The organism is Saccharothrix luteola, assembly GCF_020859565.1.
Classification (GTDB): Bacteria; Actinomycetota; Actinomycetes; order Mycobacteriales; family Pseudonocardiaceae; genus Actinosynnema; species Actinosynnema luteola.
On sequence record NZ_JAJHUO010000045.1, the window covers coordinates 1 to 56,929 of the forward strand.

General features: G+C 71.2%; 58 protein-coding genes and 1 pseudogene (1 of these 59 cut by a window edge). 17 read left to right on the plus strand and 42 right to left on the minus strand.

Features of this window, described 5'->3' with window-relative positions; genetic code table 11:
• On the plus strand, window positions 1-188 hold a 188-nt coding region (locus LNK82_RS42540), incomplete at its 5' end, for a transposase (RefSeq protein ID WP_372470790.1).
• A 214-nt stretch (window positions 189-402) separates the two neighbouring features.
• Here LNK82_RS42540 and LNK82_RS42545 read toward each other — a convergent pair.
• The 7 genes from LNK82_RS42545 to nucS all read right to left on the minus strand — a co-directional run bounded on the left by LNK82_RS42545 (window position 403) and on the right by nucS (window position 8,616).
• Window positions 403-1,908: an aldehyde dehydrogenase family protein gene (locus tag LNK82_RS42545; RefSeq protein WP_230572493.1), complete on the minus strand. Its 1,506-nt coding sequence runs from the start codon at window positions 1,906-1,908 to the stop codon at window positions 403-405.
• A 77-nt stretch (window positions 1,909-1,985) separates the two neighbouring features.
• Complete coding sequence (locus LNK82_RS42550; RefSeq protein ID WP_230572494.1) at window positions 1,986-2,984, minus strand: DUF3558 domain-containing protein; 999 nt, start codon at window positions 2,982-2,984, stop codon at window positions 1,986-1,988.
• A 257-nt stretch (window positions 2,985-3,241) separates the two neighbouring features.
• Window positions 3,242-3,517 carry a hypothetical protein gene (locus LNK82_RS42555; protein ID WP_230572495.1) on the minus strand — a complete coding sequence of 92 codons (276 nt, stop codon included), beginning with the start codon at window positions 3,515-3,517 and terminating at the stop codon, window positions 3,242-3,244.
• Window positions 3,518-3,528: 11 nt separating this feature from the next.
• Entirely contained in the window at window positions 3,529-5,214 is a 1,686-nt protein-coding gene (locus LNK82_RS42560) for a sodium:solute symporter family protein (RefSeq protein ID WP_230572496.1), read from the minus strand.
• A gap of 165 nt (window positions 5,215-5,379) precedes the next feature.
• Window positions 5,380-5,802: a hypothetical protein gene (locus LNK82_RS42565; protein ID WP_230572497.1), complete on the minus strand. Its 423-nt coding sequence runs from the start codon at window positions 5,800-5,802 to the stop codon at window positions 5,380-5,382.
• A 223-nt stretch (window positions 5,803-6,025) separates the two neighbouring features.
• Window positions 6,026-7,612 carry a TROVE domain-containing protein gene (locus LNK82_RS42570; RefSeq protein ID WP_230572498.1) on the minus strand — a complete coding sequence of 529 codons (1,587 nt, stop codon included), beginning with the start codon at window positions 7,610-7,612 and terminating at the stop codon, window positions 6,026-6,028.
• Window positions 7,613-7,956: 344 nt separating this feature from the next.
• Entirely contained in the window at window positions 7,957-8,616 is a 660-nt protein-coding gene (gene nucS / locus LNK82_RS42575; protein WP_230572499.1) for an endonuclease NucS, read from the minus strand.
• 246 nt (window positions 8,617-8,862) lie between these two features.
• Between nucS and LNK82_RS42580 the strand changes: the two genes are divergently transcribed.
• Both LNK82_RS42580 and LNK82_RS42585 read left to right on the plus strand, forming a co-directional pair.
• Window positions 8,863-9,399 (plus strand): NUDIX domain-containing protein, encoded by a 537-nt coding sequence (locus LNK82_RS42580; protein ID WP_230572500.1) that lies wholly within the window; start codon window positions 8,863-8,865, stop codon window positions 9,397-9,399.
• 99 nt (window positions 9,400-9,498) lie between these two features.
• Window positions 9,499-9,849 carry a DoxX family protein gene (locus LNK82_RS42585; protein ID WP_230572501.1) on the plus strand — a complete coding sequence of 117 codons (351 nt, stop codon included), beginning with the start codon at window positions 9,499-9,501 and terminating at the stop codon, window positions 9,847-9,849.
• Here LNK82_RS42585 and LNK82_RS42590 read toward each other — a convergent pair.
• A complete protein-coding gene (locus LNK82_RS42590) occupies window positions 9,846-10,619 on the minus strand; it encodes an enoyl-CoA hydratase-related protein (protein WP_230572502.1) in 774 nt (257 codons plus the stop codon). The genes LNK82_RS42585 and LNK82_RS42590 overlap by 4 nt on opposite strands.
• A gap of 56 nt (window positions 10,620-10,675) precedes the next feature.
• Here LNK82_RS42590 and LNK82_RS42595 point away from each other — a divergent pair, with 56 nt between their 5' ends.
• On the plus strand, window positions 10,676-11,497 hold the full coding sequence (locus LNK82_RS42595; protein WP_230572503.1) for a hypothetical protein: 822 nt from the start codon (window positions 10,676-10,678) through the stop codon (window positions 11,495-11,497).
• A gap of 36 nt (window positions 11,498-11,533) precedes the next feature.
• Here the strand turns inward: LNK82_RS42595 and LNK82_RS42600 are convergent, their stop codons facing one another.
• Window positions 11,534-13,531 carry an ethylmalonyl-CoA mutase gene (locus LNK82_RS42600; RefSeq protein WP_230572504.1) on the minus strand — a complete coding sequence of 666 codons (1,998 nt, stop codon included), beginning with the start codon at window positions 13,529-13,531 and terminating at the stop codon, window positions 11,534-11,536.
• A 120-nt stretch (window positions 13,532-13,651) separates the two neighbouring features.
• On the opposite strand from LNK82_RS42600, the gene LNK82_RS42605 reads away from it, so the two are divergent.
• Complete coding sequence (locus LNK82_RS42605; protein WP_230572505.1) at window positions 13,652-13,957, plus strand: hypothetical protein; 306 nt, start codon at window positions 13,652-13,654, stop codon at window positions 13,955-13,957.
• Between the two features lie 74 nt (window positions 13,958-14,031).
• Here LNK82_RS42605 and LNK82_RS42610 read toward each other — a convergent pair whose 3' ends face one another.
• From LNK82_RS42610 to murA, 5 genes are all read right to left on the minus strand, one after another.
• Window positions 14,032-14,274 (minus strand): peptidoglycan-binding domain-containing protein, encoded by a 243-nt coding sequence (locus LNK82_RS42610; RefSeq protein WP_230572506.1) that lies wholly within the window; start codon window positions 14,272-14,274, stop codon window positions 14,032-14,034.
• 9 nt (window positions 14,275-14,283) lie between these two features.
• On the minus strand, window positions 14,284-14,502 hold the full coding sequence (locus LNK82_RS42615; RefSeq protein ID WP_230572507.1) for a hypothetical protein: 219 nt from the start codon (window positions 14,500-14,502) through the stop codon (window positions 14,284-14,286).
• 19 nt (window positions 14,503-14,521) lie between these two features.
• A complete protein-coding gene (locus tag LNK82_RS48535; protein WP_372470793.1) occupies window positions 14,522-14,626 on the minus strand; it encodes a hypothetical protein in 105 nt (34 codons plus the stop codon).
• 5 nt (window positions 14,627-14,631) lie between these two features.
• A complete protein-coding gene (locus tag LNK82_RS42620) occupies window positions 14,632-14,886 on the minus strand; it encodes a hypothetical protein (RefSeq protein WP_230572508.1) in 255 nt (84 codons plus the stop codon).
• Window positions 14,887-15,034: 148 nt separating this feature from the next.
• Window positions 15,035-16,291, minus strand: a complete 1,257-nt coding sequence (gene murA / locus LNK82_RS42625) for a UDP-N-acetylglucosamine 1-carboxyvinyltransferase (protein WP_230572509.1) — start codon at window positions 16,289-16,291, stop codon at window positions 15,035-15,037.
• Between the two features lie 94 nt (window positions 16,292-16,385).
• On the opposite strand from murA, the gene LNK82_RS42630 reads away from it, so the two are divergent.
• The 3 genes from LNK82_RS42630 to LNK82_RS48075 all read left to right on the plus strand — a co-directional run bounded on the left by LNK82_RS42630 (window position 16,386) and on the right by LNK82_RS48075 (window position 18,403).
• Window positions 16,386-16,958 (plus strand): cob(I)yrinic acid a,c-diamide adenosyltransferase, encoded by a 573-nt coding sequence (locus tag LNK82_RS42630; RefSeq protein ID WP_230572510.1) that lies wholly within the window; start codon window positions 16,386-16,388, stop codon window positions 16,956-16,958.
• A gap of 73 nt (window positions 16,959-17,031) precedes the next feature.
• Window positions 17,032-17,715 (plus strand): alpha/beta hydrolase, encoded by a 684-nt coding sequence (locus LNK82_RS42635; protein ID WP_230572511.1) that lies wholly within the window; start codon window positions 17,032-17,034, stop codon window positions 17,713-17,715.
• Between the two features lie 4 nt (window positions 17,716-17,719).
• Entirely contained in the window at window positions 17,720-18,403 is a 684-nt protein-coding gene (locus LNK82_RS48075) for a winged helix-turn-helix transcriptional regulator (RefSeq protein ID WP_230572512.1), read from the plus strand.
• Here the strand turns inward: LNK82_RS48075 and LNK82_RS42645 are convergent.
• Window positions 18,391-18,744: a winged helix-turn-helix transcriptional regulator gene (locus LNK82_RS42645; protein ID WP_230572513.1), complete on the minus strand. Its 354-nt coding sequence runs from the start codon at window positions 18,742-18,744 to the stop codon at window positions 18,391-18,393. The two genes, LNK82_RS48075 and LNK82_RS42645, sit on opposite strands and share 13 nt — an antisense overlap.
• A gap of 91 nt (window positions 18,745-18,835) precedes the next feature.
• On the opposite strand from LNK82_RS42645, the gene LNK82_RS42650 reads away from it, so the two are divergent.
• Both LNK82_RS42650 and LNK82_RS42655 read left to right on the plus strand, forming a co-directional pair.
• Window positions 18,836-19,702: an NAD(P)-dependent oxidoreductase gene (locus LNK82_RS42650; RefSeq protein WP_230572514.1), complete on the plus strand. Its 867-nt coding sequence runs from the start codon at window positions 18,836-18,838 to the stop codon at window positions 19,700-19,702.
• A gap of 136 nt (window positions 19,703-19,838) precedes the next feature.
• Window positions 19,839-21,296, plus strand: coding sequence for a PKD domain-containing protein (locus LNK82_RS42655; protein WP_230572515.1), 1,458 nt, complete (start codon window positions 19,839-19,841; stop codon window positions 21,294-21,296).
• Window positions 21,297-21,306: 10 nt separating this feature from the next.
• On the opposite strand, the gene LNK82_RS42660 is transcribed toward LNK82_RS42655, so the two are convergent.
• From LNK82_RS42660 to LNK82_RS42670, 3 genes and pseudogenes are all read right to left on the minus strand, one after another.
• Window positions 21,307-21,738: a DUF2550 domain-containing protein gene (locus LNK82_RS42660; RefSeq protein WP_230572516.1), complete on the minus strand. Its 432-nt coding sequence runs from the start codon at window positions 21,736-21,738 to the stop codon at window positions 21,307-21,309.
• A 22-nt stretch (window positions 21,739-21,760) separates the two neighbouring features.
• Window positions 21,761-22,126 (minus strand): F0F1 ATP synthase subunit epsilon, encoded by a 366-nt coding sequence (locus LNK82_RS42665; RefSeq protein WP_230572517.1) that lies wholly within the window; start codon window positions 22,124-22,126, stop codon window positions 21,761-21,763.
• 75 nt (window positions 22,127-22,201) lie between these two features.
• A pseudogene (locus LNK82_RS42670) lies at window positions 22,202-23,396 on the minus strand (MFS transporter).
• Window positions 23,397-23,475: 79 nt separating this feature from the next.
• Between LNK82_RS42670 and LNK82_RS42675 the strand changes: the two are divergent.
• Window positions 23,476-24,222 carry an IclR family transcriptional regulator gene (locus LNK82_RS42675; protein ID WP_230572518.1) on the plus strand — a complete coding sequence of 249 codons (747 nt, stop codon included), beginning with the start codon at window positions 23,476-23,478 and terminating at the stop codon, window positions 24,220-24,222.
• A gap of 61 nt (window positions 24,223-24,283) precedes the next feature.
• Here LNK82_RS42675 and atpD read toward each other — a convergent pair whose 3' ends face one another.
• The 11 genes from atpD to LNK82_RS42730 form a co-directional block, all read right to left on the minus strand.
• Window positions 24,284-25,720: a F0F1 ATP synthase subunit beta gene (gene atpD / locus LNK82_RS42680; RefSeq protein WP_230572519.1), complete on the minus strand. Its 1,437-nt coding sequence runs from the start codon at window positions 25,718-25,720 to the stop codon at window positions 24,284-24,286.
• A complete protein-coding gene (locus tag LNK82_RS42685; RefSeq protein ID WP_230572520.1) occupies window positions 25,713-26,648 on the minus strand; it encodes a F0F1 ATP synthase subunit gamma in 936 nt (311 codons plus the stop codon). Before LNK82_RS42685 ends, atpD begins: the two co-directional genes overlap by 8 nt.
• 7 nt (window positions 26,649-26,655) lie before the next feature.
• Window positions 26,656-28,305 (minus strand): F0F1 ATP synthase subunit alpha, encoded by a 1,650-nt coding sequence (gene atpA / locus LNK82_RS42690; RefSeq protein ID WP_230572521.1) that lies wholly within the window; start codon window positions 28,303-28,305, stop codon window positions 26,656-26,658.
• Window positions 28,306-28,364: 59 nt separating this feature from the next.
• Window positions 28,365-29,192, minus strand: a complete 828-nt coding sequence (locus tag LNK82_RS42695; RefSeq protein WP_230572522.1) for a F0F1 ATP synthase subunit delta — start codon at window positions 29,190-29,192, stop codon at window positions 28,365-28,367.
• A 10-nt stretch (window positions 29,193-29,202) separates the two neighbouring features.
• Complete coding sequence (locus tag LNK82_RS42700) at window positions 29,203-29,748, minus strand: F0F1 ATP synthase subunit B (protein WP_230572523.1); 546 nt, start codon at window positions 29,746-29,748, stop codon at window positions 29,203-29,205.
• A 31-nt stretch (window positions 29,749-29,779) separates the two neighbouring features.
• On the minus strand, window positions 29,780-30,034 hold the full coding sequence (locus LNK82_RS42705; RefSeq protein ID WP_106613741.1) for an ATP synthase subunit C-like protein: 255 nt from the start codon (window positions 30,032-30,034) through the stop codon (window positions 29,780-29,782).
• A gap of 61 nt (window positions 30,035-30,095) precedes the next feature.
• Window positions 30,096-30,875, minus strand: a complete 780-nt coding sequence (gene atpB, locus LNK82_RS42710; RefSeq protein WP_230572524.1) for a F0F1 ATP synthase subunit A — start codon at window positions 30,873-30,875, stop codon at window positions 30,096-30,098.
• A 152-nt stretch (window positions 30,876-31,027) separates the two neighbouring features.
• On the minus strand, window positions 31,028-31,474 hold the full coding sequence (locus LNK82_RS42715) for a Cg1360 family ATP-synthase-associated protein (RefSeq protein WP_230572525.1): 447 nt from the start codon (window positions 31,472-31,474) through the stop codon (window positions 31,028-31,030).
• Window positions 31,475-31,555: 81 nt separating this feature from the next.
• The gene (locus tag LNK82_RS42720) at window positions 31,556-32,716 is read right to left on the minus strand and encodes a glycosyltransferase family 4 protein (RefSeq protein WP_082404575.1); all 1,161 of its coding nucleotides are present in this window, start codon (window positions 32,714-32,716) and stop codon (window positions 31,556-31,558) included.
• 110 nt (window positions 32,717-32,826) lie between these two features.
• Window positions 32,827-33,477 carry an L-threonylcarbamoyladenylate synthase gene (locus tag LNK82_RS42725; RefSeq protein ID WP_230572526.1) on the minus strand — a complete coding sequence of 217 codons (651 nt, stop codon included), beginning with the start codon at window positions 33,475-33,477 and terminating at the stop codon, window positions 32,827-32,829.
• Between the two features lie 99 nt (window positions 33,478-33,576).
• Entirely contained in the window at window positions 33,577-34,224 is a 648-nt protein-coding gene (locus tag LNK82_RS42730; RefSeq protein ID WP_230572527.1) for a hypothetical protein, read from the minus strand.
• A 65-nt stretch (window positions 34,225-34,289) separates the two neighbouring features.
• Between LNK82_RS42730 and LNK82_RS42735 the strand changes: the two genes are divergently transcribed.
• Window positions 34,290-34,946 carry a serine/threonine kinase C-terminal domain-containing protein gene (locus tag LNK82_RS42735; RefSeq protein WP_230572528.1) on the plus strand — a complete coding sequence of 219 codons (657 nt, stop codon included), beginning with the start codon at window positions 34,290-34,292 and terminating at the stop codon, window positions 34,944-34,946.
• 43 nt (window positions 34,947-34,989) lie between these two features.
• Here the strand turns inward: LNK82_RS42735 and prmC are convergent, their stop codons facing one another.
• The 5 genes from prmC to rpmE all read right to left on the minus strand — a co-directional run bounded on the left by prmC (window position 34,990) and on the right by rpmE (window position 39,845).
• Window positions 34,990-35,850: a peptide chain release factor N(5)-glutamine methyltransferase gene (gene prmC / locus LNK82_RS42740; RefSeq protein WP_230572529.1), complete on the minus strand. Its 861-nt coding sequence runs from the start codon at window positions 35,848-35,850 to the stop codon at window positions 34,990-34,992.
• Between the two features lie 18 nt (window positions 35,851-35,868).
• Window positions 35,869-37,254, minus strand: coding sequence for a dihydrolipoyl dehydrogenase (gene lpdA, locus LNK82_RS42745; RefSeq protein WP_230572530.1), 1,386 nt, complete (start codon window positions 37,252-37,254; stop codon window positions 35,869-35,871).
• Window positions 37,255-37,264: 10 nt separating this feature from the next.
• Complete coding sequence (locus tag LNK82_RS42750) at window positions 37,265-38,467, minus strand: acyl-CoA thioester hydrolase/BAAT C-terminal domain-containing protein (RefSeq protein ID WP_230572531.1); 1,203 nt, start codon at window positions 38,465-38,467, stop codon at window positions 37,265-37,267.
• A gap of 22 nt (window positions 38,468-38,489) precedes the next feature.
• The gene (gene prfA / locus LNK82_RS42755) at window positions 38,490-39,545 is read right to left on the minus strand and encodes a peptide chain release factor 1 (RefSeq protein WP_230572532.1); all 1,056 of its coding nucleotides are present in this window, start codon (window positions 39,543-39,545) and stop codon (window positions 38,490-38,492) included.
• An 87-nt stretch (window positions 39,546-39,632) separates the two neighbouring features.
• On the minus strand, window positions 39,633-39,845 hold the full coding sequence (gene rpmE, locus LNK82_RS42760) for a 50S ribosomal protein L31 (RefSeq protein WP_230572533.1): 213 nt from the start codon (window positions 39,843-39,845) through the stop codon (window positions 39,633-39,635).
• Between the two features lie 244 nt (window positions 39,846-40,089).
• Between rpmE and LNK82_RS42765 the strand changes: the two genes are divergently transcribed.
• Window positions 40,090-40,500 (plus strand): hypothetical protein, encoded by a 411-nt coding sequence (locus LNK82_RS42765; RefSeq protein ID WP_230572534.1) that lies wholly within the window; start codon window positions 40,090-40,092, stop codon window positions 40,498-40,500.
• 92 nt (window positions 40,501-40,592) lie between these two features.
• Here the strand turns inward: LNK82_RS42765 and rho are convergent, their stop codons facing one another.
• The 6 genes from rho to argS all read right to left on the minus strand — a co-directional run bounded on the left by rho (window position 40,593) and on the right by argS (window position 49,420).
• Window positions 40,593-42,653: a transcription termination factor Rho gene (rho, locus tag LNK82_RS42770; protein ID WP_230572535.1), complete on the minus strand. Its 2,061-nt coding sequence runs from the start codon at window positions 42,651-42,653 to the stop codon at window positions 40,593-40,595.
• Window positions 42,654-42,997: 344 nt separating this feature from the next.
• The gene (gene thrB, locus LNK82_RS42775) at window positions 42,998-43,888 is read right to left on the minus strand and encodes a homoserine kinase (protein ID WP_230572536.1); all 891 of its coding nucleotides are present in this window, start codon (window positions 43,886-43,888) and stop codon (window positions 42,998-43,000) included.
• Window positions 43,885-44,961, minus strand: a complete 1,077-nt coding sequence (gene thrC, locus LNK82_RS42780) for a threonine synthase (RefSeq protein ID WP_230572537.1) — start codon at window positions 44,959-44,961, stop codon at window positions 43,885-43,887. Before thrC ends, thrB begins: the two co-directional genes overlap by 4 nt.
• Window positions 44,958-46,349: a homoserine dehydrogenase gene (locus LNK82_RS42785; RefSeq protein WP_230572538.1), complete on the minus strand. Its 1,392-nt coding sequence runs from the start codon at window positions 46,347-46,349 to the stop codon at window positions 44,958-44,960. Before LNK82_RS42785 ends, thrC begins: the two co-directional genes overlap by 4 nt.
• Before the next feature lie 3 nt (window positions 46,350-46,352).
• On the minus strand, window positions 46,353-47,777 hold the full coding sequence (gene lysA, locus LNK82_RS42790; RefSeq protein ID WP_230572539.1) for a diaminopimelate decarboxylase: 1,425 nt from the start codon (window positions 47,775-47,777) through the stop codon (window positions 46,353-46,355).
• Window positions 47,777-49,420, minus strand: coding sequence for an arginine--tRNA ligase (argS, locus tag LNK82_RS42795; protein ID WP_230572540.1), 1,644 nt, complete (start codon window positions 49,418-49,420; stop codon window positions 47,777-47,779). Before argS ends, lysA begins: the two co-directional genes overlap by 1 nt.
• Window positions 49,421-49,590: 170 nt before the next feature.
• Here argS and LNK82_RS42800 point away from each other — a divergent pair, with 170 nt between their 5' ends.
• From LNK82_RS42800 to LNK82_RS42810, 3 genes are all read left to right on the plus strand, one after another.
• On the plus strand, window positions 49,591-50,415 hold the full coding sequence (locus LNK82_RS42800) for a thioredoxin-like domain-containing protein (protein ID WP_230572541.1): 825 nt from the start codon (window positions 49,591-49,593) through the stop codon (window positions 50,413-50,415).
• Window positions 50,416-50,487: 72 nt separating this feature from the next.
• Window positions 50,488-51,123: a DUF305 domain-containing protein gene (locus tag LNK82_RS42805; protein WP_230572542.1), complete on the plus strand. Its 636-nt coding sequence runs from the start codon at window positions 50,488-50,490 to the stop codon at window positions 51,121-51,123.
• Window positions 51,124-51,475: 352 nt separating this feature from the next.
• Window positions 51,476-53,431 carry a hypothetical protein gene (locus tag LNK82_RS42810; protein ID WP_230572543.1) on the plus strand — a complete coding sequence of 652 codons (1,956 nt, stop codon included), beginning with the start codon at window positions 51,476-51,478 and terminating at the stop codon, window positions 53,429-53,431.
• Between the two features lie 85 nt (window positions 53,432-53,516).
• On the opposite strand, the gene LNK82_RS42815 is transcribed toward LNK82_RS42810, so the two are convergent.
• Window positions 53,517-54,077, minus strand: coding sequence for a choice-of-anchor K domain-containing protein (locus LNK82_RS42815; RefSeq protein ID WP_230572544.1), 561 nt, complete (start codon window positions 54,075-54,077; stop codon window positions 53,517-53,519).
• Between the two features lie 179 nt (window positions 54,078-54,256).
• On the opposite strand from LNK82_RS42815, the gene LNK82_RS42820 reads away from it, so the two are divergent.
• Complete coding sequence (locus LNK82_RS42820; RefSeq protein WP_230572545.1) at window positions 54,257-56,143, plus strand: acyl-CoA dehydrogenase family protein; 1,887 nt, start codon at window positions 54,257-54,259, stop codon at window positions 56,141-56,143.
• 213 nt (window positions 56,144-56,356) lie between these two features.
• Here the strand turns inward: LNK82_RS42820 and LNK82_RS42825 are convergent, their stop codons facing one another.
• On the minus strand, window positions 56,357-56,929 hold the final stretch of the coding sequence (locus tag LNK82_RS42825) for an ROK family transcriptional regulator (protein ID WP_230572568.1). The gene runs 573 nt beyond the window's last position; 573 of the gene's 1,146 nt are visible here — the last part of the coding sequence; its start codon lies beyond the right edge, outside the window — the gene reads right to left on this strand; it ends in the stop codon at window positions 56,357-56,359.

A 56,929-nucleotide genomic window follows, 5' to 3' on the forward strand; every position in this document is an offset into this window, starting at 1 on the left:
AACGCGGCAGCAACGAGAACACCAACGGCCTACTCCGCCAGTACTTCCCCAAAGGCAGCGACCTGTCCGTCCACACACCCGAACACCTCGCCGCCGTCGCCGCCCAACTCAACCGCCGCCCACGCAAGACACTCGACTGGGACACCCCAGCCGAGCGCCTCACTAAACTCCTCACCGACAGCAGTTGACCACCGTGATGCGACGACCGCTGGAATCCACCTGTCAAATCGAGCCGAACAGGACCCCGACCCGAACGTTCAACTCGGGGTACCTGAACGTAGGACTCTCAAGCTCCGAACGTAGGACTCACCCGTCCTGAACGTTCGACACGCGGGCGCTGAGCGTTCGACACGCCCGACCTGAAGGTTCGACACGCGAGACCTGAGCGTTCGACACGCGCGGTCAGCGGCCGTAGAGGACCCGGACCAGCCGCACCACGTGCCGGATCGTGCGAGACCCGCGGTCGTACGTCATCGGGTTCAGCAGAGCCCCGAACCGCTTCCGCGTCACGGAGTGGGCATAAGCGAACTCCCGCAGCCCGTCCTCCCCGTGGATCCGCCCGAACCCCGAATCCCCCACCCCGCCGAACGGCAACCCGGGCACCGACGCGTACGCCAGCACGGAGTTGATCGACACCATCCCGCACCGCAGCCTGTCCGCCAACTCCTCGCCCCGGTTGCGCGAGTACACCGACGCGCCGAGCCCGAAGGCCAGCGAGTTGGCCCGCCGGACCGCCTCGTCCGCATCGGCCACCCGCGTCACCACCAACGTCGGCCCGAACGTCTCCTCGGTCACCGCGATCGAGTCATCGGGCACGTCCACCAGGACCACCGGCTCGACGTACGGCGGCCGGATCGACTCCAACCCACCGACCACCGCCCGCCCGCCCCGCTCCAACGCGTCGGCCACGTGCGACTGGATCACGTCGACCTGCTTGGGCATGGTGATCGGCCCGAAGTGCGCGTCGGCCTCACCACCGGGCCGCAACTTCTTCGCCTTCTCCACCACCAACCCGATGAACTCGTCGTACACCGCGTCGGCCACGTAGACCCGCTCGACCCCGGCGCACGTCTGCCCGGAGTTGAAGATCCCGCCCCACACCGCGCCGTCCGCCGCCGCCCGGACGTCGGCGTCCTCGGCCACGATCAGCGGGTCCTTGCCGCCGCACTCCACCAACACCGGCGTCAACGACGACGCGCACGCCGCCATCACCTTCTTGCCCGTCGCCGTCGACCCGGTGAACGCCAACTTGTCCACCCCGGAGGTGCACAACGCCGCGCCGGTCTCGCCGAACCCCGTCACCACCTGCAGCACCGGGAACTCCGGCACCACCTCGCCGAACGTCGACGCCAGGAACACCCCGACCCCCGGCGTGAACTCCGACGGCTTGAACACCACCGCGTTCCCCGCCGCCAACGCGTACGCGATGGACCCCATCGGGGTGAACGCCGGGTAGTTCCACGGCCCGATCACGCCGACCACGCCCAACGGCCGGTACTCCAACGTCGCCGCGTGGTTGTACATCAACATCCCGGGCGCGACCTTGCGCTTGCCCAGCACCTTGGGCGCGTGCTTCGCCGCCCAGTGCAGGTGGTCGATCACCAGCGCCAGCTCGGCCCGCGCGTCGTCGGCGGACTTGCCGGTCTCGGCGCTGATCAGCACCTGGAACTCGTCCAACCGCTTGAGCAGCAGCTTGCGCCACGCGTCCAACCGCGCCCGCCTGCCGTCGAACCCCAGCTCCGCCCAGAACGCCGCCGCGCCCCGGGCCACCCGCACGGCCTCCCGGACGTCGTCCTCCGAGCTCACCACGTGGTGGGCGACGACCTCACCCGTGCGGGGGTCGAGCGAGGCGAACCTCCGCTGCCCGTCGTCGGCCCGCGCCGGAGTGGTGGGAACGGTCTGCGTCATCGGACCCTCCTAGCACGAGCACGAACACGGGGGTTACTCGACAGTAACGGGTAACGGGGGGTGATGTCAGCCCCCGTTCAGCCCTTCGGGATCTTGCCGAGGATCGACTTGGCGAACGTCACGGCCGCCGCGCAGCGGTCGAACTCGGTCGCCTTCGGCGCGGCCGACTTGACCTGGACGATCTCGCCCTCGTTGTCCGAGCCGGCCAGCTGCACCCACTTGACCTCGCACGACGGGAACGCCGTGCTGTTGGACACCTGGTAGCCGACCACGCCGCCACCCAGGTCGACCTCGGTCTGCTTGTCGTCGAACGAGCGGTCGTCGGGGATGTAGGTCTCGCGGAACGCCAGCGTCAGCTCGCGGTCCTCGCCGACCCACGCGCAGTTGTGCAGCCCGTACGGGTACACACGGTAATCGGCGCCCGCCGCCGCGTCGACCGCCGCCTTGTCCGGCACGGCGCACGGGTCGAGCGTGATCAGCGAGCCCTTGGCGGGCGTCCGGGTCGCCGAACGCTCCTTGATCTGCTTGACCACCGCCTCGGCCATCTCACGCCCCGGCGCGCACGCGTCGCCGTCCTCGTACCCGATCTGCACGGTCAGGCCCAGCCCCGGCTCCTCCTGCGTGATCACCGAGACGAAGCACGCGCTGTTCTCCAGCACCTGCTCGTAGCTGCGCAGGCCGGCGAGCTGCTTGTCCGCCTTCTTCAGCTCGCTGGTCATGGTCTGGCCGACCTCGACGGTGACGGCCAGGTCCTTGCCGCCCTTGTCCTTCATGAAGTTCGAGCACCGGCTGAACCCGCTGCGCGAACGGTCGCCGGGCGTGCCGAACCGCTTGAGCACGTCCTCGTCGAGCAGCTCGCACGGGTCGGTCAGCCGCAGCTTGTCCGCGGCGAACGCCGGGTCGACCGGCTGGCCGTTCGCGGGCGGCGGCGACTTCTGGCTCGACCCGCCCGGGTCCGAGACGTTCTCGGCGTCGGCCGGGATCGTGGTGCGCGGGAACCTCTGCTTGGCCAGATCCGCCCCGGCGCAGCCGGCCAGCAGCAGGATCAAGCTCAACACGGCGACGAGACGGGGCACGTGGTGCACGGTAGCGACCGAGTGCTCCATTCGTGGCACGAACCCTGTGTCCGTCCTCACTACGGCCTTCGGGAACGATTCAGAAGATCGACGCGCTGAACCAGGTGACCCCGATGAACCGGACCGAGAGGACCACCGCATGCGCAACCGAATCCGACCCGGCATCCGCCGCGCCGTCCGCTGGCTCGACACCTGGACGGTCGAGGCGTTCAACCCGGTCTACCCGAGGCGCTGACCCCGACGCGCCGACCGGGGCGTCACCGCTCCGTCCCCGGCGCAGGCCCGGACGCCAGGTCCGACACGTCGGGCTCGTCGGGCACGACGACCGGCCGCCAGGTCGCCCAGGCCGCGAACACCGCCGCCAGCGCGATCATGCCCACGCCGGTCCACAGGTTGATGTTGAGCCCGTCGGCCTTCGCCAGGTCGGCCTCGTCGGTGAAGCCGAGTCCGACCACCAGCAGCACCACGCCGTAGACGGCGAACAGCACCGCGATCACCAGTCGCAGGTCGAACAGACCGGCCTTGTGCGCCACGACGACCTCCCTCAGCCGAAGATGATGTTGAGCACGGCGGTCAGCACCAGCACGCCGATGCCGAGCAGCAGCGGCGACCGGTACCACCCGGCGTCGTCGCCCGTGGTGGAGTGCCTGCGGTCCTCCCTCGGCGTGAGGCTGTAGACCAGCCCGACCAGCCGCTCCTCCGGCACCGGCCGGGTGAACGTGGTCACCACCACGCTGACCACGATGTCCACCGCGAACGCCACGCCCGCGCCGACGAAGCTCGCGCCCTGCCCCGGCAGGTCCAGCACGCCGGTCTCGGCGAGCACGAACACCGCCACCGCGCCGAGCGTGCCCGCGACGAGGCCCGCCCAACCCGCCGCCGCCGACATCCGCTTCCAGAACATGGCCAGGATGAACGTGGCGAACAGCGGCGCGTTGAAGAACGAGAACAGCGCCTGGATGTAGTCCATGATGTTGCCGTAGCCGGCGGCGAGGAACGCGGTCCCGATGGCGACCACCGTGCCGCCGATCGTGGCCAGCCGCCCGATCCGCAGGTAGTACTCGTCCGGGCGGTCCTTCTTCACGTAGTCCTGCCACAGGTCGTACGTGAACACCGTGTTGAACGACGACACGTTCGCCGCCACACCCGCCATGAACGACGCCAGCAGACCCGTGATCGCGATGCCCAGCATGCCGTTGGGCAGCAGCTCGCCGATCAACGCGGGCAGCGCGTTGTTGTAGACGACGCCGCCGCTCTCCTCACCGGCCTTGAGCGCGACCATCTCCGGCACCACCAGCGCGGCGATGATGCCCGGGATGATGATCACGAACGGGATCAGCATCTTCGGGTACGCGCCGATGATCGGCGTGCGCCGCGCGGCCGACATGCTCTTCGCCGACAACGCGCGCTGCACCTCGGCGAAGTTCGTCGTCCAGTACCCGAACGACAGCACGAAGCCGAGGCCGAACACGATGCCGATCACGCTGAGCACCGGGTTCTGGATGCCGGTCAGCTCGGTCGCGGGCCACGCCGACAGCTGCTCGGCGCCGCCCGGACCGCCGGTGACCTTCTCGACCAGCCCGTCCCACCCGCCGACCTTGTGCAGGCCGACGATCGTCAGCGGCAGCAGCGCGGCCACGATCACGAAGAACTGCAGCACCTCGTTGTAGATGGCCGCGGACAGGCCGCCCAGCGCGGTGTAGGTCAGCACGATCGCCGCGGCGATGACCACCGACAGCGGGATCGGCCAGCCGAGCATCAGGTTCAGCAGGAACGCCAGGGCGTACAGGTTCACGCCCGCGATCAGCACCTGGGCGACGGCGAAGCTGATCGCGTTGACCAGGTGGGCGCCCTTGCCGAAGCGGCGGCGCAGGAACTCCGGGACGCTGCGCACCTTCGAGCCGTAGTAGAACGGCATCATCACCAGGCCGAGGAACACCATGGCCGGGATCGCGCCGATCCAGTAGTAGTGCACCGTCGCCATGCCGTACTGCGCGCCGTTGGCCGCCATGCCGAGCAGCTCGATCGCGCCGAGGTTGGCGGAGATGAACGCCAGGCCCGTCACCCACGCGGGCAACGAGCGGCCGGAGAGCAGGAAGTCGAGGCTGGACGAGACCGATCTGCGGGCCATGAAGCCGATGCCGAGGACGAACACGAAGTACACCGCCAGCAAGGTGTAGTCCAACGGACCGGCGTCCAGCCTGAGGTCCACCTGGGCCAGTACGGGCACCTCCGCCCACCTCCCTGCTTTCGAACAACCCCGAACACGATCCCGCGCCACCACGCGTGACCAGGCAGTACCGCACAGCCGATCAAGCCGACGGTAGTGCACCTCGACGCGCTCCGCCGGTTTGAACTACCCCGGACTAAACCTCTGGTGGGGCGCGCCGTCGCGTCAGCGGGTCAGGACGAACGGCGTCTCGGCGTAGACGGGTCCGGAGGTGGCGCCGATGGTGAACGGCGTGCCGGGCGCGGAATCCCCGAACGAGTCGGGCACGCGCACCGGCACTTCGGCGAACCGGCCGACCGCGTCCGCGGTGGCGTCGCCGATCCGGTGGCCGTGGAAGGTGAACACCACTCGACCGTGTGCCGGGTAACCCTGGCCGCTGAGCAGGACTTCGCCACCGGCGTGCCCGGAGAGGGGGTGTGCCGCGAGGTGCGCGGCCGGAGAAGGTGCGGCGGGTGAACTCACCACCGCGACGAGGGGCGGCGACAACGCGGGCGTCTGCGCCATGCAGCCCGCCGCCGCCGGTAGGGCCGACAGGAGAACCGACAGGACCAGGGGTGTGCCGGATCTTCGTCTTCGCGATCTTCGCACCACGCGCCTCCAAGCCCGTTGAGGGGGAAGTCAGCGTATATCGCGAAATCCGGCCTGCCACGCGCCCGAACGGCTTACCGCCGGCCCCGCGAATTGCGGCGAGAACGGCCACGCCGCAAGCCCGAGGACCACGGCGGGAACGGCCACGCCACCGACCCGCGAACCACACCGAGGACGGGCGCGCCGCCGGCCCGCGTGGTGCGGACCGGCGGGCGCGACTCGCCTAGAACGGCCAGGTGGCGTCCCGACCGCTCTCCAGCAGCGGGATCATCCGGAAGGCCTGGTCGGTCAGCCCGCCGAACGCGTACCGGTCGCGAGCGCCGCCGATGCCGCCGCTCGGTGCGTGGCCGAACCGGTAACCGGCGAGGTTCCACGTGTAGAGCGGCACGTCGTCGGGCATCGCCCGGTGCACGTCGCCGTCACCCACCTGCTCGTCCGTGATGATCACGACGCGGTCGTGGCGCTTGAAGCTCGACCGCACCGCGTGGGCGGTGGCCGTGCCGTTGCCGATGAAGTAGCCGTCGGACTTCCAGCGCTCGACCGCCTTCAGCAGCGACTCGCCCCGGCTCAGCCGGAACTGGCGCGTGCTGTTCGAGAACGACACCACGTCCGCCTGCTCGCACCGCGACCCGAGCGCGATCCCGAACACCGCCGCCGCGTCCCACCGCATGAGCGTGCCGTCCTTGGCGAAGGGCGCGTTCATCGAGTACGACGTGTCGATCAGCACCAGCGTGCGGCCGGGCAGCTCGGGCACGTTGCCGAGCGAGTGCGTGATCGCCCGCTCCAACGCCCACGCCCACCGCAACGACGGCGCCGCGCGGTACGCCGACAGGAACCGCATGGGCAGCTGCCGGGACCGGGCCACCTGACCGGCGTCCGCCAACCGCGCCGCGACCTCCTCCGCCACCGCGTCCGACACCCCCGCCTCGTCGAAGTTGCGGAGGTTGCGGAGCAACGCCATGTACCCCATCGACGGGATCAGCGACTCCCACACCTCGGCCGTCAGCGGACCCTGCGACCAGCCCGCGACCGACTCCCACGTCATGCCCGCCGCACGCAGCGTCGCAGCCGCGGTGTCGCGGTCCTCGTGGAACAGCGCGCGCCGCCGTTCCACCGGCCACGCCATCAGTTCCGCGCGCGAGCGCAGCACACCGAGCGACTCGGGCACGCCGTCGGCGCGGTTGTTGCGGCGGTCGAGGATGTGGGTGAACAGGTCGCCCTGCCAGTCGGCGCGCGGCGTCGGGTGCGTCAGGTTCAGCACGTCGGCGAACCGGAAGCCGCGTGCCTCCGAGTCCCACTTGGCCGACGCGCGCTCGTCGTACAGCCGCCGCACCGCGTCACCGACACCGCGCTTGACCGGCTTCGGCAGCGCGCGGCCGTGCCGCGAGGTCCAGTAGGCCAGCAGCTCGCCCGGCTCGTCGGCCCGGTGCAGCACCGAGTCCACGACCTGCCGGGACATGCCCGGCGCGCCGGACTCGAGCCGTGCCTTGACGAAGTGCGCGGCGCCGACGATGGCCGCCGTGCGCATGTTCGCCTCGCCGCGCAGCCACGCCAGGAACCGGGCCGTCCAGTCGGGGTCGGCGGCGGTCGTGGCGCGCACCAGCGCGGCGTAGCGGTCGTCCCGCTCGCCGGCGGACTCGTAGAACGTCTGCTCGCCCACCATGTTGGTGACCGCGAGCAGGAAAAGTTCAGACTTGGGCTCCCGCGCATAACCCGGAGCGCCCTCGTGCGTGCGCCCGCTCGCCACGGCCTCGGACACCACCGGGCCGGCCACGGCCGCGCGCACGCGACCGAAGTTGAACTTGCTCATTTTCCCGCCCCTCAACCGCCGAATTGCCGAGAGGAGCGACCACGAACTCCACACGTGCCCGAGATCAAATCGGTGAAGGTACATCAGGCGCTCTGGCCACTGAGCTACACCGGCTGCGCCGATGACGGGATTCGAACCCGCGACCACCCCATTTACAGTGGAAGTAACCCTCGCCTGCGCACCGGGCACGTGTGAAGTTGTGCGCTCCCGAGATCAGTTCGTCCGGCGGCGTGATTTCACCTGAAGAAGTAGCCGCTGGACTTCGCACCGGGTGCGCACATCAGAGTAATCGGCCCGACGCGGCGATCAACCGGTTTTCCGGGTCGACGCGATCGGGCCGGCGATCAGAACAGCCGGAACTCGTCCGACTCGATCCCGCGCAGCGCGTCGTAGTCCAGCACGACGCAGCGGATGCCGCGGTCCTCGGCGAGGGTCCGCGCCTGCGGCTTGATCTGCTGCGCGGCGAACACGCCCCGCACCGGCGCCAGCAGCGGGTCGCGGTTGAGCAGTTCCAGGTAGCGGGTCAGCTGTTCGACGCCGTCGATCTCGCCGCGGCGCTTGATCTCCACGGCCACGGAGGCGCCGGACGCGTCGCGGCACATCAGGTCGACCGGCCCGATCGGGGTCGGGAACTCGCGCCGCACCAGGGTCCAGCCGTCGCCGAGGGTGGTGACGTGCTCGGCCAGCAGCTTCTGCAGGTCCGCTTCGACGCCGTCCTTGACCAGGCCGGGTTCCGGGCCGAGCTCGTGCTTGGAGTCGTGCAGCACCTCGGCCAGCGTGATGATCAGCTTCTCGCCCGCCTTGTTCTGCACGACCCACATGTCCGGGTCCTCGATCAGCCAGCACGGCGGGCTCATCCAGTTCAGCGGCTTGTACGCGCGGTCGTCGGAGTGGATCGACACCGAGCCGTCCGCCTTGATCAGCAGCAGCCTCTGCGCCATCGGCAGATGGGCGGTGAGACGTCCGACGTAGTCGACCTGGCAGCGAGCGATGACGAGGCGCACGGCCGACAGGCTACGGGGTGCGGACCCCGGCGCACCGGCAGGTGCCGTCGGCCGACGTGTCACCCGGTGGACGCTCCCGCGCGCCGAGCCCGTCGTCCCTGATCACCGACGAGGGAGCGCCCCCGCACGCGGAGGTGGTCGGAGTCCGGCCGGCCGCACGGTGGTGTACTTCGCGTACGGGCGGCGTCGATCGGCAGTGGCCCGATCGCGCGGCGGTCCGGAGCCTTCGGCACAGGGAGAGTGATCGTGGAAACCCTCGGATCGCGTGAGGTGTACGCGAACCAGTGGATGGTGGTCCGGGAGGACGCCGTCGGGCGGGCGGACGGGACCACCGGCATCTTCGGCGTGGTGGACAAGCCCGACTTCGCGCTGGTGATCCCCATGGACGGCGAGCGGCTGCGGCTGGTCGAGCAGTTCCGCTACCCCATCGGCATGCGGCGCTGGGAGTTCCCGCAGGGCACCGCGCCCGAACGCGCCGCCGAGGACCCGCTGGTGCTGGCCGAGCGCGAGCTGCGGGAGGAGACGGGGCTGCGGGCGGGCAGGCTGGTGCAGCTCGGCGTGCTGGACGTCGCGCCGGGCATGTCCAGCCAGCGCGGCCGGGTGTTCCTGGCCACCGACCTGCGCGAGGGCTTCCACGAGCGGGAGCACGAGGAGCAGGACATGCGCTCGGCGTGGTTCGCGCGCGCGGAGTTCGAGGCGATGATCGCGCGGGGCGACATCACCGACGCCCAGTCGATCGCCGCCTACACGCTGCTCCTGCTGCACGAGCACGCGCAGCCGTGACGGCCGCGGTCGAGGGCGGGGCGGCCGGTCACCTCCCAAGCCGCCCGCACGTCGGGTGAGTAGGCGCTCCGCCTGCTCACCTCACGTCCGGAGGGGTTCATGTCCACCGCACACGTCGTCGTCACCGTCCTCGCGATCCTGGCCAACGCCGCAGTCGCCGTCGCCGACTTCGCGAAGGCCGGGTTCGTGCTGGCGAACTCGGCCGAGGTCCACGTGCCGGGCTCGTGGGTGCCCGCCCTGGGCGCGCTGAAGGCCGCGGGCGCGATCGGCCTGCTCCTCGGCCTGCTCGGGGTGCCCGTCGTCGGGACGGCGGCGGCGATCGGGCTCGTGGCGTTCTTCGCGGGCGCGGTCGGGCTCCACGCGCGGCACCGGGTGTGGCACAACATCGCCGCTCCCGGCGCGTTCCTCGCCCTCGCCGCCGGTTCCCTCGTGCTCGGGGTGGCCGGCTAGTCGGTCCAGACGGCCGGGCGCTTCTCCAGGAACGACGCCATGCCCTCCTTGGCCGCCGGGGTCTGCGACGCCGCCGCCATCACCTCCACCGCGATGCCGTAGGCGTCGGCCTCGGGCCGGTCGAGCTGGGCGTAGATGGTCTGCTTGCCCAACGCCTTGGCGGCCCGGCTGCCGCGGGTGGCCCGGCGCATCAGCTCGTCCACGGCGTCGTCCAGCTCGGCGAGCGGCACGACGCGGTTCACCAAGCCCCACTGCTCGGCGGTCCGCGCGTCCACCACGTCACCGGTCAACGCCATCTCCATCAGGCGCTTGCGCCCGATCGCGCGGGCCACCGGCACCGCCGGGGTGTGGCAGAACCAGCCGCCCTTGCCACCGGGCAGGGCGAACCCGGCCTCCTCGGCGGCCACCGCCAGGTCGCACGACGCCATCAGCTGGCAGCCCGCCGCCGTGGCCAGGCCGTGCACGCGCGCGATCACGACCTGCGGCACGGACTCGATCGTGCGCATCAGGTCCGTGCACAGCGTCAGCAGCTCGCGCACGCCCTCCAGGTCGCGGGCCGACACGTCGGCGAAGTCGTGCCCGGCGGAGAACACCGGGCCCTCGCCCGCGAGCACCACACCCACCGCGTCCGACGCGGCGACTTCGCGGAACGCGGTCAGCAGCTCCGCCAGGTGCTCGGCGGACAGCGAGTTGCGCCGGGCGGCGCGGTCCATGGTGATCCGCACGACGTCATCCGTGCGGTCGACGCGGATGTGCTGGTATTCGGCCATGTCCCGACGGTAACCGGCCGTGCAACCGCCCGCCGGTGGACTTCCGTCCCGTTGGCATGAGACTTCGCCTGTTAGTCGTGATCCTCGGTGTGCTGGCGGCCGGCTGCGCCCGCGTCGACCACGCGGCGGCACCGCTGCTGCTCGAGTCCGACCCGCCCACCTCGACGGCGCCCGTTCCCGCCGGGGTGGACTTCCCGGTCGACGCCGTCCCCCGGCCGATCGTGCTGTTCGCGCCGAAGCTGGTGACCGTGGAGTGGATGGGCCTCGGGGAGGAGAAGCTGGCCCACGGCCACGGCTACCGGTTCACCGGCGTCGAACCGCCGACGCCGGGGCCGGCGGAGGTCGTGCTGATCGACGGTCCGGCGTCGTTCCCGCTGGTCGGCATGCGCGACGCGCTGGCCGGGATGTCCGCGGGCGCCCGCGAGGGCGAGCCGCTGGAGCTGGTGAGCGCCGAACTGGGCAGGGCGACGTTCAGGACCGACCGCGGTGACCTGGAACTGCCGGCGTGGTTGTTCCGGTCGGCGTTCGGCAGCGTGTACGCGTGGCCCGCGCTCACGCCCGACGCGTTCTGGAAGCAGGGCGAGGTGATCCCCGGCGCTCAGGACGCCAAGACGTCGGACGGCGTGCACCTGGAGGTGGAGCTGGGCGCACCCTACCCGCCGTGCCCGGGTGACGAGCCCGTGGTCAGGGAGCCCGTGGTGACCGAGACCGAGACGTCCGTGGTGATCGGCGTGCGCGAGACCGGGCCGGTCGGCAACTGCGCGCATGCCACGATCTACCGGTTCCAGTACTACCCGGTGACGCTGAGCAAGCCGTTGGGCGCACGCCTGTTGGTGTTCGAGAAGGACAACGGCATCATCCCCGTGACGCCGCGCTGACCGGGGACGAGCGACCCGGGCGGTCCACTGTGGATGCTACGTCTCCAGGCCGTTCGCCTGGCGCACGACGGTCACGATCTCGTCCATGATCTGGGTCAGCTCGTAGTCCTTGGGCGTGAACACCCTGGCCACACCGCGTTCGCGCAGCGCGTCGGCGTCGTCGGGCGGGACGATCCCCCCGACGACGACCGGCACGTCACCAGCGCCCGCCGCACGCAGGCCGTCGACCACCGCGGGCACGACCTCGAGGTGCGAGCCGGACAGGATCGACAGGCCGACCACGTGCACGTCCTCCTGGACGGCGGCGGCCACGATCTGCGCGGGCGTGAGCCGGATGCCCTGGTAGACGACCTCGAAGCCGACGTCGCGGGCCCGCACGGCGACCTGCTCGGCGCCGTTGGAGTGACCGTCCAGGCCGGGCTTGCCGACCAGGATCCGCAGCCGCTCGCCCAACTCCTCGCCGGTCGCCCGCACGCGTTCGCGCACCCGCGCGATCGCCACGCCCGCCTCGCCGGACGCCGACGCCGCCGAGACACCGGTCGGCGCGCGGTACTCGCCGAACGTCTCGCGCAACGCCTGCGACCACTCGCCCGTCGTCACGCCGGCCTTCGCGCACGCGATCGTGACCTCGACCAGGTTGCGGTCCGTCTTCGCCGCCGCGCGCAGGTCGTCCAAAGTGGACTTCACCAACGCGTCGTCCCGAGAGGACCGCCACGCCCGGATCGCCTCGACCGCGTGCTCCTCGACGATCGGGTCGATCTGCTCGATCGCGTTCGCGCCCTCGGCCTGCAACGGCGACGGCTCGGTGGTGGCGAACTTGTTCACGCCGACGACGACGTCCTCACCGGACTCCACCCGCCGACGACGGTCCGCCAACGACGACACCAGCGCCGACTTCATGTACCCGGACTCGACCGCCGCGACCGCGCCGCCCATCGCCTGCACGCGGTCGATCTCGGCCCGCGCGCCCTCGACGAGCTCGTCCACCTTGGCCCCGACGACGTGCGAGCCCTCGAAGATGTCCTGGTACTCCAGCAAGTCCGTCTCGAAGGCCAGCACCTGCTGCATCCGCAGCGCCCACTGCTGGTCCCACGGCCGGGGCAGGCCGAGCGCCTCGTTCCACGCGGGCAGCTGGATCGCGCGCGCCCGCGCGTCCCGCGACAGCGTCACGGCGAGCATCTCCAGCACGATCCGCTGCACGTTGTTCTCCGGCTGCGCCTCGGTCAGCCCGAGCGAGTTCACCTGCACCCCGTACCTGAACCGGCGGTGCTTGGGGTCCGCGATGCCGTACCGGTCGCGGGTGATCTCGTCCCAGAGGCGGACGAACGCCCGCATCTTGCACATCTCCTCGACGAACCGCACGCCCGCGTTGACGAAGAAGGAGATGCGGGCGACGACCTCGCCGCGCCGCTCCTCGGGCACCTGGCCCGAGTCGAACACCGAGTCCAGCACCGCGATCGCGGTGGACAGCGAGTACGCGATCTCCTGCACGGGCGTCGCGCCCGCCTCCTGCAGGTGGTAGGAGCAGATGTTGATCGGGTTCCACTTCGGCACGTTCGACACGGTCCACGCGACCATGTCGGTGATCAGCCGCAGGCTCGGCCCGGGCGGGAACACGTACGTGCCGCGGGACAGGTACTCCTTGATGATGTCGTTCTGCGTGGTGCCCGCGAGGGTGGCGCGGTCCGCGCCGTGCTCCTCGGCCACGCTCACGTACAGCGCGAGCAGCCACATGGCCGTCGCGTTGATGGTCATGGACGTGTTCGCCTCGCCCATCGGGATGCCGTCGAACAGCTGCCGCATGTCGCCGATGTGGCTGACGGGCACGCCGACCTTGCCGACCTCGCCCTTGGCCAGCTCGTCGTCCGGGTCGTAGCCGGTCTGCGTGGGCAGGTCGAACGCCACGGACAGGCCGGTCTGGCCCTTCGCGAGGTTGCGGCGGTACAGCGCGTTGGAGGCGGTGGCGCTGGAGTGACCGGCGTACGTCCGCATCACCCACGGGCGGTCGCGCTCTCGGTCGGCCGGGTACGGCACGGCAACCTCCTGTGTCGAACTGCGCCGCCTCCGGCGTCGCAGGCGGTGGTTCCCCGTAGCGTACTGACGGGTAACAAGGTCCGCAGGTGCCGTTGCTCACTGAATCGTGACTGCGGGAGGATGGACGGCGTGACCGCGCTCACCACGTTCCTGCTCATGGTGATCGTCTTCGGCCTGCTCGGCCTGGTGCTGTTCTGGGCGTTCGGAATCGACCGGCGAGCCGTGCCCGACTACACCGGCGACGACTTCGGCCTGCTGACCGAAGTGTCCGCCGTGCCGACCCCCGAGGCCGCCGACGTGCTCGTCCGACGCCTGCGCGCGGCGCGCATCAAGGTGACCGTCGTCCGCCGGGACGGGCTGCACCGGTTGATGGTGTTCCCCGCCGACGCGCCCGACGCCAAGCTGCTGCTGCGGAGCGCCACCTGACCACCGGTCCGGCCCGGCTCCCCGCCGACGACGAGGTGCCGGGCCGCACCACCCGCTGATCCGCTGGGCGTGGCTCAGCTCCGGTAGGCGTAGCAGTAGCGGCTGCGGTCGTCCACGAACTTCATCCGGTCGCGGGTGTTGGGACCGTAGGACCCGTCGACCGTGGCGCCGATGGACTTCTGCACCGCCTTCAACGCGGCCTCGGTGCGCGGCCCGAAGCTGCCGTCCGCGTCGAGGTCGCGGATCAGCTCGTCTTCGTACGGCGAAGCCAGTCGAAGACCGCCGTAGCACTTGACCATCGTGGCCTGGAACAGCACCACGATCTTCTAGTTCGCCACCAGACCGCTGCCGATCAGGCACGTCTGGCTGTTGGCGGAGCCGGCCGGCACCAGGATGGCGTTGGCGCCGACGTAGCGGGGCACCATCTTCACGCACAGGTCGGTCGCCGCCGACGCCGATCCCGCCGACAGCACCGCCCCGGTCACGGCCAGGAGCACGGCCGCCACACCCACGCCGAACCGGCGCAACCCTGAACCCTTCGTCATGCCGATCTCCCCCTTGGAATCAGTGGCGGTAGCAGTGGACGCGATCCGGCGTTGTGAACTTCATCCGGTCACGGGTGTTCGGGCCGTAGATGCCGTCCGGGTCGGTGCCGATGTAGCGCTGCACGGCCTTCAGCGCGGCCTCGGTGCGCGGCCCGAAGCTGCCGTCGGCGTGGAGGACTGCAACCGGGACACGACCGTCGCGTTCGCCGCGTAGTCGCGGCCGATCTGGCACGAAGGGCTGCCCATGGCCGTCGGCACCACGATCGTGCGACCCGATCGCACCATCTCCGTCATCGCGGTGCACCGGGGCGGCTCCGCGGCCGACGCGGGCGCGGAGAACGCGATGGCCGCCGCCCCCACCACCAAGGCGACCAGGGTCGGCACCGTCCCGCGCCGACCCCGTCCGCCGGACGATCCCCCGCATGGTCTTCTCCCCCTGGAGTCGGGACAACGTGCTCCGACTCCAGGAAAACCGCTGATCAAGCGGTGTCCGGTGAACACCGGACACCGGACGAGGGGGATGAGGGGACGGTCAGGCGGTGACGCGCTCCACGGTCGCGCCGAGCTTGCGCAGGTTCTCCACGAAGCCCGGGTAGCCGCGCTCGATGTGGAAGATCTCGTAGACCTCGGTCGCGCCCTCCGCGCACAGCCCGGCCAGCACCAGCCCCGCGCCCGCGCGGATGTCCGACGCCCACACCGGCGCGCTGGACAGCCGCTCGACGCCCCGCACCACCGCGTGGTGGCCGTCGGTGCGCGCGTCCGCACCCAGCCGCACCATCTCCTCGATGAACCGGAACCGCGCCTCGAACAGGTTCTCGGTGATCATCGACGTGCCGTCGGACACGCTCGACAACGCGATCGCGAACGGCTGCAGGTCGGTGGCGAAACCGGGGTACGGCAGCGTCACGAAGTCCACCGACCGGGGTCGGTCGGTCTGCACCACGCGGAAGCCGTCGTCGAGCGTGGTCACGTCCGCGCCCGCCATCCGCAGCTTCTCCAGCACCAGGTCGAGGTGGTGCGGGTCCACTCCGCGCACGGTGATGTCACCGCGGGTCATGGCCGCGGCGAACGCCCAGGTGGCGCCGACGATCCGGTCGCCGATCACCCGGTGCTCGGTCGGCTGGAGCGACTCCACCCCGTGCACGGTGAGCGTGGACGTGCCCGCGCCCTCGATCTTCGCGCCCATCTGCTGGAGCATCACGCAGATGTCCACGATCTCCGGCTCGCGGGCGGCGTTGTCGATGACCGTGGTGCCGTTGGCCAGCACCGCCGCCATCAGGATGTTCTCCGTCGCGCCCACGCTGGGGAAGTCGAGCCAGATCTGCGCGCCGTGCAGGCCCTCGGCCTCGGCGATCACGCAGCCGTGCTCGATCTCGCTGTGCGCGCCGAGCTTGCGCAGGCCGCTCTGGTGCATGTCCAGCGGCCGGTTGCCGATCGCGTCGCCACCCGGCAGCGCGACGACGGCCCGCTTGCACCGGCCCACCAGGGGACCGAGCACGCACACGGACGCGCGCAGCTTGCCCATCGCCTCGGAGTCGGCGCGGTGGTTGAGCTCCTTCGGCGTGGTGATCGTGACGACCCGGCCCTCGATCGCCACCTCGCAGCCGAGGCTGCGCAGGACGTCCGCCATCAGCGGCACGTCCAGGATCTCCGGGCAGTTGGTGATGGTGGTGGTGCCCTCGGCCAGCAGTGCCGCCGCCATCAGCTTGAGCACGCTGTTCTTCGCGCCTACGACGGCGACCTCGCCGACGAGTCGCCCACCGCCCTGAACCCGGAAGTGCTCACTCACGTAAGGAACTCCTTGCTCGTTGTGCCGCAATCCTACGTACGGTCTGAATCGTGCCCGTCCGTGGTCGGCCACCGCGGTGTCTACAGTGCTTCGCATGGCCGTGCACCTGACGAAGATCTACACCCGCGTCGGCGACGACGGGACCACCGGCCTCGGCGACTTCTCCCGGGTGCCCAAGACGTCACCCCGCATCACGGCGTACGCCGACGTCGACGAGACCAACGCCGCGCTCGGCGTCGCCCTGGCGCTCGGCGCGCTGGAACCCGACGTCGCCGAGGTGGTGCGGCAGGTCCAGAACGACCTGTTCGACGTCGGCGCGGACCTCTGCACGCCGATCGCGCCGGATCCCAAGTACCCGCCGCTGCGGATCACCCAGGCCTACGTCGACCGGCTCGAGTCGTGGTGCGATGCGTTCAACTCCCGGTTGGGCAAGCTGGAGTCGTTCATCCTCAACGGTGGCACACCCGGCGCGGCGCTGCTGCACCAGGCCCGCACCATCGCCCGGCGGGCCGAGCGGGGCGCGTGGGCGTTGATCGAGGTCGAGGCCGAGCAGACGAACGCGCTGACCGCGAAGTACCTGAACCGGCTCTCCGACCTGTTGTTCATCCTGGCCAGGGTCGCCAACCCGGACGGCGACGTGCTCTGGCAGCCGGGCGCCAACGCCTGACCTCGACGGTAGCGCTTCCTGTTTTTGAAGTCTAAGCTTCAAAAACAGGAAGCACACCTACCGGAGGTCGACCATGACCACTTACGTCCTCGTCCACGGCGCGTGGCACGGCGGCTGGGCCTGGGAGCGGGTCGCGCCCCTGCTCACGGCGGCCGGCGCGCACGTCGTCACCCCCGACCTGGCGCACGACCGCGACGTCGGCCTGTCCGACCACGTCGACGAGGTGGTGGCGGCGGTCGACGCGGTCACGGACCCTGACCTGGTGCTGGTCGGCCACAGCTACGCGGGCCTGGTGGTCCGCCAGGCCGCCGACCTCCGCCCGCACCGGGTGGCCCACCTCGTGCTGGTCGACGGCTGGGCCGGGCCCGACGGCGCGAGCCTGACCGACCTGGCGCCGGACTGGTTCACCGCCACGGTCACCGCCGCCGCGAACGCCGACGGCCTGATCGCGCCGCCCGCGCCCGAGTCGTTCGGCGTCACCGACCCCGACGACGCGCGGTGGCTCGGCGAGCGGCTGCGCACCCACGCGCTGCGGACGTTCACCGAGCCGACCCGCCTCACCGGCGCAGTCGACCGCATCCCCGGCACCGGCGTCCACTGCGTGCCGGAGACGTTCCCGTTCGCCCGGTTCGCCGCCGACCTCGGCTACCGGACCGTGCCCGTGGACGGGCCGCACGACGCGCCGCTGACCGATCCGCGCCGCATCGCGGACGTGCTGCTCGCCGTCGTGGGCCGGGAGGCGCCGACCCTAGGATGAGCCGGTGGACCAGCGGACGTACAACCAGTACTGCGCCACCGCGCGGACGCTCGACCTCGTCGGCGAGCGCTGGACGCTCCTGCTGGTCCGCGAGCTGCTGACCGGGCCGAAGCGGTTCGGCGACCTCCAGCAGAGCCTGCGCGGCCTCGGCACCGGGCTGCTCGCGGCGCGGCTCAAGCACCTCGAACGCGAAGGCCTCGCGCACAAGGTCACGCTGCCCGCGCCGGCCCGGACCCCCGCCTACGCCCTCACCGAGGCAGGCCTGGAGCTCGGGCCGGCGGTGCTCGCCCTGGCCCGCTGGGGCACGAGGTGGGCCATGGGCGAACGGCGGGCGGGCGAGGCGTTCCACCCCGGTTGGGCCGTGCTGGCGATGGAGGCGTTCTTCGACGCCGACGCCGCCGCGGGCGTGCGGGCCGTCTACGAGTTCAGGGTCGGCGACGAGGTGTTCCACGTCCGCGTGGACGACGGCGAGGTGGACGCGGGCCACGGCCCCGCCGGGCGGCCCGACGCGGTGGTCGAGACCGACGAGGACGTCTTCGCCTCCCTGGCCGACGGCCGGTCGAGCCTGGCGGACAAGATCGCCTCCGGCGCCGCCTCGGCCTCCGGCGACCAGGATGCCCTGCGCAGGCTGGGCACCCTGTTCCGCCGGCCGAGCCCCGCCGAGCGGGTGCCCGCTCAGGACGCGTAGACCACCTTCTCGGCGCCGATGCGCTCGATCCGCTCGGCGCCCCACACGCCCAGCGCGGCGAGCGCCTCGTTGAGCGACACCCCGTGCCCGGTCAGCGCGTACTCCACCCTCGGCGGCACCTCGGGGAACACCTCGCGGTGCACGAGGCCGTCCTCCTCCAGCTCACGCAGCTGCTGGACCAGCATCTTCTCGCTCACGCCCGGCAGGCCGCGGCGCAGCTGGGCGAACCGGCGCACGCCGTGCTCGGCCAGCTCCCACAGGATCAGCGACTTCCACTTGCCGGACACCACGTCCATCGCGGCGTCGATGCCGCAGAAGTAGGGACCACGTCGAGCCGCCATCGGCCCCTCCCGGGGGTGCTTACCAAAAGGTGTGTACTGCACAAAATAGTCCGTACTGGTCAACCCTATCGGTACGGGTGACGATCTTGGCATGACGAACACGAAGGCAACCGTTCTCGGGCTCGGCGCGATGGGCGCCGCCCTCGCCACCGCCCTGGTGCGCGCCGGGCACACCACGACGGTCTGGAACCGCTCGCCCGGCAAGGCCGACGCCCTCGTCGACCTCGGCGCCACGGCCGCCGACGACCTCCGCGACGCCGTGGCCGCGTCCGACGTGGTGATCACCTGCCTCTTCGACGCCGCCTCGGTCCACGAGGTGCTCGACCCGGTGGCCGGCCTGCTCACCGGCCGCACGCTGGTCAACGTCACCACGACCACGCCCGACCAGTCGAGGGAGATCGCCGGCTGGGCGGCGGCGCACGGCGTGGTGTACCTCGACGGCGGCATCATGGCCGTGCCGGACATGATCGGGCGGCCCGGCTCGTCCGTCCTCTACAGCGGCTCGGCCACCGCGTTCGAGCAATACCGCCCGTTGCTGGACCTGTGGGGCGAGAGCGCGTACTTCGGCGAGGACGCGGGCCTGGCGTCGCTGTACGACCTGGCCCTGCTCGCCGGCATGTACGTGATGTTCGCCGGTTTCCTGCACGGCGCGGCGATGGTCGCGGACGCGGGCGTGACGGCGACCGAGTTCGCCGGGCGTGCCGCGCCGTGGCTGGCCGCGATGACCGGCGGGTTCGCCGGGTTCGCGGCCGTGGTCGACGGCGGCGACTACACCGTGCCGGGTCAGCAGAGCCTGGAGTTCTCCGACCTCGGCGACATGCTCGACGCGAGCGCCGCCCGGGGCATCTCCACGGAGGTGGTCGGCGTGGTGCAGGACCTGATCCGGCGGCAGGTCGACGCCGGTCACGGCAAGGAGGGCTTCGCGCGGATCTACGAGAGCATCAAGAATCCGGCCTGACCCTCCGTTCGAGTGACATCACTCGACCGATCGAGTGCCCGCGTGATCGGCGGGCCACCACGACTGATCGTCTTTGTGTTCACTCGGTCGGGTCCGGACGCCGGGGGGCGTCCACACGACGAGGGGGGATTTCGCCGTGCCCAGAACACGAAGATCCGGAGTGGTCGTGGTGGCCGCGCTGCTCGGTCTGCTCGTCCCGGGGGTGGCGCAGGCCGCGCCACCCCCGAACGACGACTTCGGCCAGGCGACGCCGATCGGCGCCCTGCCGTTCACCACCACCCAGGCGGTCGTCGAGGCGACGCACGCCGCCGACGACCCCGACAACTGCTACGCGTACCAGCTCTCGGTCTGGTTCACCTACACCGCACCTGCGACCGGCGTGATCACGGCGACCACCGCGGGCAGCACCTACGACACCGCCCTGTCGGCGCACACCGGCTCCCGAGGCGCGCTGACGAGGCTCGCCTGCAACGACGACGTGGACGGCACGCTCCAGTCGCGCATCGAACTGCCCGTCGTCGCCGGCGCCCGCTACCACTTCATGATCAGCTCGTCCACCTCGCGACCGGCCTGGCCGCCGTCGCTGACCTTCTCGGTGACCGGGCCGGCCACGCTCCCGAACGACGCTTTCGCCGACGCGGAACCGGTCACCCTGCCCCACACCGCGCAGCCCACCCTGTCGACGGCGACCTTGGAACCGGACGAGCCGGCGGGCACGTGCGAAGCGCCCACGCGGTCCTTGTGGTACGCCGTGACGCTGCCCGAGACCACGCCGGTCACCTTCTCGCAGGAGCCGAGCACCGCGGTGCTGTCGGTCTTCACCGGATCATCGCCCGGGGGCCTCACCGAGGTCGACTGCGCGTCCTCGTCGCGGAGCCTGACCTTCCGCGCGGTCGCGGGCACGACGTACTACCTGCGCGTCGCCCAAGGCGAGTACAACGCGGGGAACCTGCGGTTCACCATCGACGTCGCCCAACCGATCGTGCCCTACTTCGCGCACGACCCCGCTTCGCCGTCCGCGTTCGACGACGTCCGGTTCTACGACTACACCGAGGTCCCGGACGTGTCCACCTACCTGGACATCCGGTGGGACTTCGGCGACGGGACGACCGCCGAGGGCAGGGAACCCCAGCACCGCTACGCAGCCGACGGCGACTACACCGTGACCCTGACCCACACCACCGGGGACGGCCGGTCGGCCACCACGTCGCGGGTGGTCCAGGTCCGCACGCACGACGTCGCCATCGCCCGGTTCACCACACCGGCCGCGGCGACGGTCGGCGTCACCAAACCCGTCACCATCCGGATCGCGAACACGCGGTACGCCGAGGACGTGACCGTCACGCTGTACCGCAGCACGCCGTCGGGCTGGAGCGAGGTCGGCCACTACACCCAGTACGTGCCGGCGAGCGCTACGGGCACGGTGGGCTTCCCGTTCAGCTACACGTTCCGCCCGGACGACGCCGCGCTCGGGAAGGTGAACTTCCGGGCGGTGGCGTCCTTGCCCGACGGGGACGACCACCCGCTGGACAACGAGGCGATCAGCGCGACGACCGCGGTGCGGCCGGCGCTCACCGGCCTCGACCTGACCTGACCGGGGTTCGCTAGGAGGCCCAGGGAATGGATCGGCCCGGAGGCGCTGACTCCAACCAGGACAGGAATCCTGTCAGCGCGTCCGGGCCCATCGCGATCTCGACCTCGCCCTTGTTGCCGCGGCAGCGGAGTACCACCGCGCCCGCGGGCATCGCGTACGCCTCCGGTGGGGTGGGCTCGCGGCGGTCGTCGATCTCGAAGCCCTCGCGGGAGATGACCATGTCCGGGCCGGAGCTGAGGCTCAGCACGCGGAACCAGGTGAACTCGTCACCCCGGTAGTGCCCGACGCCCAGGTGCCAGCCCCGGCCGGAGCCCTTGAGCCTGGACCTCAGCGCGACGTGCACGCCGCCCGCGCGCAGCAGTCGGACGCGCCGCCACGCCAGGTACGCGAGGACGACCACCGCGCCGAACAGGACCAGCCCCACCAGTTCGGCGATCCCCACGGCGTTCGTCCGCTCGTCCGCGTCAGGCCGAGTGCCCGGCGGCGCGAAGCCGCGCGATCGCCCGGGCCCGTTGCACGTCGTCCGCGTTCTGCGCGTCCGAGCGGGCCTGTTCGACGTCGATCTCGTGGGCGAGCTCCGCGTCCTCGGCGAGGATGCTCACCCCGTCGCCGGTCACGGAGAGGAACCCGCCGTGCACGGCCGCCGTCACCAGCTCGTTGTCCGCGGTGCGGATCCGGACCACGCCGCCCTCGACCAGCTGGCCGAGCACCGGCTCGTGACCGGGCAGGATGCCGATCTCGCCTTCGAGGGTCTGCGCGACCACCGAGGTGGCCGTGCCGGACCACAGGCGGCGTTCCACCGCGACCAACTGGACGGTCATCTCGGCCACGCGCATCTCCCTGAGTCGACTGGAGTCATCCGCAGTCTAAACGGTGACCGGTTCACCCCGCCGCACCAGCCACCCTCAGCCGCCGTCACGCCCCGCCGCGACCCGCCCGGAGACCGCTCCGACGGCGGTCACCGCGACGGCGCCCAGGCCCGCCACCAAGGCGAACGCGTAGAAACCCCACGGGTGCGCGAGGCCCGCGGTGAGCAGCGCCCCACCCAGCACGGGCCCGCAGACGGCCCCGATCCGGCCGACGCCCGCCGTCCACCCCAGACCCGTGGCACGGTTGCCGTCGTCGTACACGCGGCCCACGTACGCGTACACCAGGACCTGCGAGCTGAACACGAAGCACCCGGCCACGAACACCGCCGCGTACACGCCCGCGGTCGGCAGCTGCACGCTCAGCAGGCCCAGGAACGCGGCCGACGCGGCGAACCAGCCGATGGTCGACGGCCGCACGCCGACCCGGTCCGCCACCGCGCCCGCGACCAGCAGCCCGACCACCGCGCCGACGTTCAGCGTGAGCAGCAGGCCCAGCGCCGCGCCCAGCGGGTACCCGGCCGCCCGCATGATCTGCGGCAGCCACGTGTTCAGCCCGTAGACCAACAGCAACCCCATGAACGACGCCACCCAGAACGCCACCGTGGCCCGCCGCACGCCGGGCCGGAACAGCGAGCCGACCAGCCGCCCCGCCGACACCCGCTCCCCCCCGGAACGCCCGCGACTCCGGCAGCAGCACCACCATCAACGGCACCAGCACGAGCGCGGGCGCCGCGCCGACGACGAACAACGCCCGCCACCCCGGCGACGGGATCACCAGCATCGCGAGCAGCGCGGTCAGCACCGCCCCCACGTGGTAGCCGGTCATGACCAGCGTGGTGGCCCTCCCCCGCCGCCGCGCCGGCGCGAACTCGTCGACCAGCGCGATGGCCGTCGGCAGGCAGCCGCCGAGACCGAGCCCGGCCAGGAACCTCAGCCCGCCGAACACCTCGATCGACGGCGCCGCCGCGCACAGCAGCGTGAACAGGGAGAAACCGCCGACGGAGGCGATCAGCGCCTTGCGCCGACCGACCAGGTCGGTGACCGTGCCGATCGCCATCGCGCCCAGCATCATGCCGACCAGGCCCGCCGTGGAGACGACCGACGCGGACGCCGGCGTGATGCCCCACTGGCCCGTGTCGAGCAGGACCGGGAGCACGGTGCCGAGCACCACGAGGTCGAAGCCGTCGAGCAGTACCGCCGTCCAGCCCAGCGGGAGCACCCGTTTGTCCATACCGGGAGGGTGGCGCGGGTCACCTCGACGGGGGCAGGGCGGTTTCCGATGAGCGGAAGGCCGTTGGGAGACTGGGCCCGTGCCCACACCGAAGTCGCTGCTGGAGCGGGCGTTCTCGCTGTTGTCGGTGTTCACCGTGGACCGACCGGCGGTCACGCTGTCCGAGCTGAGCCGCCACTCCGGCCTGCCGCTGAGCACCACGCACCGGCTGGTGGCGTCCCTGGTGGAGCTGCGGGCCCTGGACCGCGCGCCGGACGGCCGCTACCGCGTGGGCCTGCGGCTGCTGGAGCTGGGCGCGCTGTCGCCCGGCAGCCTGGACCTGCGGGACCGGGCCCTGCCGTTCCTGGAGGACCTCTACGAGGTCACGCGGCACAACGTGCAGCTGGCCGTGCGCGACGGCACGGAGGTCGTGTACGTGGAGCGGATCTCGGCGCGGGACGCGGTGAACGTGGTGACGCGGGTCGGCAGCCGGATGCCGACGCACTGCACGGGCGTGGGCCTGGTGCTGCTGGCCGCCGCGCCGGTCGCCGTGCAGGAGGCCGTGCTGGCCGCGCCGCTCAAGCGGTTCACGCCCCGGACGATCGGGTCGGCGCCCGAGCTGCGGGAGGCCCTGGCCCGCGTGCGCCGCGAGGGTTATGCCATCAGCGACCGCCAGATCGAGATGATCACCTACTCGGTCGCCGCCCCCGTGCGCGGCCCGGACGGCGACGTGGTGGCCGCGGTGTCCGTCGTCGTGCCGACGGGCACCCGCACGGACACCGTCGTGCCCGCCGTGCGCACGTGCGGCCTGGCCATCTCCCGCGCCCTGGGCTGGGCCTCCCACTGACCCCGACAACGGCCGAAGGGCCGTCCCCCCGAGCGGGGAACGGCCCTTCGACGAGCCCGACTTACTTGCCGGCGAGCTTCTTGGCGTTGGCCTCGACGTCGTCCAACCCGCCGCAGGAGAAGAACGCCTGCTCCGGGTAGTGGTCGAACTCGCCCTTGCAGACGCGGTCGAACGCCTCGATGGTGTCCTTGATGGACACGAACGACCCCGGCTGACCGGTGAACTTCTCGGCCACGATGAAGTTCTGGCCGAGGAAGCGCTCCAGGCGACGGGCGCGGCCGACGAGGACCTTGTCCTCCTCGGACAGCTCGTCCATGCCGAGGATGGCGATGATGTCCTGCAGCTCCTTGTACTTCTGCAGGATCCGCTTGACCTCCTGCGCCACCCGGTAGTGCTCCTCGCCGACGATCGACGGCTCGAGGATCCGGGAGGACGAGGACAGCGGGTCCACCGCCGGGTAGATGCCCTTCTGGGAGATCGGACGGGAGAGCTCCGTCGTCGCGTCCAGGTGGGCGAACGTGGTGGCCGGCGCGGGGTCGGTGTAGTCGTCCGCGGGCACGTAGATGGCCTGCAGCGAGGTGATCGACTTGCCGCGCGTCGAGGTGATGCGCTCCTGGAGCTCACCCATCTCGTCCGCCAGCGTCGGCTGGTAACCCACGGCGGACGGCATGCGGCCCAGCAGGGTCGACACCTCGGAACCCGCCTGGGTGAACCGGAAGATGTTGTCGATGAACAGCAGCACGTCCTGGCCCTGCACGTCGCGGAAGTACTCCGCCATCGTCAGCGCGGACAGCGCGACGCGCATGCGCGTGCCGGGCGGCTCGTCCATCTGGCCGAACACCAGGGCGGTGTCGCCGAGCACGCCCATCTCCTCCATCTCGAGGAGGAGGTCGGTGCCCTCACGGGTGCGCTCGCCGACGCCGGCGAACACCGACGTGCCGGAGAACTCGCGGGCGATACGGGTGATCATCTCCTGGATGAGCACCGTCTTGCCCACGCCCGCGCCGCCGAACAGGCCGATCTTGCCGCCCTTGACGTACGGGGTCAGCAGGTCGATGACCTTGATGCCCGTTTCCAGGATCTCGGTCTTGCCCTCGAGCTGGTCGAACGACGGCGCCTTGCGGTGGATGCCCCACTGCTCGCCGTCGCGGCCGAGGCCGGGCTCGTCGAGGCAGTCGCCCAGCGCGTTGAAGACGTGGCCCTTGACGACGTCGCCGACGGGCACGCTGATCGCCTTGCCGGTGTCGGTCACCGCCGCGCCGCGGACCAGGCCGTCGGTCGGCTGCATCGAGATCGTGCGGACCAGGTTGTCACCCAGGTGCTGGGCGACCTCCAGGGTCAGCGTCTTGGCGACCGCCTCGTAGGTGATCTCCACGTGCAGCGCGTTGAACAGCTCCGGCACCGCGTCGCGCGGGAACTCCACGTCGACGACGGCACCGATCACCCGGACCACACGGCCGGTGCGGGTGGTGGTGGCAGTAGCACTCATGTCACTCATCACTTCCTGCGCCCCCGGTAAGCGCGGAGGCGCCACCGACGATCTCGCTGATCTCCTGGGTGATCTGGGCCTGGCGGGCCGCGTTCGCCTGGCGGCTCAGGTTGCGGACCAGCTCGGTGGCGTTGTCCGTCGCCGCCTTCATCGCGGTCCGCCGTGCCGCCGACTCCGAGGCCGCCGCGTCCAGCAGCGCCGAGAAGAGCCGGGTCTTGACGTACTTGGGCAGCAACGCGCCCAGCAGCGTCTCCGCGCTCGGTTCGAACGAGTACACCGACTGGAGCTTCTGCGGCTCCGGGTCGAAGTCGACCACCATCGGCGCGATCCGCTTGGCGACCGGCGTCTGGCTCAGCATCGACTTGAACTCGGTGTAGACCACGTGCAGCTCGTCCACGCCGAGCACGCCGTCCGGACCGGGCTGGTCGCCCTCGTCGTCGCTGCCCGCGACGAACGCCTTGACCAGCGCGTCACCGGCCTCGACCGCGTTCACGTAGTGCGGGAGCTGCGAGAAGCCGGTCCACTCGCCCGCGATCGCGCGCCTGCGGAACTTGTAGTAGCCGACGCCCTTGCGGCCGACGACGTAGAGCACGGGCTCCTTGCCCTCGGACCGCAGCAGGGAGAGCAGCTCCTCCGCGGCACGCAGCACGTTGGCGTTGTAACCGCCGCACATGCCCTTGTCGCTGGTCACGACCAGGACGCCGGCGCGGCGGGGGTTCTTGCGCTCGGTCAGCAGCGGGTGGTCGAGGTTCGCGGACGCGGTCGCCAGCGCGGAGAGGACCGAGGTGATCTCCTCCGCGTAGGGACGCGACGCCGCGACCCTCGTCTGCGCCTTGGCGAGACGGGACGTGGCGATGAGCTCGTACGCCTTGGTGATCTTCTTGGTCGAGTTGACCGAGCGGATCCGCTGGCGCAGCTCCCGGATCTGTGCCGCCATGCCTACGTCACTTCTCGGTCGGAGCGGGCCGGTTGACCTTCACCGACTCCTGCCCGACCTTGTCGGCGTCCATCGCGTCGGCGGGCGCCTCGTTGACCGAGGTGCTCGCGCCACCGGACGCGGTGAACTGCTGCTTGAACGCGGTGACGGCGTCCACGATGCCCCGCTCCGTGTCCTCCGACAACTTCTTGGACTCGCGGATGTCGGAGAGGATCACCTCGTGGCTGCGCCGCACGTGGTCCAGGAACTCCGACTCGAAGCGGCGGACGTCGCCGACCGCGATGTCGTCGTAGTGGCCCTTGGTGCCGAGGTAGATCGAGACGACCTGCTCCTCGACGGGGACCGGCGAGTACTGGCCCTGCTTGAGCAGCTCGACCAGGCGGGCGCCGCGGTCCAGCTGGGCTCGGGAGGCCGCGTCGAGGTCCGAGGCGAAGGCGGAGAACGCCTCCAGCTCGCGGAACTGCGACAGGTCCAGGCGCAGCGAGCCGGAGACCGTCTTCATCGCCTTGGTCTGCGCGGCGCCACCGACGCGGGACACCGAGATGCCCACGTTGACGGCCGGGCGCACACCGGCGTTGAACAGGTCCGACTCCAGGAAGCACTGGCCGTCGGTGATCGAGATGACGTTGGTCGGGATGTACGCCGACACGTCGTTGGCCTTGGTCTCGATGATCGGCAGGCCGGTCATCGAGCCGCCGCCCATCTCGTCGGACAGCTTCGCGCAGCGCTCGAGCAGGCGCGAGTGCAAGTAGAAGACGTCGCCGGGGTAGGCCTCGCGGCCCGGCGGGCGGCGCAGCAGCAGCGAGATGGCGCGGTACGCCTCCGCCTGCTTGGTCAGGTCGTCGAAGATGATCAGGACGTGCTTGCCCTGGTACATCCAGTGCTGGCCGATGGCCGAGCCGGTGTAGGGCGCGAGCCACTTGAAGCCGGCCGAGTCGGACGCGGGGGCGGCGACGATGGTGGTGTACTCCAGCGCGCCCGCCTCCTCCAGCGCGGTCTTGACGCCCGCGATGGTGGAGCCCTTCTGGCCGATGGCGACGTACACGCAGCGGACCTGCTGCTGCGGGTCGCCCGAGTCCCAGGCCTTCTTCTGGTTGATGATCGTGTCGATACAGACCGCCGTCTTGCCGGTCTTGCGGTCGCCGATGATCAGCTGGCGCTGGCCGCGACCGATCGGGGTCATCGCGTCGATGGCCTTGATGCCGGTCTGCATCGGCTCGCTCACCGGCTGCCGCTGCAGCACGGACGCCGCCTGCAGCTCCAGCGCGCGGTTGTCGTCGGCCACGATGTCGCCGAGGCCGTCGATCGGCTGGCCGAGCGGGTTCACCACGCGGCCGAGGAAGCCGTCGCCGACCGGCACGGAGAGCACCTGGCCGGTCCGCTTGACCTCCTGGCCCTCTTCGATCTTGTCGAAGTCACCCAGGATGACCGCGCCGATGGTGCGGACTTCGAGGCTCAGGGCCACGCCGAGCACGCCGCCGGGGAACTCCAGCAGCTCGTTGGTCATGGTGCCGGGCAGACCCTCGACGATGGCGATGCCGTCGTAGGTCTCCGCGACGACGCCGACCTCTTCCCGGCTGACTTCCGGGGAGTAGGCCGAGACGTACTTCTCGATCGCACTGCGGATCTCGTCCGACGAGATCGTCAGCTCCGCCATGTCGTTCCTGCTCTCACTTCGTTCTGGGAAAGGGGCTTGTGGGCCGCGGTTCCGGTCGGTCAGCCGGCGAGGTCGCGGCGCAGTGACGCCAGGCGACCGGCCACGCTGCCGTCGATGACCTCGTCACCGATCTTGATCAGCAGACCGCCGCGCAGCGTGGGGTCGACCTCGACGTGCAGCGCGATCGGCCTGGAGTAGATCCGGGTCAGCGTGGCCTCGAGGCGGTCCTGCTGCGCCGCGTCGAGCTCGACGGCGGAACGGACGTAGGCGACGGAACGTTCCCGGCGCTTGGCCGCGAGCGACGCGAGGTCGCCGAGGCCGTTGACGACTCCCTGGCCGCGCGGCTCGCGGACGAGCTGGTCCACCAGGGTCTTGGTGGTCTCGTCGACCTTGCCCGCGACGAGGCTGTCGACCAGCGCGACCTTGCCCGCGGGCTCGGCCACCGGGTCGGACAGCGCCAGCTCGAGCGCGTGGTTGCCCGCGATGATGCGACCGAGTCGGAACAGCTCGTCCTCGACGGCGTCGAGCTTGCCGTCCCGCTCCGCCCGCACCAGCAGCGTGGTGCGGGCCAGCGACTCGATGCCGTCGACCAGCTCGCGCGGGCTGGACCAGCGCGCGGTGACGACCGTGGCCAGCACCTGCACCGTCACGTCGTCGACCTTGCCGTCGAGCAGGCCGTGCAGCAGCTGCTCCCGGGCCTCGGGGCCCGAGGAGTTGTCGGCCAGCGCGCGGCGCAGCGCGGGCTGCGCCGACAGCAGGCTCACGACCGCGAACAGCTCGCTGCCCAGCTTGCCCAGGGCGGCACTGTCCAACGTGGCGTCGACGACCTCCAGCAGCCGCAGTTCGGCGGCGGCCAGGGCGTCACGGCTGGCGGCGTGCAGCGTCATCGGCGTTCCCTCACTTGGCGGCCGGAGCCGACGTGCCGTCGAGTTCGGAGAGGAACCGGTCGACGGTGCCCCGACGGCGCACCTCGTCCTCCAGCGACTCGCCGACGACCCGGTCCGCCAGGTCGATGGCCAGCCGGCCCAACTCGCCGCGCAGCTCGGCGACGATCTGCGCCCGCTGCGTCTCGAGCTGGGTCTGCCCCTGCGCGACGATCCGCGCGGACTCCTCCTGCGCCTTGGCGCGCAGCTCGCTGATGATCTGCTCGCCCTCGATGCGGGCGTCGTCGCGGATGCGGGCCGCCTCGGCGCGCGCCTCGGCCAGCTGCGCCTTGTACTGGTCCAGCGCCTGCTGGGCCTGCGCCTGCGCCTGCTCGGCCTTCTCGATCCCGCCCTCGATCTTGGCGGCACGTTCCGCGTACAACGTCTCGAAGCGCGGCGACACGAACTTCTTGATGACGAAGAGCAGCAGCAGGAACGCGATCAGGCCGAGGATGATTTCGGACGTGTGCGGCAGAACCGGGTTGATCGGCTCCTCCGCCGCCAAGATGAGGGTATTCATCACAAACCTCTCTGACGCGATGAACCGGTACTCAGCCCGCGGTCGCGAGGAAGTACACGACGAAGCCGAGCAGTGCGAGCACCTCGACGATGGCGAACGTGGTCCAGGCCAGGCTCAGCAGCACGCCGCGAGCCTCGGGCTGACGGGCGGTGCCGTTGATGACCGAGGAGAAGATCAGACCCACGCCGATGCCCGGGCCGATGGCCGCGAGGCCGTAACCGATGGCGGCGAGACCCTGGTTCAGGTTGACGTTCGCGGCTTCCTGAGCAAGAACGATAGCGCTCACTTGTGCTGTTCCCTTTCCAACTCGGTCCGCGAACGCTCGCGGATCGGAGGCTTATGATTTATCAGTGCTCTTCGGCCAGCGCCGCGCCGATGTAGTTGGCGGACAGCAGCGCGAAGATATAGGCCTGAAGGACCATGATCAGCGCTTCCAGGAACGTCAACGCGATGGCGAAGGCGAACGCGATGGGCGCGACCACGACGGTGATGCCGCCGGCGAAGAGCAGGTACTCACCGGCCAGGGTGAACACCAGCAAGAGCAGGTGACCCGCGAACATCGCCGCGAAAACTCGGATCGCGAGCGTGAGCGGGTTCAGGAAGAACTTCTGGAAGAACTCGATCGGAATCAGCAGGATGAGCACGAACCACGGCGCGCCGGGCGGCATGGTCTGGTGCTTCAGGTAACCGACGAAACCGTGGCGCTTGAACCCGACGAAGTGGTACACCGGGTAGATCACCAACAGCGAGACGGCCAGCGGGAATCCGATGTGCGACATCGTCGGGAACTGCACGACCGGGATGAGCCCGAACAGGTTGTTCACCAGGATGAAGGTGAAGACCGTGAGGATCAGCGGGACGAACGGCTTGAAGTCCTTCGCGCCGATCTGCTCGCGTGCGATCGAGTTGCGACCGATGTCGTAGAGCGACTCGGCGGCGAACTGGAACTTGCCGGGAACGAGCTTGAGGTTGCGGGTCGCCGCGATGAAGAACGCACCGATGATCAAGATCGAGAGCACCAGAAGCACCATGGGCTTGGTGACCTCACCGAAGATCGGTGGGAGGAAGAAGTCCTTCACGCCGGGTGCGACGAACTCATCACCCGCAGCCAGCACCATCGTGGTCACTGTGTTCCTTCCGGTTCTCCCGGCCGGCGTTCACTCCGCCGGGGGAATCGTCACGATCGGGACTTAACGTACCTTACGGACCGCAAGCGCCCGCGAGAGGCACCCCACCTACCTGGGTGTCCCGTCCTGCGCGCACCGTACCAGCCGGTAGATCAGGTGTTTCCAGGGGTCGGGATGACGATCTGACTGCGACTGCGCTTGGAGGCGCGCACCTCCATGGCGGTGGCGACCAGGATGGTCGCGGCCATGGTCAGGGCCAGCGCGTTGGTGTGCAGCACGGGGAACTGGCGCAGCAGCAGCATCACCGCGAACAGCAGGATCAGCTTGCCCATGAACCCGGCGAACGCCGCCACCATGATCACCTGGAGGGGCATCGCGGCCGTGCGGTGCATGAGCAGCAGCGTCCCGGCCGACGACAGGCACGCGATGGCGCCGCCGATCAGCGCGGCGACCAGGCCGGGGACCCCCGCCAGCACAGTCCAGAGGATCGCGGCCGCGACCACCGTCGCGAGCGCCGCCCACAGCGCCGCGCGGTACATCTCGCCCGCGAGTCGCTGCACGACGGCTTCGTGGGTCCACTCCGTCTTGTCCTGGCTCATGTCACCCCCAAAGGGTCCAACACCGTCCACTGGTCGAGACCGAGTGTAAAGAAGCCTTGGTCCTCACCCCACCATCGGGGGTCATGTGCGGCGCACTTCGCGAAGTCTGGGTATCGCGGAGACCAACAGCGCGAGAACAAGTCCGATGGCCAGGCACCACACCACGACGACGACGTCGAACAACGTCAACGCGACCGCGCCGAACGCCAGCACGCCCGCCCACAAGTAGATCAGCAGCACCGCGCGGCGCTGGGAGTGGCCGATCTCCAGCAGCCGGTGGTGCAGGTGCATCTTGTCCGCGGAGAACGGGCTCTCGCCCCGCCGGGTCCGCCGGACCACGGCCATGAGCAGGTCCAGCAGCGGCACGAACAGCACCGCGGCCACCACGACCAGCGGCGAGAGCAGGCCGAGGACGTCGGTGGCCCGCACCGACTCGTAGTTGATCTTCCCCGAGGCCGAGATCGTCGCCGCGGCGAGCATCAGCCCGATCAGCATCGACCCCGAGTCGCCCATGAAGATCCGCGCCGGGTTGAAGTTGTGCGGCAGGAAGCCCAGGCACGCGCCCGCCAGCGTGGCCGCGATCAGCGCGGGCGGGTACGCGCCCACGTCGCCGCCGTTGTTGGCCAGCAGCCCGATGGAGAACACGCAGGTGGCCGCCGCCGCGATCAGCCCGATGCCGGCCGCCAGGCCGTCCAGCCCGTCCACGAAGTTCATCGCGTTGACCATGGTCACGGCCAGCAGCACGCTCAGGATCGCGCCCTGGTTCTGGTCCAGCGAGAGCAGCGAGCCGGTGCCCTCGCCGTCGTCGCCCCACGGCACCCAGAACAGCAGCCACTGCAGGCCGAACAGCACGAGGATGCCCGCCGCGGTGACCTGCCCGGCGAGTTTCGTCAGGGAGTCGAGCTCGAACCGGTCGTCCAGCACACCGACGAGGACGATCACGCCACCGCCCACGATCACCGCGTACGGGTCGTAGGAGAAGTCGAACGCCGAGCGCAGCACCGGCAGCTGGTGCGCCAGGAGCATCCCGCCGAGCACCCCGCCGTACATCGCGAGGCCGCCCATCCGCGGCATGGGCTGGACGTGCACGTCGCGCTGGCGGGGGTAGGCGACCGCGCCGATCCGGAACGCCAGCGCGCGGACCAGGCCGACGAGCAGGAACGTCACGACGGCGGCGGTCAGCGCGACGAGCAGGTACTCCCGGACGGGGAGGACGTTGGACACGGCAGGCAACTGGCCCACGGCAGGCTAGCCCCTCGGCGATGGGGTGTCGGGTGGATCTTGCTGCATTGGATCCCGTCGGGGCGGTTCGTGCGACGGGAGCACCACGCTACTCCGATCGGGAAGATCCACTAGCGGGCGACCTCGACTTCGACGCCGAGGGCCTTCGACACCTCGCCGACCGGCACCGCGCCCTCCCGCAGGACCACGGGGTCGGGTCCGGTCAGGTCGACGATGGTGGAGGCGATGTTCTCGGCGGCCGGTCCGCCGTCCAGGTAGACGCCGACCTCCTCGCCGAGCTGGTCCCAGGCCTCCTGGGCGGTGCCCGCGGGCGGGAAGCCCGACTTGTTGGCGCTGGAGACGGCCATCGGCCCGACGTCGCGGAGCAGCTCCAGCGCGACCGGGTGCAACGGCATCCGCAGCATCACCGTGCCGCGGGTGTGACCGAGATCCCACGCCAACGAGGGGGCGTGCGGCAGCACGAGCGACAGCCCGCCCGGCCAGAACGCCTCGATCAGCGCCCGAGCCTGCCGGGGCACCCCGAGGACCAACCCGTCGATCGTGGTCCACGAGCCGACCAGCACGGGCACCGGCATGTCCGGCCCGCGCCCCTTGGCCTCCAGCAGGGCGCGAACGGCCGCCGCGTCGAACGCGTCACACCCGATGCCGTACACGGTGTCGGTGGGCAGGACGACCAGCCGCCCGGCCCGCACGGCTCCCGCGGCGGCCTCGAGGCCCGCCGCGCGATCGGCCTGGACACCACAATCGTAGATCGTGCTCACCCCGCTGATCCAAGCACAGCGCGACCGGACCCAGCGGTCGAGGTCACACCCGGACGGCGAGCGGCGGGCGCGGTGCGGCGGGCGCGTTCGGCGGCCCGCTCACGGACGGCCGCGGCCGAACGCCGCGTCCGCGTCGACCGCCCACTTCCGCTTCCGGTGCGCCATCACGAACCCGAACACGAGCACCGCGCCCACCAGCACACCGGCCACCGTCACGGCCGGGTCGCCGATCGCGCCACCCACGAACGGCAGCACGAGCACGGCCAGCCCCACCACCGCCGCGGTCCACACGTCCGGCTCGACCCACCGCCACCTCCGCGCCTCGTCCACCCTCCGGGACAGGTCGGTCGCGAACGCGATCAGCTCCGGGTGCGGGCTCAGCGCCAGGATCTCCTCGGCCAGCGCCCGGCACTCCGCCGCTTGGCGCGCACCTGTCACGACCAGCGCGCCCTCCGGCGTGACGCTGCGCACCTCCGCGGTGCGGGCCGCGAGCGCGAGTGCCAGGTGCGAGCGCAGCACGTCGTCCGCGCGGGGCGCGCCGCCACGTCCCAGCTCCGCGCGCACGACGGCGGCGGCCAGGTGGCTCTCGCCGTCGTGGCCCTCGCCCAGCGCCGACGTCAGCGCGGTCAGCGCGCGGGACAGGCGCACCCGGTCGGGATCGGCGAAATCGGTCAGGTCGACGCGGGTGATGCGCGCCGCCAGCCATTCCCGCAATCCGCTCCACTCGTTCGGCTCATTGACAGCCATCGCGGGTTCTCCGATTTACTCGGCGGAGCGTTGACGTCCAGATTATCCCGATGGCGAGGCGTCCGGTGAATGCCAGAAACCCGATCGGCGCCCTCCCCCTGGCGCTGTCGGCCGCCGCCGTCTACGCCGTCCTGGCCGGTGCCGCCGGCTACCTGACCCTGGACCGGCACCCGCCGACGCCCGCACCCGGCACCACCGCCGCCGCGGCGCCGCCCACCCTGCCCGTCATCACCACGACCACCACCACGCCACCGCCCCCGACCACCACGACCGCCGCCGCCCTCCCGCCGGACCTGCGGCGGGTCGAAGCGCCGGGCGGCCTCACCACCGTGATCCCGGCCGGGTGGGCGGTCGCGACCGGCACGGTCGCCACCACCCTCGTCGCCACCGACCCGACGTCACCGCGCCGTGAACTCCGACTCGGCGGCGCCCCGGTCACCGACCCGTCGACACCGCTCCTGGACCGCATCGCGCGAGCCGCCGCGGACCGAGAACGCGAACCTGGCCACCGCCGCGTCACGCTGACCCCGACGACGATCCGCACCCACCCGGCCGTCACCTGGGAATTCGACGAGAGCACCGCGTCGGGCGCGAAACGGGTCGCCACCGCGTTCTGGGAATCCGGCGGCGTCGAATACGTCCTCTACTCCGCCGGCCCACCGGAGGAGTGGGACCTGACCCGGTCGCGCCTGGCCGCGATGGTCGAGCACGCCACCCCCTAGCCCGGCGCGCGGTCGTCACCGGCACCCGCGCCGGCCGCGTCGCTCACACCCGGCGCGCGGTCGCGAAGCGGGGGCGCCACGCCAGGTCGCGGTGGTCCGCGACGTCGGTCAGCACCCGGCGCGAGGAGAGCAGCGACGGCACGACCGCGCCGTGGCTGTCGTCGTGCTCGATCGCCACGTGCCCACCGGGCTTGAGCAGCCGCGCGGCCACCGCCACGACGTGCCGGATCACCTCCAGCCCGTCCGGCCCGCCGAACACCGCGTGCCTCGGGTCGTGGTCGGCGACCTCCGGCTGCACCTCGGTGCCGTCCGGCACGTACGGCGGGTTGCACAGCACCAGGTCCACCTGTCCGTCCAGGTCGGACAGCACGCCCGGCTCGGTCACGTCGCCCGCGTGCAGCGTGATCGGCGTGTCGCCCGCGGCGGCACGGGCGTCCGCGTTGCGCCGCGCCCAGGCCAACGCCGAGGGATCGCGCTCGACCGCGTGCACGGACGCGTCCGGCAACCGGTGCGCCGCCGCCAGCGCCAACGCGCCGGAACCCGTGCACAGGTCGACCACCACCGGGTCCTTCGACTCCACAGTGGACAGCGCCCACTCCAGCACCAGCTCGGTCTCCGGGCGCGGGATGAACACGCCCGGACCGACCTCCAGGTCCACGCCGCCCAGGTGCGCCCGGCCGGTGATGTGCTGCAACGGCACGCGCGTCGCGCGCTCCCGCACGACCTTGTGCAGCGCCTCGACCACCGGCGGGTCGACCAGCGGGATCAGCGGCAGGCGCGAGCGCTCGACGCCGAGCACGTGGGCGGCCAGCAGCTCGGCGTCCACCCGGGGACTGTCGACACCCGCCGCGGCCAGCAGGCGTTCCGCTTCGTTGATGGCCAGCCGCAACGGGTGTCGGGTCATGCGTCCAGGGTAGGGGGATCAGAAGTTGATCATGTGCCCGGCCAGCCCGTGCACGGCTTCCTTGACCGCCTCGCCCAACGTCGGGTGCGCGTGCACGTTGCGCGCCACCTCGTGGACGGTCAGGTCCCACTGCTGGGCCAGCGTCAGCTCCGGCAGCAGCTCGGTCACGTCCGGTCCGATCAGGTGGCCGCCGAGCAGCTCGCCGTACTTGGCGTCGCTGATCAGCTTCACGAACCCGGCCGAGTCGCCGATGCCGTGCGCCTTGCCGTTCGCGGTGAACGGGAACTTCGCCACCTGGACGTCGAACCCGCGCTCGCGCGCCTGCGCCTCGGTCCACCCGAACGACGCGATCTGCGGCTGGCAGTACGTCGCCCGCGGGATCATCACGAAGTCCAGCTCCATGGTCTCCGCGCCCGCGATGGTCTCCGCCGCGATGACGCCCATCGACTCGGCGGCGTGCGCGAGCATCAGCTTCGCCGTCACGTCGCCGATCGCGAAGATGTTCTCCACGTTCGTGCGCCCACGCCCGTCGACCGCGATCGCGCCGCGCTCGGTGAGCCGGACACCGGTGTTCTCCAGCCCGTAGCCCTCGACCCGCGGCTGGAAGCCGATGGCCTGCATGACCTTGTCGGCCTCCAGGACCTCCTGCGCGCCGTCCTTGGACACGGTCACCCGCACGCGCGGCCCGGAGTCGTCGATGGACTCGACCCTCGTGGACGTCCGCACGTCGATCCCGAGCCGCTTGTACCGCTTGGCCAGCTCCGCCGACACCTCGGCGTCCTCCAGCGGCACCACCCGGTCGAGGAACTCGACGATGGTGACCTTCACGCCGTAGTTGTGCAGCACGTACGCGAACTCGACGCCGATGGCGCCCGCGCCGGCGATGACGATGCTCTCCGGCAGGTCCTGCGACAGGATCTGCTCCTCGTACGTCACCACCCGTTCGGACAGCTTCGTCCCCGGGAGGAGTCGGGTCGTCGCACCCGCCGCGATGATCGCGTGCGTGAACGTGACCCTCTCGTCACCCACCTGGATGGTGTTGGCGTCGAGGAACGTGCCCCGGCCGTTGTACTCCGTGATGCCGTTCTTCTTCATCAGGAAGTGCACGCCCTTGACACGCCCGTCCGCGACCTTGCGGCTGCGGTCGTAGGCGGCGCCGTAGTCGAACTTCACCGTGCCGTCGACCTGGATGCCGTAGGTCTTCTGCTCGTGGGTGAACAGGTGCGCGAGCTCCGCGTTGCGCAGGAGCGCCTTCGACGGGATGCAGCCCACGTTCAGGCACACCCCGCCCCAGTAACGCTCCTCGATGACCGCCGTCTTCAGCCCCAGCTGGGCCGCCCGGATCGCGGCGACGTACCCGCCTGGCCCCGCACCGAGGACCACGACGTCAAAGTGTGCGCTCATGAGCGACACATTAGGTGCCCAGTTGGTCCGACAAGAACTCAACCGTCCGACGCCACGCGTCGGCGCGGGCGGCGGCCGTGGCGGCGGGCGTGCCGCCCATCGAGAAGTTCACGCCGGGGCCCGGCACCACCAGTTCCACCGGCCGGTGGGGTGGCCCCGCGATCAGGTGCCCTGCCTCGGGGTACACCACGTGCTCGTGCCGGTGCGCGTGCCCGTGCCCGGTCAGCCGGCGCCAGGCGACCTCGCTCAGCGCCACCGACGGCCACGACTCGTCCTGCCCGGATGAGAGCAGCAACACACCGCCCCCGATCCGCTCGACCGGGATCTCGGCGTCCTCGCCGATGCCGTCGGAGAAGTCGAACGCCAGGCTCAGCCGCACCGGCTCGCCCGAGACCACCCGCTCGCGCAGCTCGTCGGGGATCGAGTACGGCAGGTACGGCAGCGGCCTGCCCTGCCACGTCCACGACGCCGCCTCGTGGTCCAGCTTCCGCAACAACCGCGTCCCCGGTCCGATGCACTGCGTGACCACGCCGCTGCCGACCACGCTCACCACGGCCTCGACCTGCGGGAAGTGCACGCCGAGCAGCAACGCCGCCTCACCGCCGCGCGACCCGCCGACGACGCCCAGCCGGCCCGCCCGCGCACCGAGCCACTCCAGCGCGGTCCCGAAGTGCTCCAGCGGGATCTCGACCAGGTCGTCCGGCACGCCCGGCGCGCCGAAGTACGCCGGCGCCAGCGCCGCGAACCCGTGCCCGGCGAGCAGTGCCGCGTCCAGCTCGTGCAACCCGCCCTCGGACCCGCCCAGCACGAGCACGCCGGGGTGCACCTCGTCGTCGTCGGGCTCGAACAGCACGCCGACCAGGCCGTGCTCGCGCACCTCGGTCCGCCTGACGCCCTCGGGCACGGTCAGCCGGTCGAGCTCCACCTTGCCGACCCCGACGACCTCGATCAACGTCGGGCCGCTCGGCTCACCCGTCCGGGTCATCGACCAGAACAACCCCATCGGGTCGACGCCGGAGTAGTCGCCCTCGACGGGCGCGTGCCGGGTCAGGTCCACCACGCCGCGCTCGTCGGCCAGGAACACCGCGGACGACGACCAGTCGCCCGTCGACGCGCGCACCACGACCCGTTCGTCCGGTGGCAGGTCGGCCACCCGGATCCCCAGGACGGCGTCGAGAGGGGCTCGCCGCGGGTTCACCAGGATCTCCGCCATCGAGCGCCCCCTCATCGTCGCCTCACCCGGCGGCTAGTCGCTCCGCGCGATCGGCCGCCGCCAGGGCGTCCAGCACCGCGTCCAGGTCGCCGTCGAGCACTTGGTCCAGGTTATGGGCTTTGTACCCGACCCGGTGATCGGAGATGCGCGATTCCGGGAAGTTGTAGGTCCGGACCCGCTCGGAGCGGTCCACCGTGCGGATCTGGGTGCGCCGGGCGTCCGACGCCTCCTGCTGCTGCTTCTCCTCGGCCAACGCGGTCAGCCGCGCCTGGAGCACCTGCATCGCGCGCGCCTTGTTCTGCAGCTGGCTGCGCTCGTTCTGGCAGGACACGACGATGCCGGTGGGCAGGTGCGTGATGCGCACCGCGGAGTCGGTCGTGTTGACGCTCTGCCCGCCCTTGCCCGACGAGCGGAACACGTCGACGCGCAGGTCGTTCTCGTCGATCTCGACCTCGACCTCGTCGACCTCGGGGAACACCAGAACGCCCGCGGCGGAGGTGTGGATGCGGCCCTGCGACTCGGTCACCGGCACCCGCTGCACGCGGTGCACGCCGCCCTCGTACTTCAGCCGCGACCACACGCCGTCCGGGGTCTCCACGCGGCTCTTGATGGCCACCGTGACGTCCTTGTAGCCGCCCAGGTCGGAATCCGTCCCGTCGAGCACTTCGGCCTTCCACCCGTGCCGTTCGGCGTACCGCAGGTACATGCGCAGCAGGTCGCCGGCGAACAGGGCCGACTCCTCGCCGCCCTCACCGGACTTGATCTCCAGCACGACGTCCGCGCCGTCGTGCGGGTCGCGCGGCAGGAGCAGCTCGGTCAGCTTCGACTCCAGCGCCGGCACCGTCCTGGCCAGCTGCTCGGCCTCCTCGGCGAACACCGCGTCCTCGGCGGCCAGCTCGCGGGCCGTCTCCAAGTCGGACTTCGCCTGCTCGAGCTCACGGGCGGTCTTCACGATCGGGGTCAGCTCGGCGTAGCGCTTGCCGAGCTTCCGCGCCCCCGCCTGGTCGGCGTGCACCGAGGGGTCGGCGAGCCTGGCTTCCAGCTCGGCGTGCTCGGCCAGCAGGGCGTCCAGCGTCACGATCTCGCTCCGGTCTCAAGGTGCTTCGGGGTGTGGAGACGACAACGGCGCCCACCCGCGGATTCGGGGTGGACGCCGTTGGGGCGGCTACTTGGCGCGCTTGCCGTAGCGGGCCTCGAAGCGCGCGACCCGGCCACCGGTGTCCATGATCTTCTGCTTGCCCGTGTAGAACGGGTGGCAGTTGGAGCAGATCTCGACGTGGATGGCGCCGGAGGTCTTGGTGCTGCGGGTGCTGAAGGTGTTGCCGCAACCGCAGGTGACCTCGGTCGTCACGTACTCGGGGTGAATGCCGGTCTTCAACGTCTTGTCCCTTTCCTGAAAGTGGCCGCCGGGTCCTCGATCCTTCGAGGTGAACCGGAGCCGGGCTCGACCAGACAGTGTGCCAGATCGGCCGTCACGTGCTGCAACGCGCGGCTTCGCGCGCTTGTTCCCGGTGGCCGGGGTCACAACCGCTCGCCGATCGTGGTCGACCATTTGGCGCACGAGGTAACCGCTGAACTACAGACAGCAGCGGTCCACGCTGCGCGGACGCAACACTGTCGGTGTGTTCTGCACTGTCGGGCGTCCCCTGTCGTTGACCTCGTGGCTGGCCGTGCCGTTCCTGTTCAGCATCGCCGTCCTGGGCCTCACCGGGTTGGGTGGCCTGCTGGTGGGCGCTCCGGGGCAGCTGGCCCTGTCGAGCCCCGTGTTCGGCGCGGGCGTCGCCGTCGGCGTCGCGACGTCGGGCTCGGTCGGGTGGACCGCCCGGTGGCAGCGCACGTGGCTGCGCTGGCCGTACCTGACGTCCGTGCTGGTGGTCGGGGTGCTGCTGGACGGCGTGCGGGTGCCCGTGCCGGCCGTCGTCGGCCTCGGCGTGCCGGTCGTCGTGCTGCTGGTCGCCGACTACTTCCTCGAACGCCGCCGCACCGCCGCGCTCGTCGAGGCGGGCACCGCCTCACCCGCGCCGCCCTGCTGACGGACACCGGAACGCCCACGACCTGAACACCCCGCAAGCCCGAAGGCCCGCCCGGCGTGGGTGCCGGACGGGCCTTCGGTGGTCGGACGGGGTCAGTCGTTGTCCCCGCCCGGCGTGGTCTTGGCCACCTGCATCAGGAACTCGATGTTCGTCCGGCTCTTGCGGAGCCGGTCGAGCAGCAGGTCGATGGCCTGCTGGCTGTCCAGGGCGTGCAGCACCCGGCGCAGCTTGTGCATGACCGCCAGCTCGTCCGGCGAGAGCAGCAGGTCTTCCTTGCGGGTGCCGGACGAGTCCACGTCCACCGCCGGGAAGGTCCGCTTGTCCGCGATCTTGCGGTCGAGCTTGAGCTCGGCGTTGCCGGTGCCCTTGAACTCCTCGAAGATCACGCTGTCACCCGCGGACCCGGTCTCGACCAGGGCCGTCGCGATGACGGTCAGCGAGCCGCCGCCCTCGATGTTGCGGGCCGCGCCCAGGAACCGCTTCGGCGGGTACAGCGCGGTCGAGTCGACACCACCGGACAGGATCCGGCCGCTCGCGGGGGCCGCGAGGTTGTAGGCACGACCCAGCCGGGTGATCGAGTCCAGCAGCACGACCACGTCGTGACCCATCTCGACCAGGCGCTTCGCCCGCTCGATGGCCAGCTCCGAGATCGTGGTGTGGTCCGACGGCGGGCGGTCGAAGGTGGAGGCGATGACCTCGCCCTTCACCGACCGCTGCATGTCGGTGACCTCTTCGGGGCGCTCGTCCACCAGCACCACCATCAGGTGGCACTCGGGGTTGTTCTTCGTGATCGCGTTCGCGATCGACTGGAGCACCGAGGTCTTGCCCGCCTTCGGCGGCGACACGACCAGGGCCCGCTGGCCCTTGCCGATCGGCATCACCAGGTCGATGACGCGCGTGGTCAGGATGTGCGGTTCCGTCTCGAGGCGCAGGCGCTCGTTCGGGTACAGCGGCGTCAGCTTGGTGAAGTCCGGCCGGTTGCGGGACTCCTCCGGGTCGAGGCCGTTGATCTTGTCCACCCGCACCAGCGGGTTGAACTTCTGCCGCTGCTGCTCGCCGTCGCGCGGCTGCCGCACGGCGCCGATCAGGGCGTCGCCGCGGCGCAGCCCGTACTTGCGGACCAGCGACAACGAGACGTACACGTCGTTCGGCCCGGCCAGGTAGCCCGAGGTGCGGACGAACGCGTAGTTCTCCAGCACGTCGAGGATGCCCGCCACGGGCAGCAGCACGTCGTCGTCGCGGACCTCGGTGTCCGTGGCCGGACCGCCCTCGTCCCCGCGGCCACCGCGCCGGCGGCGGTCGCGGAAGCGGCGACCCCGACGGCCGCCCTCTTCGTCGTCGTCACCCGGACCGCTCTGCTGGCGGTTGCGGTTCTGGTCGCGGTCGCGGCCACCGCGGTCGCCGCGGTCGTCACGCCCGCCCCGGTCCTGCCGGTCGCCGCGGTTGCCGCGGTCGCCCCGGTCCTGGCGCTGTTCGCGTTGCTCGGAGCGGTCCTGCCGGTCACCGCGGTCGGGCCGGTCACCCCGGTCCGACCGCTCGGCCCGGTCCGGCCGCTCGGCGCGCTCGCCCTGCTGGCGGCCGTCGCCCTGCTGGCGGTCGGCCTGGACGCGGTCCGCCTGAGCGGGTCGCTCGACCGGGGCCTGCGCCTGCTGGGCGTCCGCGGCGGGAGCCTCGGGGCTGCCCGCCGGGCGGTTGGAGGAACGGCGGCGGCGGTTGCCGCGACGGCCGCCCTCCTCCTCGGCGGGACGGTCGGTCACGTCGAGCTGCTGCTGGGTCGGCTTGTCCACCGGGGCGGGGGCCGCGGAAGTCTTCTTCTCCACCACGGGCGCCTGCTCGACGACCGCCTTGGGAGCCTCGGCCTTCTTCTCGGCCTTGGGCGGCGTCGCGGCACTGCCCCGACCGGAGGTGCCGCCCTGCCGCTCCTTGATGGCGGCGATCAGGTCGCCCTTGCGGAGGCCGGCCGTGCCGGTGATACCCAGCTGACCTGCGAGTTCACGGAGTTCGGCCAGCACCATTCCAGAGAGGCCCGCGCGCTTGCGCGGCGTGGCGCTGCCGTTCGAAGGGGTGGTCAGAGCGTTCTCCTCGGCTCCGGAACTGGCAGCGGGGTTGGGAGCAGCAGGAGCTTGGCTGCTCAGTACATCGGTGTTGGTCACACATGTCCTTCCTGACCGGAACGCGCCTCCTACGCGTTCCAGCGGACCTGCCGTCCGACGGAATGCGGTGCGGCAGTTTCGTCCCGGTTCAGGCGGACCTGGCGACGGCGCGGAACGCGCACGAAAGCGGAGTCCTCCGGTGCGGGACTTCGGTCACACGGCGAGCGGGTGCCTTCCAGCGTCGGCCCCGTCCATACGGCACAGAGCCAGGTCACTGGAGGAATGCGACCCGGAACGAACGTCCGGGCACCACACCGGCGCCCGTGCGCGCGGTGACTGATGGCCCCGAGGGTAGACGCCGGTCCGGCCGGGTGCAACAACCGGGGCACGGCGCGTCGCATCACTCAGCCGAGTGGCGCAACCCGGACTCCGGCCAGGTCGACCGGCACCTGACGGGCCTCGAACCCGGTCAGGTCCACCCGGGGCGGCAGCACACCGTCAGGTGGCAGGGCCAGGACCGTGGGTCCCGCCCCGGACACCGCCGCCGGCACCCCGGCCTCCCGCAGGGACCGGACCAGCCGCGTCGTCGCAGGCCAGGCGGGTTCCCGATACGGTTCGTGCAGCACGTCGTCCAACGCGTCGAGCAGCAGGGAGGGGTCCGTGGACAGCGCGTGCACGGCCAGCGCGGCCCGGCCGACGGCGAACGCCGCGTGGTCGTGCGGCACCTCGTCCGGCAGCAGACCCCGCGTCGTCTTGGTCGACGATTCCGCTTCGGGCACCAGTACGACCGGCATCACACCGGGGTGCGGTCGCACACGCGCCGCACGGAAGCTGTAACGCTGCGTCCACGTGATCACCACGCCGCCGAACATGCTGGCCGCGGCGTTGTCGGCGTGGCCCTCGAAGTTCGCGGCGAGTTGCAACGCGGTCGTGTCCAACTCGGTACCGGCCAGGGCGAACGCGGCCGCCACCCCCGCCACGACCGCCGCCGCGGAGGAACCGAGACCGCGGGCGTGCGGGATGGTGTTGCGGCACGTCAGCCGGAGCCCCGGCACCTCGATCTCGACCAGCTCGCACGCCCTGCGGAACGCACGCACGACCAGGTGGCTGTCGTCGGTGGGCACGCCGTCGGCGCCCGCACCGGAGACCTCGACCTCCAGGCCGCCGCCGGTCACGGCGAAGTCCAGCTCGTCGTACAGGCCCAGCGCCATGCCGAGCGCGTCGAACCCCGAGCCGAGGTTCGCCGTGGACGCGGGCACGGTGACGCGGACGCAGCGGGCGGCCAGGGCCCTCACGCCAGCTCCAGCGCGGTCGCCACGGCGCCCGGGTCCACCGGCACCGGCTCGACCTCGGACATGCCCAGCAGGGCCGTGTCGGGGTCCTTCAGGCCGTGGCCGGTGACCGTGCAGACGACCGTGGAGCCCTTGGGCAGCCGACCGTCGGCGACCGTGGCCAGCAGGCCCGCCACGCTGGTCGCGGACGCGGGCTCGACGAAGATGCCCTCGGTCGAGGCCAGCAGCCGGTAGGCCTCCAGGATCTTCTCGTCCGTCACGGCCTCGAACAGCCCGCCGGACTCCTCCTTGGCCGCCACCGCGCCGGTCCACGACGCCGGGCTGCCCACCCGGATGGCGGTCGCGATGGTCTCCGGGTTCGCCACCGGCTGCCCGAGCACCAGCGGCGCGGAGCCCGCGGCCTGGAACCCGAACATCCGGGGCGTGGAGTCGGTGACGCCGTCCTTGAAGTAGTCCGAGTAACCGCGCCAGTACGCGGTGATGTTGCCCGCGTTGCCGACCGGCAGGCAGTGGATGTCCGGCGCGCGGCCGAGCACGTCGCAGATCTCCCACGCGGCGGTCTTCTGGCCGATCAGCCGCACCGGGTTGACCGAGTTGACCAGCGTGATCGGGTACTCGGTCGCGGTCTTGGACGCGAGCTCCAGGCAGTCGTCGAAGTTGCCGTCGATCTGCAGGATCCGCGCGCCGTGCGCGACCGCCTGGGCCAGCTTGCCCAGCGCGATCTTGCCCCGCGGCACGAGCACCGCGGCGGTGAGGCCCGCCTTGGCCGCGTACGCCGCCGCGCTGGCGGAGGTGTTGCCGGTCGACGCGCAGATCACCGCGCGGATGCCGCTGGCCAGCGCGTGCGTCATGGCCACGGTCATGCCGCGGTCCTTGAACGAGCCGGTCGGGTTCGCGCCCTCGACCTTGACATAGACCTGGCAGCCGGTCAGCTCCGACAGGTGCCCGGCGGCGACCAACGGCGTGCCGCCTTCGTGGAGGGTGACGACCTTGGCGCCCTCGGGGAGTTCGATCCGGTCCGCGTAGGCGTGGATGATGCCGGGCCACCCCGGTCGCACGCCTGCTTGGATCGTCATGTTTCTTCGCCTTCCACCCTCATCACGCTGACCACTTCCCGAACCACGGGCAGCCCGCCGATTTTGTCCACGGTCGACCGCAGTGCCGCGTCGGTCGCGGCGTGGGTGACGATCACCAGGCTGGCGTCGTCGACCCGGCCCTCCTGCCGCACGGCCGCGATGCTCACGTCGTGTTCCGCGAACACCGCCGCCACCTGCGACAACACGCCCGCCCGGTCGGCGACGTCGAGGCTGATGTGATAACGCGTGGGCGTCTGGCCCATCGGCCGGACGGGCAGCGCCGCGTAGGCCGACTCACGCGGCCCTCGCCCCTGGTGCACCCGGTTGCGGGCCACCGCGACGAGGTCGCCGAGGACCGCGCTGGCGGTCGGGGCGCCACCCGCGCCCTGGCCGTAGAACATCATCTCGCCGGCCGCGTCGGCCTCCACGAACACCGCGTTGAACGCGCCGTGCACGCTCGCCAGCGGGTGGGAGGTCGGGATCATCGCCGGGTGGACCCGCACCGAGATGCCCTCGGTGGCGCCGTCCGCGGACGTCCGGCCACCGTTCCCGCCGACGGTCGCCTGGTCTTCGGCTCCGCCGACGGTCGTCTGATTCTCGGCTCCGCCGACGGGCACCCGCTCGCAGATCGCCAGCAGCTTCACCGTGCGGCCGAGCGCCTTGGCGGCGGCGATGTCGGCGGCGCTGACCGAGGCGATGCCCTCGCGGTGCACGTCGGCGGCCGTGACCCGGCTGTGGAAGGCCAGGGACGCCAGGATGGCGGCCTTGGACGCGGCGTCGAACCCGTCCACGTCGGCCGTCGGGTCCGCCTCGGCGTACCCGAGCCTGGTCGCCTCCTCCAGGGTCTCGGCGTAACCGGCCCCGGTGGAGTCCATGCCCGAGAGGATGAAGTTCGTGGTGCCGTTGACGATGCCCATCACCCGCGTGATGCGGTCGCCGGCCAGCGACTCGCGCAGCGGGCGCAGCAGCGGGATCGCGCCCGCCACCGCCGCCTCGAAGTACAGGTCGGCGCCGGAGGCGTCGGAGGCCTCGAACAGCTCGGCCGAGTGCTCGGCCAGCAGCGCCTTGTTCGCGGTCACCACCGACTTGCCCGCCCGCAGGGCGGCCAGCAGCAGCGTCCGGGCGGGCTCGATGCCGCCGATGACCTCCACGACCACGTCCACGTCGTCGGAGGCCACCAGCGCCGCCGCGTCGGTCGTCAGCAGCTCGGCGGGCACGTCCCGGTGCTTGTTCGGCCGGCGCACGGCGATGCCGGTCACCTCGACCGGCGCGCCGACCCGCGCGGTGAGGTCGGCCGCCTGGTCGGTGAGCAGCCGGACCACCTCGGTGCCGACCGTGCCGCAGCCCAGCAGCGCGACCCTGATCGGTTTGCCCTCGTGGCTTGCCACTTCTCATACCTCCAGGCGGAACAGGTCTTCCTCGGTCTCCCGGCGCAGCAGCAACCGGGCCTGGCCGTCCACGACCGCGGCGAGCGCGGGCCGGGGCAGCCGGTTGTAGCCGCTGGCCATGGAGTAGCAGTACGCGCCGGTGGCGGCGACCGCGATCAGGTCGCCGGGCGCGAGGTCGTCGGGCAGCCAGCAGTCGCGCACGACCACGTCGCCGGACTCGCAGTGCTTGCCCACGACGCGGCAGAGCACGGGCCGGGCGTCCTCGCCCGCGGCGCGCGAGACCAGCTTGCAGTCGTAGACCGCGTCGTAGAGGGCGGTGCGGATGTTGTCGCTCATGCCGCCGTCCACGCTCACGTACCGGCGGACCACGCCCGCGTCGAGCTGGACGTCCTTGATGGTGCCCACCTCGTACAGCGTCACCGTGCCGGGGCCGACGATGGCGCGGCCCGGCTCGACGGCGATCTTCGGCGCGGGCAGCTCGGCGTGCTCGCTCTCCTTGGCCACGATGTTGCGCAGCTGCCTGGCCAGCTCCGCCGGCGGCGGCGGGTCGTCGTCGGCGGTGTAGGCGATGCCGAGGCCGCCGCCGAGGTCCACCGTCGTGACGTGGTCGAGGATCCCGGCGCCGTGCTCGTCGCGCAGCTCCGCGAGCAGCCCGATGACCCGGCGCGCCGCGACCTCGAAGCCGCTGGCGTCGAAGATCTGCGAGCCGATGTGGCTGTGCAGGCCGATCAGCCGCAGCCCGTCGGACTTCAGCACCCGGCGCGCCGCCTCGGCCGCGTCGCCCGAGGACAGCGAGAAGCCGAACTTCTGGTCCTCGTGCGCGGTGGCGATGAACTCGTGCGTGTGCGCCTCGACGCCGACCGTCACCCGGATCATCACCGGCTGCACGCGTCCGCGTTCGCGGGCGACCTGGTCGAGCCGGGCGATCTCGTAGAACGAGTCCAGCACGACCACGCCGACACCGGCCTCGACCGCGGCGGTCAGCTCGGCCGCCGACTTGTTGTTGCCGTGCAGCGCGATCCGCTCCGGCGGGAACTCGGCGCGCAGCGCGACGGCCAGCTCGCCGCCGCTGGCCACGTCGATGCTCAGGCCCTCCTCGGCGACCCACCGGGCCACCGCGACGGACAGGAACGCCTTGGACGCGTAGTGGACCCTGGTCGGGTCGCCGAACGCCTCGGCGTGCTCGCGGCACCGCGCCCGGAAGTCGCCCTCGTCCATCACGAACAGCGGGGTGCCGTGGTCCTGGGCGAGCTGCCGCACGTCCACGCCCGCCAGGCGCACCGCGCCGTCGTCGCCGCGCCCGGCGTTGCGGGGCCACACCCGCGGGTGCAGGGCGTCGAGCTGCTCGGTGGAGGACGGCCGGTTGCCCGCGGTGTTGGCGGGGACCATGACGTCGGCGTGCCGGGGACCGGCCGGGTGCGCGCGCATCACATGCGCTCCGGCGCGGACACGCCCAGCAGCGCGAGGCCGTTGGCGAACACCTGGCGGGTCGCCGCGCACAGGCTCAGCCGCGCCCGGTGCAGCTCGGTCGTCTCCTCGTCGCCCCTCGGCAGCACGCGGCAGGCCTCGTAGAACCGGTGGTAGGTGCCGGCCAGTTCCTCCAGGTACCGCGCGACGCGGTGCGGTTCGCGCAGCTCACCGGCGGTGGCGACGACGCGCGGGAACTCGCCGATGGTGCGGATCAGGTCGCCCTCGCGGTCGTGCGTGAGCTCCTCGACCGCCTCGCCGGGCGTGACGCCCAGGTCCGCGGCGTTGCGCAGCACCGACGACAGCCGCGCGTGCGCGTACTGGACGTAGAACACCGGGTTGTCGTTGCTCCGCTTGCGCAGCAGGTCCAGGTCGATGTCCAGGGACGAGTCCGCCGAGGAGCGGGTCATCGCGTACCGGGCGGCGTCCACGCCGACCGCGTCCACCAGGTCCTGCATGGTGATCACGTTGCCCGCGCGCTTGCTCATCCGCACCGGGACGCCCTCGCTGACCAGGTTCACCATCTGGCCGATCAGCACCTCGACCGACGCCGGGTCGTCGCCCAGCGCCGACGCGGCGGCCTTGAGCCTGCCGATGTAGCCGTGGTGGTCCGCGCCGAGCATGTAGATGCACAGGTCGAAGCCGCGCGACCGCTTGTCGACCAGGTACGCGATGTCACCGGCGATGTACGCCGGGTCACCGTCGCTCTTGATGACCACGCGGTCCTTGTCGTCGCCGAACTCGGTGGACCGCAGCCACCAGGCGCCGTTGTCGAAGTACAGCGCGCCGGAGTTCTTGAGCTGCTCGACCGCCTTGGTGACGGAGCCGGACTTGTGCAGCGAGTCCTCGTGGAAGAAGACGTCGAAGTCCGTGCCGAAGTCGTGCAGGTCCTTCTTGATCTCCTCGAACATGAGGGTCACGCCGATGCGGCGGAACACCTCGTGCGAGTCCTCGGCGGTCAGCGCGCCGGGCTCCTGCCGCAGCACCTCGGCGGCGATGTCGCCGATGTAGCCGCCCGCGTAGCCGTCCTCCGGCGCGGGCTCGCCCTTCGCGGCGGCGATCAGGGACCGGACGAACCGGTCGATCTGCGCGCCCGCGTCGTTGAAGTAGTACTCGCGGGTGACCTCGCCCCCGTTGGCGGCGAGGACCCGGCCGAGCGCGTCGCCGACCGCGGCCCAGCGGGTGCCGCCCAGGTGGATGGGGCCGGTCGGGTTCGCCGAGACGAACTCCAGGTTGATCCGGGTGCCGGCGAACTGGTCGCCGCGACCGTAGGCGTCACCGGCCTTCAGCACGTCGCGCACGATCGCGCCCTGGGCGTCCGCGGCGAGCCGCAGGTTCAGGAAGCCGGGGCCCGCGACCTCGACCGAGGAGATGGCGTCGGTGCCGGTCAGCGCGTCGGCGAGCCAGCCGGCCAGGTCGCGGGACGTCACGCCGACCTTCTTGGCGGTCTGGAGGGCCACGTTGGTGGCGTAGTCGCCGTGCTCGGGGTTGCGGGGGCGTTCGATCGTGACCGCTGTGGGCAGGGCGGCGGGGTCGAGGCCGCGGGTGGACAGCACGTCCACGGCCGTCGCACGGACCAGTTCAGCGAGCGCAGCGGGAGTCACCCGACAAGTCTAGGGAAGCGTTCTCGCTGGTCTCGACCGGGATGCGCGTCCCGCGAAGTGGGAACGGCAACCGGTGGCGGCCACCCGCTGTGACGGCCAGTTGACGGTGATCAGACACGGTATCCCTACACTGGCCCGCGGCATGGGCGTATGACGAGACTGAGGCGGACATGACCAGCGGCAAGAAGACGAAGGCCGCGCGCTCCAGCGTTGCGGCGGCGCGCTCCTCGGTGGTGGCCAAGAAGCCGAAGCCGTGGGGCACCATCATCGCGGTGGTGGCCGTGCTGGCCCTGGCCGGCACCGTGTTCGGCTACGCGTACAGCCAGATCGCGGACCGCAACGCGAAGGAGCAGGCGCTCGCGAAGTGGAACCCGACCGAGGAGAACAAGGACCCCTCGGACCAGATCCCCGGCGTGGTCAAGGTCGAGTACGAGGCCAGCAAGCACGTCGACGCCACGCAGCGGGTCGCCTACGACCAGTCACCGCCGTTCGGCGGTCCGCACGACAACGTGTGGGCCGACTGCACCGGCACGGTGTACGACAAGGCCGTCCGCAACGAGAACATGGTCCACCCGCTCGAGCACGGCGCGGTGTGGATCGCGTACAACCCGGACCAGATCACCGGTGAGGCGCTGGACAAGCTGAAGGCGCGCGCCGAGGGCCAGCCGTTCACCATGCTGTCGCCCTACCCCGGCCTGGACAAGCCGATCTCGCTGCAGTCGTGGGGCCACCAGCTGAAGCTGGAGAGCGCGGACGACGAGCGGATCGACCAGTTCATCCAGTCGCTGCGGCGCAACCAGTACACGTACCCCGAGGTCGGCGCCACGTGCGACGCGACCCAGTTCGACGTGACCAACCCGCCGCCGTTCGTGGCGGAGGCGCCCGGCGCCGACGCCGTCCCGATGGACGGTGGCAAGACGGACGGCACGGAGACCGACCCGTCGGCGCCGGCCGCGACCGACGCGCCCGCGGCCACCACGACCGCGAGCAGCTGACCTGTGGCAGGCGCCGGGCAGCAGGACGAGGCACCCCCGTCACGCGGGGTGACCGCGACCAGGACGGTCGTCGTGACCATCGCGGTCGTGGCCGTCCTCCTGCTCGGCGCCGCCGTCGGTCTGCTGATCAAGCTGCCGGGCGCGGACACCAGTTCGACGCCCGCGCGCGATTCCGTCGACGTCGGGTTCACGCAGGACATGTCGACGCACCACCTCCAGGGCGTGACGATGGCCAACATCGCGCGGGAGAAGACGGCCGACCCCGCCGTCCGGCAGCTCGCCTTCGACATCGCCTCGACCCAGTTGGAGCAGGTCGGGCGGATGAAGGGGTGGCTGTTCCTCTGGGGCTACCCCGAGCAGTCGGTCGACGGCGTGCACATGTGGTGGATGACCTCCGGCACGCACGGGCACGACCCGGCCGCCTCGGGCTCGGGTTCCGGTGACGCCGAGCGGATGCCCGGCATGGCGTCGTCCGAGGAGATCACCAAGCTGCGCTCGCTGACCGGCGTCGAGTTCGACGTCTACTTCCTGCAGCTGATGCTGCGGCACCACAAGGGCGGCGCCCCGATGGCCGAGTACGCCGCCACGCGCGCCGGTCAGTCGGTCGTGCGGACGCTGGCGGACAACATGCTCAAGTCGCAGACCGCCGAGAGCACGTACATGCAACAACTGATCACGGAACGCGGCGCCGCCCCTCTGCCGAGCTGACCCGGCCGAGCCGCCTCACCTGGCCGACCTCACCCGGCCGACGCCGCTTGGCCGGCGCTCCAGCCGACGCCGCTCGGCCGCCGTCTGGCCGGCCCCACCCGGCCGACGCCCCTTGGCGGAGCCACCTGGCCACCCCGCCGAGCCGGCCCACCAGGCCTCGGCCATCCAGCCCACCCGCCCGGCCGATCCCCCGGCGAACGCCGCTTCGCCGGGCCTCGGGCCGCCGACCCCCTCTGGCCGACCCGGTCGCGTGATCGGCCGCGCACCGCCGGTAACAGTGCTCCCACCTGGCGTTTTCCGGGCGATTTCCTGGCATGATCCTCGCGACGTGCCGACCCCAGGGGGACACACCATGACACCGTGGCGAAGATCCGCGCGCGCGGTCGCCGCGATCGCTCTGCTGAGCACCGCCTTCACCACCGCCGCACCGGCCTCGGCCTACCAGGAGCCGAGGGGCGACGCGCCCGCCGCGACCGCGGAGAACAGCCCGCCGGCGACGCCGACCGCGCACCAGGTCTGGCCGGACCGGGGCTGCGCGCCGACCGCGCCCGGCACCCACCTCAACCCGGCGAGGCTCAACGACGCCCAACGCCTGGTGTTCACCGCGACGCTGAGCGACCCGGACCCCGGTGAGGCGCTGACGGCCGAGTTCGCGCACTGGCCCGTCGCCGACCCTCCCGCCCGCGAGACGCTCCAGTGGCCGGCCGACGCGAACGGCGCGGTCGTCGCGCAGGCGAACGCCTGGTTGTTCCCGCAGGACGGCACGCACGCGTGGACGGTACGCGCGCTCGACGCCACGTCCGCCTCCCGGGAGACCGAGCCCTGCTACTTCACCATCGACCGGACCGCGCCCTCGGCGCCGACCATCTTCTCGGAGGTCTACCCGAGCGGGCCCGGTCAGCGGGGCGGTGGTCTCGGCGTGCCCGGTGACTTCACCTTCTCCACCAGCTCCGACGACGTCGTCGCGTACGAGTACCGGTTCTTCGCCGAATCGGAGTGGCAGACCGCCACCCCCGCCACCCCCGGCGGCCAGGTGACGATCACCCGCACGCCCCCGCGCGCGAGCTACGACGTCGCGGTCGTGCGCACGGTCGATCGCGCGGGCAACCGCTCGTCGGACAGCTCGTACCCGTTCGAAGTCCTCGACAATCGCCCGATCGTGGTGTCGGACCGGTACGACATCCACGGCAGCCCCAACGGCGGCGTGGGCGTGCCCGGTCGGTTCGACTTCTCCTCGAACCTGACCGACGTGGTGAGCTACACCTTCCAGGTCGACGACGGCCCGGAGATCACCGTGGCCGCCGACGCGCAGCGCAAGGCGAGCGTCATGTACGCGCCGACCCACAGCGGGCTCAACGTGCTCACGGCCCACAGCACGTCCGCGGCCGGCGTGGCGTCGGCCGAGCGCATCTTCCGGTTCGTGCTGGACGACGCACCCGTCGTCACCCAGCGCGGGAACGAGGTCGTCGGGTCGTCGGTGGAGTTCGAGATCCAGCCCCGCCAAGCGGGCGCCGTGTCCTACACCTACTACTTCGTGCGCCACGACGTCTCGACGACCGAACGCGTCGTGGCGCCCGCGGAGGCGGACGGCACGGCCCGCTTCACCTGGGTGCCGCAGGCCACCGACCTGGACTTCGCCTCCCTGCGGGTGCGCAGCACCGACGGGTCGGGCCGGCTGTCGGTGACGCGGACGGTCAACCTGGACGTGGACGGCGCCGCGCCGGCCATCACCATCACCGGTGGGACGCCTGCCCGGCCGGCCGCGGTCACCTTCACCACCAGCATGGTCGCGCCGGTCGAGTACGAGTACTGGTTCGACCACGCGCCCTCGGTGAAGTACACCGCGCCCGCCGACCCCGACGGCACGACCACCGTCCGGCACACCGCCGACCGCGTCGGCACGCTGGTGCTGCGCGCCCGCGTCCGCAACGCCGCCGGCACCTGGTCGGCCCAGGGCGGCGTGAACTGGCGGGTCCAGGACAACCCGACCGTCAGCTCGGCGGAGTTCCCCGCCGCCTCCAGCGGCAAGTGGCGCGAGGGGTCCTTTACGTTCACCGCGAACCAGGCCGACGCGACGGCGTTCGAGTACACGGTCGACGGCGTCACCACGACCGTCCCGATCGGCCCGGACGGCACCGCGACGATCCGCTGGACCCCCACCCACGCCGAGGAGCAGCACCTGCGGGTGGTCAGCCGCACCGCGGCGGGCGTCAAGTCGACCCACACCGACCACCGGTTCCGGATCGCGCCCGACCGGGTCGGCCGGGCGGACGTGCCGGAGTGGAAGACCCCGTCGCACCGCCGATGAGCCCTCGGCACAGCAGGACCCGCCGTTCTCGCCTCACCCGCTCGGGGCTACCCGCGAGCACTGGCGTGGCGGCCCCATCCGTGGTTCAGCCACCGACCAACGGGTTCGTCCGCTCGAACTTGGCGACGATGTCGGCCTCGTTGTGCTTGCCCTCAGGGCTGAGGAACTGGGGAACGACCGTGCCGTCCATCAGGAAGCCGATGATCGACACTTCGTACTTGACGCCTTCGATGTGCACGATCTCGTTGCCGGAGACCTTCGGCAGTTTGACCTTGTCGTCCTGGTAACCAGGCGAATTGATGGTTTCGACATGAGAGAAAACTACGGTGCACTTGTGCTTGGTGCCATCGTCCTTGAACTCGATGTCGATCTCGAGAGTCGCCTGGAACTGCGTTTCCTCCCCCATTAAGATCACGTAGTTGTGGTGCGTGAACGTACCCAGCGTGACTTGGAAGCTGTTGCTGCCGTCGTGTTTCGTGTGGGCGAGGGCACCGGTGAACTCGTACTCGCTCCGCCCGGCGTTCTCGTCACCCGGGGCCGGGGTGCCCCATTTGATGTGATTGCTGTCCAGACCGTTGAGCTTCATCTCGGGCGTGTTCGGATCGACCGAGATCCACTTTCCGGTGGTGACAATTCGGTCCACCATGAGGCGCTCCCTATACCTGGGGTTTATCCGCGAACGAGTTACGCGCCAACAGTGGTGTGCGCACGAGCGCATCCACATCAACCGAACGGGTGATCATCTGGCGAACACCGGGCACATGGTCACCCGGACGGGGCTACCCGCGAGTAGTAACGTGGGAGGCCCCATCCTGGAGGTCAGCGATGACCGCAGTGGATCCCGACAAGCACGTTGACGAGCGCACCGCGCGCAAGGTCGCGGAACAGGCCCGCGAGACCCGGTGGCGCCACCCGAGCTTCGGCCGCGAGCTCTTCCTCGGCCACTTCCGCCTCGACCTGATCCATCCCCACCCCAGCGGCTCGGCCGAGGACCGCGAGCGCGGCGAGACGTTCCTCGCCGCCCTGCGCGAGTTCTGCGAGCACTCCGTGGACGGCGCGGAGATCGAGCGCGACGCCCTCATCCCCGACCACGTGCTGACCGGCCTCAAGCAGCTCGGCGCGTTCGGCATGAAGATCAAGCGCGAGTACGGCGGCCTCGGCCTGTCCCAGGTCTACTACAACCGGGCGTTGATGATGGTCGGCTCGGTCAGCCCCGCGTTGGGCGCGATGCTGTCCGCGCACCAGTCCATCGGCGTGCCGCAGCCGCTGGCGATGTTCGGCACGGACGAGCAGAAGCGGCAGTACCTGCCCCGCTGCGCGACCGGCGAGATCAGCGCGTTCCTGCTCACCGAGCCGGACGTGGGCAGCGACCCGGCCCGCCTCGGCACCACGGCCACGCCCACCGACGACGGCTACGTGCTCAACGGCGTGAAGCTGTGGACGACCAACGGCGTGGTGGCCGACCTGCTGGTGGTGATGGCGCAGGTGCCGGGCAAGGGCATCAGCGCGTTCGTGGTCGAGGGCGACTCGCCCGGCATCACGGTGGAGAACCGCAACGAGTTCATGGGCCTGCGCGGCCTGGAGAACGGCGTCACCCGGTTCCACCAGGTCCACGTGCCCAAGGCCAACCTGATCGGCAAGGAGGGCGCGGGCCTGAAGATCGCGCTCACCACGCTCAACACCGGCCGGCTGTCGTTGCCCGCCCTGTGCGCGGGCGCGGCGAAGTGGAGCCTGAAGATCGCCCGCGAGTGGACGGCGCACCGCGTGCAGTGGGGCCGGCCGATCGGCGAGCACGAGGCCATCGCGGGCAAGATCGCCTACATCGCGGCCACCGCCTACGCGCTGGAGGCCGTGCTCGACCTGTCCAGCGAGCTGGCCGACGCGGGCGGGCACGACATCCGCATCGAGGCGGCACTGGCCAAGCTCTACGGCTCCGAGATGGCCTGGCTGGTCGCGGACGAGCTGGTGCAGCTGCGCGGTGGGCGCGGCTACGAGACCGCGGCGTCCCTGGCGGCCCGCGGCGAACGCGGCGTGCCCGCCGAGCAGGTGCTGCGCGACCTGCGGATCAACCGGATCTTCGAGGGCTCGACCGAGATCATGCACCTGCTCATCGCACGGGAGGCGGTGGACGCGCACCTGGCCGTCGCCGGTGACTTCATCGACCCGGAGGCCGACACCAAGCGCAAGGCGCAGGCGCTGGCCAGGGCGGGCGGGTTCTACGCCAAGTGGCTGCCGACGCTGGTGGTCGGCAAGGGCCAGGTGCCGCGCGCCTACGCCGAGTTCGGGCCGCTGGCCGGTCACCTGCGGTTCGTCGAGCGGTCCAGCCGCAAGCTGGCCAGGCAGACGTTCTACGCCATGTCGCGCTGGCAGGGCCGGCTGGAGCGCAAGCAGCGGTTCCTGGCGCGGATCGTGGACATCGGCGCGGAGCTGTTCGCCATCAGCGCGGCGTGCGTGAAGGCGGCGGCGGACGGAGACCGGGCGGTCGAGCTGGCGGACGCGTTCGCCGCGCAGGCGCGCGTGCGGGTCGACGAGCTGTTCGACCGGTTGTGGCGCAACTGCGACGACTCGGACGCGAAGGTGGCGCGGCACGTCCTGGACGGCCGGTTCACCTGGCTGGAGGAGGGGGTGCTGGACCCGTCCGGCCCGGGACCGTGGATCGCGGACTCGACGCACCGGGCGTCCACGGCGCAGAACGTCCACCGCTCGACATAGTTGCACGGGGCAGGTGTTTGCGGGCGCGGCACCTGCCCCGTGGCACGGTCGAAAGGGGACCACGTCCCCCGTACTCCCCTTTCGACTCCCCTAACTAGCGGAAGGAACAAACACACCCTCCAGGAGGAGGTTCCGCTCACGCTACGTCGTTACTGGCGAGTTGAGACCTACGACTTTCGGGTGAATCAGCAGGTGAGAGTCACTCGACTACTCTCAGAGAGTCACGCTGCCTCGACGGTCGAACACGAGCTCGCGCGCCGACCGCAACCCCATGGCGATGGCACCGCTGAGCACCGCACCGTCACCCAGCTCGCCCGCCACGATCCGCGGCACGAGCGGCGTCATCCGCCGCAGCGCCGCCTCCATCGGCTCCTGGAGCAGGTCGGTGTTGCTGCCGATGCCGCCGCCGAGCACCACCAGCTCAGGGTCGATCACCGCCACCACCGACGCCACCACGAACGCCAGCCGCTCCGCCTCGTCGCGCACCGCGAGCAGCGCCCGTCCGTCACCGGCCTTCGCCGCCGCGAACACCTCCCGCGCCGACCGCGCCGCCAGCCCGCGCCGCTTCGCCAGCGCCACCACGGATTCCGCCGCCGCGGCGGCCTCGACCTGGCCGCGCTGCCGTCCGTCCTCTTCGGACTGACCGGTGTAGGGCAGGTAGCCGACCTCGCCCGCCGCCCCGTGCGCGCCGCGGAACAGCCGGCCGTCCACCACGATCCCCATGCCGATCCCGGTGCCGACGGTGAGGCACACGAACACGTCGACGTCGCGCGCCACCCCGTAGGC

Bases quoted from the DNA above. Each gene is read 5' to 3' on its own strand.
- LNK82_RS42695 (WP_230572522.1), bottom strand. From the start codon at position 29,192: ATGACGCTGCACGCCGCCAGCCGTGACGCCCTGGCCGCCGCCGAACTG.
- LNK82_RS42635 (WP_230572511.1), top strand. From the start codon at position 17,032: ATGACCACTTACGTCCTCGTCCACGGCGCGTGGCACGGCGGCTGGGCC.
- LNK82_RS42815 (WP_230572544.1), bottom strand. From the start codon at position 54,077: ATGGTGGACCGAATTGTCACCACCGGAAAGTGGATCTCGGTCGATCCG.
- LNK82_RS42810 (WP_230572543.1), top strand. From the start codon at position 51,476: ATGACACCGTGGCGAAGATCCGCGCGCGCGGTCGCCGCGATCGCTCTG.
- LNK82_RS42630 (WP_230572510.1), top strand. From the start codon at position 16,386: ATGGCCGTGCACCTGACGAAGATCTACACCCGCGTCGGCGACGACGGG.
- prmC (WP_230572529.1), bottom strand. From the start codon at position 35,850: ATGACCCGACACCCGTTGCGGCTGGCCATCAACGAAGCGGAACGCCTG.
- lysA (WP_230572539.1), bottom strand. From the start codon at position 47,777: ATGCGCGCGCACCCGGCCGGTCCCCGGCACGCCGACGTCATGGTCCCC.
- LNK82_RS42685 (WP_230572520.1), bottom strand. From the start codon at position 26,648: ATGGCGGCACAGATCCGGGAGCTGCGCCAGCGGATCCGCTCGGTCAAC.
- LNK82_RS42650 (WP_230572514.1), top strand. From the start codon at position 18,836: ATGACGAACACGAAGGCAACCGTTCTCGGGCTCGGCGCGATGGGCGCC.
- atpA (WP_230572521.1), bottom strand. From the start codon at position 28,305: ATGGCGGAGCTGACGATCTCGTCGGACGAGATCCGCAGTGCGATCGAG.
- LNK82_RS42800 (WP_230572541.1), top strand. From the start codon at position 49,591: ATGACCAGCGGCAAGAAGACGAAGGCCGCGCGCTCCAGCGTTGCGGCG.
- LNK82_RS42715 (WP_230572525.1), bottom strand. From the start codon at position 31,474: ATGAGCCAGGACAAGACGGAGTGGACCCACGAAGCCGTCGTGCAGCGA.
- LNK82_RS42730 (WP_230572527.1), bottom strand. From the start codon at position 34,224: ATGGCTGTCAATGAGCCGAACGAGTGGAGCGGATTGCGGGAATGGCTG.
- LNK82_RS42570 (WP_230572498.1), bottom strand. From the start codon at position 7,612: ATGAGCAAGTTCAACTTCGGTCGCGTGCGCGCGGCCGTGGCCGGCCCG.
- LNK82_RS42605 (WP_230572505.1), top strand. From the start codon at position 13,652: ATGGACGGCGTGACCGCGCTCACCACGTTCCTGCTCATGGTGATCGTC.
- LNK82_RS42700 (WP_230572523.1), bottom strand. From the start codon at position 29,748: ATGAATACCCTCATCTTGGCGGCGGAGGAGCCGATCAACCCGGTTCTG.
- LNK82_RS42750 (WP_230572531.1), bottom strand. From the start codon at position 38,467: ATGGCGGAGATCCTGGTGAACCCGCGGCGAGCCCCTCTCGACGCCGTC.
- LNK82_RS42590 (WP_230572502.1), bottom strand. From the start codon at position 10,619: ATGGCCGAATACCAGCACATCCGCGTCGACCGCACGGATGACGTCGTG.
- atpD (WP_230572519.1), bottom strand. From the start codon at position 25,720: ATGAGTGACATGAGTGCTACTGCCACCACCACCCGCACCGGCCGTGTG.
- LNK82_RS42820 (WP_230572545.1), top strand. From the start codon at position 54,257: ATGACCGCAGTGGATCCCGACAAGCACGTTGACGAGCGCACCGCGCGC.
- thrC (WP_230572537.1), bottom strand. From the start codon at position 44,961: ATGACGATCCAAGCAGGCGTGCGACCGGGGTGGCCCGGCATCATCCAC.
- LNK82_RS42615 (WP_230572507.1), bottom strand. From the start codon at position 14,502: ATGACGAAGGGTTCAGGGTTGCGCCGGTTCGGCGTGGGTGTGGCGGCC.
- lpdA (WP_230572530.1), bottom strand. From the start codon at position 37,254: ATGAGCGCACACTTTGACGTCGTGGTCCTCGGTGCGGGGCCAGGCGGG.
- LNK82_RS42595 (WP_230572503.1), top strand. From the start codon at position 10,676: ATGAGACTTCGCCTGTTAGTCGTGATCCTCGGTGTGCTGGCGGCCGGC.
- LNK82_RS42645 (WP_230572513.1), bottom strand. From the start codon at position 18,744: ATGGCGGCTCGACGTGGTCCCTACTTCTGCGGCATCGACGCCGCGATG.
- LNK82_RS42545 (WP_230572493.1), bottom strand. From the start codon at position 1,908: ATGACGCAGACCGTTCCCACCACTCCGGCGCGGGCCGACGACGGGCAG.
- LNK82_RS42585 (WP_230572501.1), top strand. From the start codon at position 9,499: ATGTCCACCGCACACGTCGTCGTCACCGTCCTCGCGATCCTGGCCAAC.